This is a genomic window from Sediminibacterium goheungense, assembly GCF_004361915.1.
GTDB lineage: Bacteria > Bacteroidota > Bacteroidia > Chitinophagales > Chitinophagaceae > Sediminibacterium > Sediminibacterium goheungense.
Window position 1 is genome coordinate 576,715 of record NZ_SNWP01000010.1, and the last position, 57,671, is coordinate 634,385.

The 57,671-nt window shown below is 40.6% G+C and carries 50 protein-coding genes (2 of these 50 only partly in view); 23 read left to right on the plus strand and 27 right to left on the minus strand.

Annotated elements, in window-relative coordinates; all coding sequences use genetic code 11:
* Together hisD and hisG are read right to left on the minus strand one after the other, a co-directional pair.
* A protein-coding gene (hisD, locus tag BC659_RS02500; RefSeq protein WP_133473001.1) for a histidinol dehydrogenase crosses the window boundary here: on the minus strand, positions 1-974 show its 5' portion. 298 nt of this gene lie to the left of the window's left edge; 974 of the gene's 1,272 nt are visible here — the first part of the coding sequence; its start codon is at positions 972-974; the stop codon falls past the left edge of the window.
* Positions 975-983: 9 nt separating this feature from the next.
* Positions 984-1,838 carry an ATP phosphoribosyltransferase gene (gene hisG, locus BC659_RS02505; protein WP_133473002.1) on the minus strand — a complete coding sequence of 285 codons (855 nt, stop codon included), beginning with the start codon at positions 1,836-1,838 and terminating at the stop codon, positions 984-986.
* 253 nt (positions 1,839-2,091) lie between these two features.
* On the opposite strand from hisG, the gene BC659_RS02510 reads away from it, so the two are divergent.
* Together BC659_RS02510 and BC659_RS02515 are read left to right on the plus strand one after the other, a co-directional pair.
* Positions 2,092-2,865 carry a glycoside hydrolase family 16 protein gene (locus BC659_RS02510; protein ID WP_133473003.1) on the plus strand — a complete coding sequence of 258 codons (774 nt, stop codon included), beginning with the start codon at positions 2,092-2,094 and terminating at the stop codon, positions 2,863-2,865.
* Between the two features lie 166 nt (positions 2,866-3,031).
* Positions 3,032-5,446: a S9 family peptidase gene (locus tag BC659_RS02515; RefSeq protein ID WP_133473004.1), complete on the plus strand. Its 2,415-nt coding sequence runs from the start codon at positions 3,032-3,034 to the stop codon at positions 5,444-5,446.
* Positions 5,447-5,512: 66 nt separating this feature from the next.
* Here BC659_RS02515 and clpB read toward each other — a convergent pair whose 3' ends face one another.
* Positions 5,513-8,119: an ATP-dependent chaperone ClpB gene (clpB, locus tag BC659_RS02520; protein ID WP_133473005.1), complete on the minus strand. Its 2,607-nt coding sequence runs from the start codon at positions 8,117-8,119 to the stop codon at positions 5,513-5,515.
* 156 nt (positions 8,120-8,275) lie between these two features.
* Between clpB and BC659_RS02525 the strand changes: the two genes are divergently transcribed.
* From BC659_RS02525 to BC659_RS02535, 3 genes are read left to right on the plus strand one after another with little or no spacing between them, the layout of a single operon-like run.
* Positions 8,276-9,304 (plus strand): serine hydrolase domain-containing protein, encoded by a 1,029-nt coding sequence (locus BC659_RS02525; protein WP_162847332.1) that lies wholly within the window; start codon positions 8,276-8,278, stop codon positions 9,302-9,304.
* A 22-nt stretch (positions 9,305-9,326) separates the two neighbouring features.
* A complete protein-coding gene (queG, locus tag BC659_RS02530) occupies positions 9,327-10,268 on the plus strand; it encodes a tRNA epoxyqueuosine(34) reductase QueG (protein ID WP_133473007.1) in 942 nt (313 codons plus the stop codon).
* Positions 10,252-10,746, plus strand: a complete 495-nt coding sequence (locus BC659_RS02535) for a YdeI/OmpD-associated family protein (RefSeq protein ID WP_133473008.1) — start codon at positions 10,252-10,254, stop codon at positions 10,744-10,746. The genes queG and BC659_RS02535 overlap by 17 nt, the downstream gene beginning before the upstream one ends.
* A 2-nt stretch (positions 10,747-10,748) precedes the next feature.
* Here BC659_RS02535 and BC659_RS02540 read toward each other — a convergent pair whose 3' ends face one another.
* Genes BC659_RS02540 through BC659_RS02555 form a run of 4 tightly spaced genes read right to left on the minus strand, consistent with a single transcriptional unit; the run spans position 10,749 to position 14,762 of the window.
* Complete coding sequence (locus BC659_RS02540) at positions 10,749-11,330, minus strand: hypothetical protein (protein ID WP_133473009.1); 582 nt, start codon at positions 11,328-11,330, stop codon at positions 10,749-10,751.
* A gap of 22 nt (positions 11,331-11,352) precedes the next feature.
* Positions 11,353-12,612: an LVIVD repeat-containing protein gene (locus tag BC659_RS02545; protein WP_133473010.1), complete on the minus strand. Its 1,260-nt coding sequence runs from the start codon at positions 12,610-12,612 to the stop codon at positions 11,353-11,355.
* 55 nt (positions 12,613-12,667) lie between these two features.
* Positions 12,668-14,212, minus strand: a complete 1,545-nt coding sequence (locus BC659_RS02550) for a hypothetical protein (protein WP_133473011.1) — start codon at positions 14,210-14,212, stop codon at positions 12,668-12,670.
* Entirely contained in the window at positions 14,202-14,762 is a 561-nt protein-coding gene (locus tag BC659_RS02555; RefSeq protein ID WP_133473012.1) for an RNA polymerase sigma factor, read from the minus strand. Before BC659_RS02555 ends, BC659_RS02550 begins: the two co-directional genes overlap by 11 nt.
* A gap of 119 nt (positions 14,763-14,881) precedes the next feature.
* Between BC659_RS02555 and bioA the strand changes: the two genes are divergently transcribed.
* Positions 14,882-16,159: an adenosylmethionine--8-amino-7-oxononanoate transaminase gene (bioA, locus tag BC659_RS02560; protein WP_133473013.1), complete on the plus strand. Its 1,278-nt coding sequence runs from the start codon at positions 14,882-14,884 to the stop codon at positions 16,157-16,159.
* A gap of 103 nt (positions 16,160-16,262) precedes the next feature.
* On the opposite strand, the gene BC659_RS02565 is transcribed toward bioA, so the two are convergent.
* The 4 genes from BC659_RS02565 to BC659_RS02580 all read right to left on the minus strand — a co-directional run bounded on the left by BC659_RS02565 (position 16,263) and on the right by BC659_RS02580 (position 20,745).
* Positions 16,263-17,504 (minus strand): carboxypeptidase-like regulatory domain-containing protein, encoded by a 1,242-nt coding sequence (locus BC659_RS02565; RefSeq protein WP_162847333.1) that lies wholly within the window; start codon positions 17,502-17,504, stop codon positions 16,263-16,265.
* An 82-nt stretch (positions 17,505-17,586) separates the two neighbouring features.
* A complete protein-coding gene (locus tag BC659_RS02570) occupies positions 17,587-18,906 on the minus strand; it encodes an aspartate kinase (RefSeq protein WP_133473015.1) in 1,320 nt (439 codons plus the stop codon).
* A gap of 90 nt (positions 18,907-18,996) precedes the next feature.
* Positions 18,997-20,079 carry an Ldh family oxidoreductase gene (locus tag BC659_RS02575; protein WP_133473016.1) on the minus strand — a complete coding sequence of 361 codons (1,083 nt, stop codon included), beginning with the start codon at positions 20,077-20,079 and terminating at the stop codon, positions 18,997-18,999.
* A 213-nt stretch (positions 20,080-20,292) separates the two neighbouring features.
* Positions 20,293-20,745: a single-stranded DNA-binding protein gene (locus BC659_RS02580; protein WP_133473017.1), complete on the minus strand. Its 453-nt coding sequence runs from the start codon at positions 20,743-20,745 to the stop codon at positions 20,293-20,295.
* 145 nt (positions 20,746-20,890) lie between these two features.
* Between BC659_RS02580 and BC659_RS02585 the strand changes: the two genes are divergently transcribed.
* The gene (locus BC659_RS02585) at positions 20,891-21,331 is read left to right on the plus strand and encodes a pepsin/retropepsin-like aspartic protease family protein (protein ID WP_133473018.1); all 441 of its coding nucleotides are present in this window, start codon (positions 20,891-20,893) and stop codon (positions 21,329-21,331) included.
* A 97-nt stretch (positions 21,332-21,428) separates the two neighbouring features.
* Positions 21,429-22,538 carry a tRNA 2-thiouridine(34) synthase MnmA gene (gene mnmA, locus BC659_RS02590; protein ID WP_133473019.1) on the plus strand — a complete coding sequence of 370 codons (1,110 nt, stop codon included), beginning with the start codon at positions 21,429-21,431 and terminating at the stop codon, positions 22,536-22,538.
* Positions 22,539-22,541: 3 nt separating this feature from the next.
* Here the strand turns inward: mnmA and BC659_RS02595 are convergent, their stop codons facing one another.
* The 3 genes from BC659_RS02595 to BC659_RS02605 form a co-directional block, all read right to left on the minus strand.
* Positions 22,542-23,720: an RsmB/NOP family class I SAM-dependent RNA methyltransferase gene (locus BC659_RS02595; protein WP_133473021.1), complete on the minus strand. Its 1,179-nt coding sequence runs from the start codon at positions 23,718-23,720 to the stop codon at positions 22,542-22,544.
* A 98-nt stretch (positions 23,721-23,818) separates the two neighbouring features.
* The gene (odhB, locus tag BC659_RS02600) at positions 23,819-25,036 is read right to left on the minus strand and encodes a 2-oxoglutarate dehydrogenase complex dihydrolipoyllysine-residue succinyltransferase (RefSeq protein WP_133473022.1); all 1,218 of its coding nucleotides are present in this window, start codon (positions 25,034-25,036) and stop codon (positions 23,819-23,821) included.
* Between the two features lie 48 nt (positions 25,037-25,084).
* A complete protein-coding gene (locus tag BC659_RS02605; RefSeq protein WP_133473024.1) occupies positions 25,085-27,832 on the minus strand; it encodes a 2-oxoglutarate dehydrogenase E1 component in 2,748 nt (915 codons plus the stop codon).
* Between the two features lie 280 nt (positions 27,833-28,112).
* Here BC659_RS02605 and rpsT point away from each other — a divergent pair, with 280 nt between their 5' ends.
* Entirely contained in the window at positions 28,113-28,367 is a 255-nt protein-coding gene (gene rpsT / locus BC659_RS02610; RefSeq protein WP_133473026.1) for a 30S ribosomal protein S20, read from the plus strand.
* A gap of 53 nt (positions 28,368-28,420) precedes the next feature.
* Here the strand turns inward: rpsT and BC659_RS02615 are convergent, their stop codons facing one another.
* Positions 28,421-29,803: a HAMP domain-containing sensor histidine kinase gene (locus BC659_RS02615; protein ID WP_133473028.1), complete on the minus strand. Its 1,383-nt coding sequence runs from the start codon at positions 29,801-29,803 to the stop codon at positions 28,421-28,423.
* A 12-nt stretch (positions 29,804-29,815) separates the two neighbouring features.
* Entirely contained in the window at positions 29,816-30,496 is a 681-nt protein-coding gene (locus BC659_RS02620) for a response regulator transcription factor (protein ID WP_133473030.1), read from the minus strand.
* A gap of 30 nt (positions 30,497-30,526) precedes the next feature.
* On the opposite strand from BC659_RS02620, the gene BC659_RS02625 reads away from it, so the two are divergent.
* Positions 30,527-32,251, plus strand: a complete 1,725-nt coding sequence (locus BC659_RS02625) for a M14 family metallopeptidase (RefSeq protein ID WP_133473032.1) — start codon at positions 30,527-30,529, stop codon at positions 32,249-32,251.
* Between the two features lie 74 nt (positions 32,252-32,325).
* Here BC659_RS02625 and BC659_RS02630 read toward each other — a convergent pair whose 3' ends face one another.
* Positions 32,326-33,519, minus strand: a complete 1,194-nt coding sequence (locus BC659_RS02630; protein WP_133473034.1) for an MFS transporter — start codon at positions 33,517-33,519, stop codon at positions 32,326-32,328.
* 90 nt (positions 33,520-33,609) lie between these two features.
* Positions 33,610-34,332 (minus strand): head GIN domain-containing protein, encoded by a 723-nt coding sequence (locus BC659_RS02635; RefSeq protein WP_133473036.1) that lies wholly within the window; start codon positions 34,330-34,332, stop codon positions 33,610-33,612.
* A 119-nt stretch (positions 34,333-34,451) separates the two neighbouring features.
* On the opposite strand from BC659_RS02635, the gene guaA reads away from it, so the two are divergent.
* The 8 genes from guaA to BC659_RS02675 all read left to right on the plus strand — a co-directional run bounded on the left by guaA (position 34,452) and on the right by BC659_RS02675 (position 44,140).
* The gene (gene guaA, locus BC659_RS02640; protein ID WP_133473038.1) at positions 34,452-35,987 is read left to right on the plus strand and encodes a glutamine-hydrolyzing GMP synthase; all 1,536 of its coding nucleotides are present in this window, start codon (positions 34,452-34,454) and stop codon (positions 35,985-35,987) included.
* Between the two features lie 10 nt (positions 35,988-35,997).
* Complete coding sequence (locus BC659_RS02645) at positions 35,998-37,173, plus strand: hypothetical protein (protein WP_133473040.1); 1,176 nt, start codon at positions 35,998-36,000, stop codon at positions 37,171-37,173.
* A 45-nt stretch (positions 37,174-37,218) separates the two neighbouring features.
* Positions 37,219-37,392 carry a DUF2256 domain-containing protein gene (locus tag BC659_RS17110; RefSeq protein ID WP_133473041.1) on the plus strand — a complete coding sequence of 58 codons (174 nt, stop codon included), beginning with the start codon at positions 37,219-37,221 and terminating at the stop codon, positions 37,390-37,392.
* Between the two features lie 92 nt (positions 37,393-37,484).
* Positions 37,485-38,498, plus strand: a complete 1,014-nt coding sequence (locus tag BC659_RS02655; protein ID WP_133473043.1) for a ligase-associated DNA damage response exonuclease — start codon at positions 37,485-37,487, stop codon at positions 38,496-38,498.
* Positions 38,495-40,093 (plus strand): ATP-dependent DNA ligase, encoded by a 1,599-nt coding sequence (locus BC659_RS02660; protein ID WP_133473044.1) that lies wholly within the window; start codon positions 38,495-38,497, stop codon positions 40,091-40,093. Before BC659_RS02655 ends, BC659_RS02660 begins: the two co-directional genes overlap by 4 nt.
* The gene (locus tag BC659_RS02665; protein ID WP_133473046.1) at positions 40,090-42,555 is read left to right on the plus strand and encodes a ligase-associated DNA damage response DEXH box helicase; all 2,466 of its coding nucleotides are present in this window, start codon (positions 40,090-40,092) and stop codon (positions 42,553-42,555) included. Before BC659_RS02660 ends, BC659_RS02665 begins: the two co-directional genes overlap by 4 nt.
* Before the next feature lie 35 nt (positions 42,556-42,590).
* Positions 42,591-43,244, plus strand: coding sequence for a ligase-associated DNA damage response endonuclease PdeM (gene pdeM, locus BC659_RS02670; RefSeq protein WP_133473048.1), 654 nt, complete (start codon positions 42,591-42,593; stop codon positions 43,242-43,244).
* Positions 43,241-44,140: a histone deacetylase family protein gene (locus BC659_RS02675; RefSeq protein ID WP_133473050.1), complete on the plus strand. Its 900-nt coding sequence runs from the start codon at positions 43,241-43,243 to the stop codon at positions 44,138-44,140. Before pdeM ends, BC659_RS02675 begins: the two co-directional genes overlap by 4 nt.
* 11 nt (positions 44,141-44,151) lie before the next feature.
* Here BC659_RS02675 and BC659_RS02680 read toward each other — a convergent pair whose 3' ends face one another.
* Together BC659_RS02680 and BC659_RS02685 are read right to left on the minus strand one after the other, a co-directional pair.
* The gene (locus BC659_RS02680) at positions 44,152-46,617 is read right to left on the minus strand and encodes a DUF5916 domain-containing protein (RefSeq protein ID WP_133473052.1); all 2,466 of its coding nucleotides are present in this window, start codon (positions 46,615-46,617) and stop codon (positions 44,152-44,154) included.
* 107 nt (positions 46,618-46,724) lie between these two features.
* Positions 46,725-47,480, minus strand: a complete 756-nt coding sequence (locus BC659_RS02685; RefSeq protein ID WP_133473054.1) for an XRE family transcriptional regulator — start codon at positions 47,478-47,480, stop codon at positions 46,725-46,727.
* A 143-nt stretch (positions 47,481-47,623) separates the two neighbouring features.
* Here BC659_RS02685 and surE point away from each other — a divergent pair, with 143 nt between their 5' ends.
* Complete coding sequence (gene surE, locus BC659_RS02690; RefSeq protein ID WP_133473056.1) at positions 47,624-48,412, plus strand: 5'/3'-nucleotidase SurE; 789 nt, start codon at positions 47,624-47,626, stop codon at positions 48,410-48,412.
* On the plus strand, positions 48,400-48,705 hold the full coding sequence (locus tag BC659_RS02695) for a hypothetical protein (protein WP_133473057.1): 306 nt from the start codon (positions 48,400-48,402) through the stop codon (positions 48,703-48,705). Before surE ends, BC659_RS02695 begins: the two co-directional genes overlap by 13 nt.
* A 118-nt stretch (positions 48,706-48,823) precedes the next feature.
* On the opposite strand, the gene BC659_RS02700 is transcribed toward BC659_RS02695, so the two are convergent.
* Together BC659_RS02700 and BC659_RS02705 are read right to left on the minus strand one after the other, a co-directional pair.
* Positions 48,824-51,187, minus strand: coding sequence for an N-acetylmuramoyl-L-alanine amidase (locus BC659_RS02700; protein ID WP_133473059.1), 2,364 nt, complete (start codon positions 51,185-51,187; stop codon positions 48,824-48,826).
* A gap of 3 nt (positions 51,188-51,190) precedes the next feature.
* Positions 51,191-51,553 (minus strand): BlaI/MecI/CopY family transcriptional regulator, encoded by a 363-nt coding sequence (locus tag BC659_RS02705; RefSeq protein ID WP_133473061.1) that lies wholly within the window; start codon positions 51,551-51,553, stop codon positions 51,191-51,193.
* A gap of 231 nt (positions 51,554-51,784) precedes the next feature.
* On the opposite strand from BC659_RS02705, the gene lpxB reads away from it, so the two are divergent.
* Positions 51,785-52,906, plus strand: a complete 1,122-nt coding sequence (gene lpxB / locus BC659_RS02710) for a lipid-A-disaccharide synthase (protein ID WP_133473063.1) — start codon at positions 51,785-51,787, stop codon at positions 52,904-52,906.
* Positions 52,907-52,909: 3 nt separating this feature from the next.
* On the opposite strand, the gene BC659_RS02715 is transcribed toward lpxB, so the two are convergent.
* From BC659_RS02715 to BC659_RS02720, 3 genes are read right to left on the minus strand one after another with little or no spacing between them, the layout of a single operon-like run.
* Positions 52,910-53,470 (minus strand): hypothetical protein, encoded by a 561-nt coding sequence (locus BC659_RS02715; RefSeq protein ID WP_133473065.1) that lies wholly within the window; start codon positions 53,468-53,470, stop codon positions 52,910-52,912.
* 38 nt (positions 53,471-53,508) lie between these two features.
* On the minus strand, positions 53,509-53,685 hold the full coding sequence (locus BC659_RS16785) for a DUF6728 family protein (protein WP_162847334.1): 177 nt from the start codon (positions 53,683-53,685) through the stop codon (positions 53,509-53,511).
* Between the two features lie 30 nt (positions 53,686-53,715).
* A complete protein-coding gene (locus BC659_RS02720; RefSeq protein WP_133473067.1) occupies positions 53,716-54,756 on the minus strand; it encodes a homoserine O-acetyltransferase family protein in 1,041 nt (346 codons plus the stop codon).
* A 96-nt stretch (positions 54,757-54,852) separates the two neighbouring features.
* Between BC659_RS02720 and BC659_RS02725 the strand changes: the two genes are divergently transcribed.
* Complete coding sequence (locus tag BC659_RS02725; protein WP_133473069.1) at positions 54,853-56,016, plus strand: trans-sulfuration enzyme family protein; 1,164 nt, start codon at positions 54,853-54,855, stop codon at positions 56,014-56,016.
* 72 nt (positions 56,017-56,088) lie between these two features.
* The gene (locus BC659_RS02730; protein ID WP_133473071.1) at positions 56,089-56,751 is read left to right on the plus strand and encodes a hypothetical protein; all 663 of its coding nucleotides are present in this window, start codon (positions 56,089-56,091) and stop codon (positions 56,749-56,751) included.
* Positions 56,752-56,762: 11 nt separating this feature from the next.
* Here the strand turns inward: BC659_RS02730 and BC659_RS02735 are convergent, their stop codons facing one another.
* A complete protein-coding gene (locus BC659_RS02735; RefSeq protein ID WP_133473073.1) occupies positions 56,763-57,491 on the minus strand; it encodes a ThuA domain-containing protein in 729 nt (242 codons plus the stop codon).
* A 53-nt stretch (positions 57,492-57,544) separates the two neighbouring features.
* Positions 57,545-57,671, minus strand: the end of a protein-coding gene (locus BC659_RS02740; RefSeq protein WP_133473075.1) for an SDR family NAD(P)-dependent oxidoreductase. Its footprint extends 674 nt past the window's final position; the window shows 127 of its 801 coding nt (coding positions 675-801); its start codon lies off the right edge, out of view; it ends in the stop codon at positions 57,545-57,547.

Genomic DNA, 57,671 nt, shown 5'->3' on the forward strand with positions numbered 1-57,671 from the left:
ATCAGGTGCTCAGCAGCATATTGGTTCACCAGGTCAATCGCTTCAGCAATATCCTTAACAATAACTGCTTTACTATTGATAAGTGCCTGAGCCGCCATCTCTTTTCGGGGCAATGCCTGTAATTGTATATCCAGTTCCTTTACAACTGCATCCACTAATGCATTATCTGTACTTACCAGTAATACCTGGCTATCTGTTCCGTGTTCCGCCTGGCTCAATAAATCAGCTGCAACAAATGCCGGATTAGCGGTATGATCGGCCAGAACACATACTTCACTCGGGCCTGCGGGCATATCAATAGCAATACCATCCTGTTGCACCAACTGCTTGGCACAGGTTACATATTGATTACCGGGGCCAAATATTTTATACACCTGTGGAATGGTTGCTGTACCATAAGCCATGGCTGCAATGGCCTGCACACCTCCAACGGTGAATATTCTTGTGATCCCAACCAGGTTAGCAGCATATACAATGGCAGGATGAAGCTTACCACTTTTATCAGGAGGTGAGCAGAGAATAATTTCTTTACAACCTGCAATCTGTGCCGGTATGCCCAGCATCAGAATCGTTGAAAATAAAGGCGCTGTTCCCCCTGGAATATAAAGACCGACTTTTTCGATACCAACCGATTTTCTCCAGCACCGGATACCTTTCATTGTCTCCACTACTTCAACAGCTGTTTTTTGCTGTTCATGAAAGATGCGGATATTGTGTGCTGCCTGTTTAATGGCGCGCTTCAGATCGTCAGGAACCAGTTGAATGGTTTGGTTGATCACAGCTTCCGTCATTTCAAAAGATTCAAGCTGCACCCCATCAAACTGTCTGGTAAATTGTAATACGGCTTTATCGCCATCCTGTCTTACTACATCCATAACGGCTTTTACCTGTTGCTGTAAAGTAACCGTATCTATTGCCGGTCTTTTCAGTAACTCATTCCATTGCGAACGGGAAGGAAATGCTATACGTTTCATATCAGTAACTTAAACAATCATTTTTTCAATTGGTACAACCAGTATCCCCTGCGCTCCTGCAGCTTTGAGTTGTTCTATAATATCCCAGAAATCATTTTCATTGAGCACGCTATGTACACTGCTCCATCCCGGATCTGCCAGCGGCAATACTGTAGGACTTTTCATACCCGGCAAAAGAGAAATAATTTCCTTGAGTTTATCGTTAGGTGCATTCAATAAAATGTACTTATTATTCTTGGCCTTTTTAACTGACTGTATGCGGAACAACAATCTTTCCAATAATTGCATTTTTACATCATTCAACCCATTGTTTCGGATGAGTACTGCCTGTGATTGTAAGATGGTTTCTGTTTCCTGCAGGCCATTCATAAACAGTGTTGAACCACTACTCACCAGATCGCAGATAGCATCAGCCAGACCAATACCCGGTGCAATTTCAACACTACCGCTGATCTCATGTATTTCGGCTTTCACACCCTTCTCCCGGAGAAAAGAATCTACTATTACCGGATAACTGGTGGCTATTCTCTTCCCTTCCAAAAAAGAAGCACCTGTATATTGCTCCCCTTTTCGTACAGCAATACTAAGCCTGCATTTACCGAAACCCAGTTTCTCAACAACATTTACTTTTTTATTTTTTTCATAGACTACATTTTCGCCTACAAAACCAATATCTGCCACAGCATCTTCTACGTATTGGGGAATATCGTCATCCCTTAAAAAAAAGACTTCAATGGGAAAATTAGAAGCTTCCGCTTTCAGTTTGTTTACCCCATTACTGATATCAATACCACATTCTTTTAACAAACGAATGGAATCATCATGTAAACGGCCACTCTTCTGGATTGCTAATTTCAGTTTCATAATACTGGTTTCCTGGTTAAAATAAAAAGGGCTTACCACCCGGTAAGCCCTTTAATGTTTATGATCAGCACATAACACCAACAGCCTACCCTATGGGTAAGATATGATGATGGTGGATATGTGCGAATTGTTTCATTATAAAACAAAAATACAACGTCATCCGCTTATCTACAAATTTTTTTCACCCGGTCATCTATTAGGACATTATAAGTACCTGAGATTACCTAACTTACGTTTCCCAATTTTATTTCGAATGCGGAAAACCTCCATTTGTATTTTATTGCTGTTGCTGGCTTCGTTAGTTTCCGGACAGAAAAGAAAACTGATCTGGAGCGATGAATTTTCAATCAAAGGGCTGCCTGATTCCACTAAATGGAATTATGATGTGGGTGGCCATGGTTGGGGAAATAATGAGCTCCAGTATTATACAGCCAAAAAAATAAAAAATGCCCGGATCGAAAATGGATTCCTCATCATTGAAGCACACAAAGAAAAAATGGGTGAAAATGATTATAGTTCTGCCCGTTTGGTAACCAAGGGCAAAGGAGACTGGAAATATGGCAGAATTGAGGTTCGCGCCAAACTACCCAAAGGTGTTGGTACCTGGCCCGCAATCTGGATGCTGGGCACTACCCCAAAAATTACCTGGCCCGACGATGGTGAAATTGACATCATGGAACATGTAGGCTACGATCAGGGAACGGTTCATGCATCAGCCCACACCAAAAAATATTTCCATAGCATCGGTACGCAAAAAACAGGGACCGTAAAAGTTCCTGACTGTAGTGAAAAATTTCATGTGTATGCACTCGAATGGGATGCTGAAACCATTACCATATTCGTAGATAAAAAACCGTATTTCACTTTTAAAAATGAACATAGCGGTAACGATGCGTGGCCTTTTGACAAACCCTTTCATCTTTTACTCAACATAGCAGTAGGTGGATCCTGGGGCGGACAAAAAGGTGTGGATGAAACAGTATTTCCGCAAAGAATGCTGGTGGATTATGTGAGGGTGTATCAGTAAGACCGGAAGTCGGCAGACGGAAAGACCGAAAGTGGATACTTAAGATTGTGACTTCTTTCCAACTGATCTATTACCGATGGTCGTATATTTTGACTTATCAGCTTAACATCTTCCGGACTTCCGGTCTTGCGGACTTTCGGACTACATAAAACAAAAACCAACTAATATGAAAAAATGGTTCTTTGCGTTGTTGATATTGGGAAACAGCTATTACGCTGTATATGCCCAGGACGACAACTCCTATCGTACACCTGCCAAAGAAGTAATGGAATTACTTCTGGCAAAACCAACCCCTTCTGTAAGTATAGATGGTAAAGCTGAGTGGATGTTGCTTAGTGAACGCAATAGTTATCCTACTGTTGAAGAATTGGGGCAGCCGGAATTACGTATTGCGGGGTTACGTATCAACCCCAATAATTTCTCGCCCAGCAGACAAAATTTCATCAACAATTTTACACTGCAGAACATCAAATCAGGTCAGGTTTCACAAATAAGCGGACTGCCCGCAAACCTACTTGCAGGATCTGTAAGCTGGAGCCCTTCCGAAACGAAAATTGCCTTTACACATACCACAGGTTCAAGAGTTGATCTCTATGTTATAGATATTGCTGGCAAGAAAGCCACTAAAATAAATAAACAGGCCCTGAACACCGTACTTGGCACATCTTATACATGGGTTGATGACAATACAATTATCTACAAAGCAGCCACACAATCTGCTGCCAGTTCCCCTAAAAGACCGATTACGCCGAAGGGCCCTACCATTCAACAGAATCTTGGGAAAGCCGCACCCAGCCCTACTTATCAGGATCTCATCAAATCACCTTTTGATGAACAACTATTTGAATTTTATGCAACAGGCCAACTCATCCAGAATAAGAATGGCGTTGAAACAGTGGTTGGGAAATCAGGTATCGTTTCTACATTTAGTTTATCGCCAGATAAAAAATATATGATGGTGAGAACCATACGTAAGCCTTTCTCTTATCTGGTTACAGCAAATGGCTTTCCGTCTACCATTACTATTAATGACCTTACAGGTAAAGTAGTAAAGGTACTGGCCGATTTACCTTCTTCCGAAGGTACGCCTTCCGGTTACGATAATACCCAAAATATACCAAGGGGGTTCGACTGGCGCGATGATGAAGCAGCTACAATTACATGGGCGATGCCTTTGGATAGCGGTCTGATAAAAAAACAGGTGGACTACCATGATGCCGTATATGCATTAAGTGCACCCTTTACAGGTGAAGCAAAAGAACTGTTTAAAACAAAAACACGTTATGCAGGTACTACCTGGGGTAATGAAACACTCGCGTTGGTACAGGAAGTATTAAGATCAAAACAAACACTGCGTGTAAGCAGGTTTAACAGCAGTAAGGGGTCTCTTGAACTATTGTTTGAAAGAAACCAGACAGATGCCTATAACAATCCGGGATCGCCTGTACTTACCCGTAACAAATTCGGAAAATCTGTGATTCAGACAACAGACAATGGCACAAAAATTCTGATGAACAATACAACGGGTGCATCAGAAAAAGGTGACCTTCCATTCCTTGCCAAATTTGATCTCACTACCAAAAAGAATGATATTATCTGGCGCTGTCAGGAAGGTGTTTATGAAACCGTAAACGAAGTACTGGATGCTGATAAACTCGTTTTATTAACGAGAAAAGAATCGCAAACCGAAGTGCCTAATTATTATATCAAAAACCTGGTACTCCGTATTGCTGACAGACCTATTACCCGATTCACCAATCCTTATCCGCAACTTGAGGGTGTAAAAAAAGAGAAAGTAAAATATAAAAGAGCCGATGGTGTGGACCTTACAGGTGATTTATATTTACCAAAAGGCTACAATAAAGATAAAGATGGCCCTTTACCATTGATTATCTGGGCTTACCCGAGAGAATTTAACAGTGCTGCAGATGCGGCACAGATCCGTGGCAGTCAATATCGCTTTACTACATTAAGCTGGGGTTCGCCTATCTATTATGTAACCCAGGGATATGCAGTGCTGGATAATGCCGAAATGCCAATCGTTGCTACCGCTGCAGATAAAAAACCTAATGATAATTTTGTTGCCCAGTTAAAGATGAATGCGGAAGCAGCTATCAATCATCTGTCGGGCCTAGGCGTAGCCGATAAAAATCGTGTAGGCGTAGGTGGACATAGTTATGGTGCTTTCATGACCGCAAACCTGCTGGCACATACCAACCTCTTCAAAGCAGGTGTAGCAAGAAGTGGTGCTTATAACCGTACATTAACTCCTTTCGGCTTCCAGAATGAAGATCGTACTTACTGGCAGGCTCCTCAGTTGTATTATGAAATGAGCCCATTCAGTTATGCCGATAAGATCAAAACGCCTCTTCTTTTAATTCATGGAGATAGCGATGATAATACAGGTACTTATCCTATTAACAGTGAGCGCTTGTATGCTGCTATCAAAGGTCATGGCGGTACCGTACGTTTTGTATTTCTGCCTTATGAAGCACATGGTTACAGGGGAAAAGAAAATGTATTACATACTTTATGGGAGCAGCAGCAATGGCTTGATAAATATGTAAAAGGCGCTAAATAAAATAGCTGACGAACAACAGATAAAAAATAAAAAGGCCCCTTTCGGGGCCTTTTATATTAACCGGTGTCAGTCCTCATTACGAAAAACAACTACCCCATCAAAAGCATCAATCAGCACTTTTCTGGTTTTATCAATTTCACCGGCCAATAGTTTTCTACTTAGCGTATTTACAATTTGTTTTTGAATCAGACGTTTTAATGGTCTTGCACCCATTTGCGGATCATAACCCTGTTCACTCAGAAATTCAAGAAGGTATTCACTAAACTCAAGTTCTATACCTGATGAAGACGCTATCATTTTCTTTAAGCCATCCAACTGAATTTTTACGATTCCCATGATCTGCTTTTTGAGCAGTGGGCTGAACATGATAATTTCATCTACCCTGTTTAAAAACTCTGGCCTGATGGTTCTGCGTAATAATTCCATTACTTCTACCTTAGCTTTTTCAGTAACATCTGCTACATTCTGATCATTTACATTTTCAAAAGCGTCTTGTATCAGATGACTACCGATATTACTGGTCATAATAATAATGGTATTCTTAAAATTCACGGTTCTGCCTTTGTTATCCGTAAGATGTCCATCATCCAGTACCTGCAACAGAATGTTCCATACATCAGGATGTGCTTTTTCAATCTCATCCAGTAACACCACACTGTACGGCTTTCTCCGAACGGCTTCAGTTAATTGTCCACCTTCATCATATCCAACATATCCTGGAGGTGCACCTACCAATCTTGAAACTGTATGTTTCTCCTGGTATTCACTCATGTCAATCCTTGTCATAAGATGTTCGTCATCAAAAAGATATTCGGCAAGTGCTTTAGCCAATTCTGTTTTACCTACACCGGTAGTACCCAGGAAAATAAATGAACCAATCGGTTTTCTCGGATCCTGCAAACCTGCTCTGCTTCTGCGTACTGCATCTGCAACGGCAGTAATGGCTTCTTCCTGACCTACCACACGCCTATGCAGTTCTTCTTCGAGGTTTAATAATTTTTCTCTTTCACTCTGAAGCATCCTGCTAACAGGTATACCGGTAGCTTTGGCTATGTTTTCAGCTATATCTTCCGCATCCACTTCTTCTTTCATCAGTCTCCTGCTTTGCTCTCCCAATTGATTGAGCTGTTCAGTATAACTGCTGATCTGTGCTTCCTGCTCTTTTACTTTTCCATATCTTATTTCGGCCACTTTACCATAGTCTCCGTTTCTTTCCGCCTGCTCTGCTTCAAGTTTTAAGGATTCAATGGCTGATTTGGCCTGCTGTATTTTTTCAACAATTTCTTTTTCATTTCTCCATTTAGCTTTCAGGGTATCTCTCTGTACACTGAGGTTACTGATTTCAATATTCAGTTCTCTCAATTTCTCCTCATCATTTTCCCTTTTGATAGCTTCTCTTTCAATTTCCAGCTGTCGGATCTGACGCTCCAATGTATCCAGTTCTTCCGGCATTGAATTCATTTCAAGACGAAGTTTAGCAGCACTTTCATCAATGAGATCAATGGCTTTATCAGGTAAAAAACGATCTGTGATATACCGGTTGGATAATTCAACGGCTGCAATAATGGCTTCGTCTTTAATACGAACATGATGGTGTGTTTCATAACGATCTTTCAATCCCCGCAGAATAGAGATAGCATCTTCAATACCCGGCTCTTCAATCATTACTTTTTGGAAACGTCTTTCGAGAGCCTTATCTTTTTCAAAATATTTCTGGTACTCATTTAAGGTTGTGGCGCCTATGGCCCTCAACTCTCCTCTTGCCAATGCCGGTTTCAATATATTGGCCGCATCCATGGCGCCTTCTCCACCACCGGCACCTATGAGCGTATGTATCTCATCAATAAACAGAATGATTTCACCATCACTGGCTGCCACTTCTTTTACTACACCTTTTAACCTTTCTTCAAATTCACCTTTGTATTTGGCACCTGCTATCAGCTGTCCCATATCCAGCGTAAAGATAATTTTAGACTTCAGGTTTTCAGGAACGTCGCCATTGATAATCCGCATGGCCAGACCTTCGGCAATGGCTGTTTTACCTACACCGGGTTCACCCACAAGAATGGGATTATTTTTACTTCTTCTTGAAAGAATATGCAATGTTCTGCGTATTTCTTCATCCCTTCCGATAACAGGATCCAGTTTACCCTGACGTGCCGCTTCATTAAGATTGCGTGCATATTTATTCAGCACATTGAACTGGGTTTCCTGTGTCTGCGATTTAATTGTATCACCTTTTCTTAAATCTTTAATCGCTGTAATCAATCCCTTCTCAGTCAATCCTGCATCTTTCAGTGATTTTGCTGTAGCATCATTTACCTGAAGTAAGGCAAGCATAAAATGTTCAGGACTGATAAATTCATCCCCAAAATCTTTCAGGCTTGCATTTGCTTTAAGGAACACATTATTCAAATCACGACTCACCGATTGAGCAGGTTCTCCTTGCTGGTTACTTGGAAGTTTTTTCAACGACTCCTCAAGTTTTGCCTCCAATAATGGGAGGGCCACATTATTTTTTTTCAACAGAAAAACAATCGGACTATCCTTATCTGAAAGCAAGGCTTTTAACAGGTGTTCCGTTTCAATAGCAGGGTTATTGGCATTGTATGCCAACTGTTGTGCTGCCTGAATCGTTTCCTGCGCCTTAATGGTATAATTATTTAGATTCATATTTATATGGTTTGTTTTAACGACTGCTTACCAAATCTTATATCCGGATTTGAATCTGAAGTCATAATTTGTACGCAAAAACTATTCTAAGCCGGTAAATAACTGATAAAATCAGAAAACCCTGTAATTATGTCTGTAAAACTCAAATTAAACTGTATGAAAGTCAGTCTGGGATTTATTTTCCTGCTATTCTTTCAGTTCACTTTTGCACAATACGATTTCAGTGCGATAGACAGCCGTCTGGAAGCTGAAAAAAAGCAACTGGAGGGACATGTTGTGGCTTTGATCTATAAAGATGGTAAGCTGATCTATCAAAAAGCGATTGGTACAGATTTTAATGCCAAATCACAGGTACCCATTGCCAGTGCCAGCCAGTGGTTAACTGCAGCGCTAGTGATGACATTTGTAGATCAGGGCAAACTTAGATTGGATGATAAAGTAAGTACCTATATTCCCCTGCTCAATAAATATTCAAAAGGATATATTACCGTTCGTGATTGCCTTGCTCATCTTACCGGCATCGAATCAGAACCCATCCGAAGCCTGAAGGAACAATTGAACAGGAAAAAATACAGCAACCTCGAAGAAGAAATTACGGATATTGTTTCTACACGGGAAATTGTTTCCAATCCGGGTTTACAGTTCCGTTATGATAATATCGGATTGAATATGATTGCCCGTGTACTGGAAATTATTACCAAAAGAGGCTTTGAACAAATTATGTCTGAAAGAATTACCCGCCCCATGCAGATGAGAAACACCAGTTTCAGCAATTTAAATGCGGTTAATCCATCCGGAGGAGCCCAATCATCTGCGAGTGATTATATTACTTTTCTGGCCATGATTTTAAATAAAGGTGTTTATAATGGTAAGAGAATATTAAGTGAACAGGCCATCGAACAAATGGAAACTGTTGTTACCACTACTGATATGATTAAATATGCACCCAAAGCGACCCAGGGTTTTCAGTATGGTTTAGGACAATGGATCATGACAACAGATGAAAACGGAAAGGGTACTGCATTCACCTCTCCGGGACTATTTGGTACCTGGCCAATGATTGACCGTTGCAGAAACTATGCATGTATTATCTTAACAGAAGGAAAACTCAATGAAGAAAGAAGAGAATTATTTCTTCACATAAAAGAGTTAATTGATGATATAATACCCACCTCCTGTAAATAGTAAAACTTATATTCATTACTCTTTGAATACAACAAATGCATATAATCACCCAGTAAAACAAACTGCATACAAACTTGGTTTTGATTACTGCGGCATTGCAAAAGCCTGTGTTTTAGATGAAGATGCCCGTAGACTCGAAAAATGGCTGCATCAAAACCATCATGGGAGTATGCAGTATATGGAAAAGCATTTCGATCTGAGAATAGACCCTTCAAAGCTGGTTCCGGGTGCTAAGTCTGTTATTACCGTACTAAAAAATTATTTTCCTTCAAAAGAACAATCATCTGAGGCACCCCGTATTTCAAAATATGCATGGGGCAAAGATTATCATGAAGTAATACGTACACAATTACAGGAATTCCTCAATGAACTCAGAATAACTTATGGAGATATACAGGGAAGAGGATTCGTTGATTCTGCCCCAGTATTGGAACGAAGTTGGGCAACAAGAAGTGGTGCCGGCTGGATTGGAAAAAATGGCAACCTGATTACGAAAAGCAGCGGTTCATTTTTCTTTATTGCTACACTTATTGTTGACATTGAGCTTCCTTACGATGATCCTTTTGCAAAAGACTTTTGTGGCACCTGCAGAAAATGTATTGATGCCTGCCCTACCGATGCTATTCTTGAAGACAAAACCATCAATGGCAGTAAATGCATCAGCTATTTCACCATAGAACTGAAGGACGCACTTATTCCTGCTGAGATGAAGGGGAAATTTGAGAACTGGATGTTTGGTTGCGATACCTGTCAGGATGTTTGTCCATGGAACCGCTTCAGCAAACCACATACAGAAGAAAACTTCGATCCTATTCCTGCTATTTTAAATCTGAGTACACGTGAATGGGAAACTTTATCGGAAGATACATTCAAAAAAATATTCAAGGACTCCCCTTTAAAGAGAAGTAAATTCCGGGGCATTCAGCGGAATCTTCATTTTTTACAGAATGAAAGCCATCATTGATAAACAATGTCTACTGGAAAAATTTCCCGGTAAGGGAGGTTGGACCTACGCTCGTATTCCTGAGATTAAACAGGATAAGAAAAATCCGTTTGGCTGGGTCAAAGTAAAAGGCTTTATAGATCAATACGAAATCGCTCAATACAAATTGATGCCAATGGGCAATGGTGAACTATTTCTACCTGTGAAAGCTGTGATCAGAAAATTAATTGGTAAAAAAGCTGGTGATTATATTACGGTGACACTTTATCCAGACAACGACCCAATAGTAGTTCCGGAGGAATTTCTAAGCTGCCTTAAAGATGAACCATTTGCACATGAATCTTTTTTACTTTTTTCCGAAGGCGAGCAAAGAGAATATATCAACTGGATTTATACTGCGAAAAAAGAGTCAACCCGAATCGAACGTATAGCAAGAGCTATTCGAGCTATTTCACATGGGTTGACCCTTACCAAACTAAAACTGAACCTTCTTACATAATTTCACCAGAGATCAAACCCTGCTTTAAAAGATAAACGTTGAAAAGTATAATCCAGTTTTCTTTCTGTAATAAAGGGTAGTGTTGTACCCCATATCCATACAGACTCATTATACCGCTCACTTAGTGTTTTCAAAGAATAGCCAAGACTTAATGAAAGATTTCGGTTTGTTCCTAATTCTATATCATAACCTATACCAAGATCAGTATACCAGCCTATTTCAAATTTGCTTTTCTCAGTTCCACCTCCGGATATAAACGAAACCCTATGCTGCTTATCAAGTGCCCATGGTATATTATATCCTGCATGTACAAATGCAAATGCTTTATTATTATTACCGAAATATTTCCGTATATCTGCAAATACAGGTACTGACCTTACTTTATAATAATCTATACCGGCACCCATTCCCAACTGCCAGCTTTTTCTTACAATACCACCCAATAGCTGAAACTGAAAACTATTTTCCTGATTACCATTCAGTATACCAAACTGTGGTTTCAGATAAGATGTACGCTTCTTGATTGACTGTGCACTAGTTTGTATACAGGAAAATACAAGAAACAGTATGCATATTTTTTTCATAACGATTGCTTATGATTGATGCTTAATTTTGAGCGACCTGCATTTTACTCACCAGTTTCACATTATTGATATCCTGATAATCAATCAGGTAAAGTCCGTCGTTAGCCACTACTATGGCATATCCCTGCCAGGCAATTACATCATGCGCTTCAAAACCACCAATGGTTTTAATAGGAACGATATTGGAAGCATCTGCTGCATTGAATAATTTCAAGCCTTCATTTGCATCACAGATAAAAAGCAGAGAACCATCTTTAGATAATCCTTTCGGACCTTTCAGCGAATAGGTTTTTACCAGTTGAGGCGATGTAAGATTTTTTACATTAATCACATCCAGCTGATTATTGAATCCCCCACAAAAACCACCCCCTTTCAAGGTAACATATGCATAATCGCCATCTGCAATAACAGGGTCGCAGGCCCTTACATGTACAAACTGTCCGAGAGGTTGCGGATTATCAGGATTGCTTGTATTGTATATATACATACCCGCCTGTGCACCTACAAATAAATTGTTTCTATATGGAAAAATCGTTTCAATACCTCCTTGGTTCAGGTCAACCTGTTTAACATAAGCAGGTGCATCTGCCCTGGTAACATTAAATACTTTCAGGTCATCATGACTAACTGTATACAATCTGTTTTGCTGCAGGCCAAAACGAGCTGTTGATCCGGCAATACCAGTAGCAGCCGTTCCTGAAAAACTAGCAGCAGGATTACCTCTGTATGATGTGAAGAATATCAATCCTCCGCTATCGAATTCAAAATTTCCGGAAACACCTCCCGTAAGTGTGCGTTTTACTACCGTATCAACTTTAACCCATTTCTGTATTACTTTTCCGGTATCGGCTGTATATGCACCATAATAACGGTGCGGAAATACCCCATTTAGAAATTGCTTTACGCTTACGTTTTTTGGATCGGTAATATCAAGTGTTACCAGATCCGTATAACAGTCTGCATAAAGGTAATTACCATTGATGGCCAGGTCAACACAACCTGGAATATGGATAAAGGCAATTTTTTTTGGCTGACTCATGTCCGACAAATCAATTACATGAATACCCTTATCAACTTCATTGAGAAACAAATAGTTTCCCATTAATACAATTTTACCGGGATTTATAATAGCTTCTGAAGGCGCATTTTTTATGCCGGCTTTTACCTCATCTTTTGTCTGATAAACCGGTCTGTAAAAGCTGTATGACTCTTTAACAGTATCTTTCATACAAGCCGCAAAAAAAATGGGCAATGCAAGTAAGCAGTAGCGAAGTGTTTTCATACAAATAGTTTAATACCTGTTTGACCCTTGCCTTACTAACAGCGTTGCATGTAACCTATTTTCTTTTACCAAGTAAAAATGCCAATCGTACAGATGGCCTGAAAAGATGTTGATTGACACCTGGTTGTTTTGAAAGATTAGTAAGTATATACTGTACCTGAGGACCAAGCAATAATTGTTTAGCATTACCCAGTCTGAAATCAACACCACCTGTAATATCCATTTGAAGGGTACGTAGCAGAGATCTGTTTTCAAACAGATACGCAGATGAACCGGTTGAGCCCAGGTGAAGTCCATTACTGCTTATTAAAGCATTTACACTAAGGCCAGCATACCATTGAATATCCATTTTTCTGAACCAGGTAAGTGTACGGTAATACCTTGCTCCGAACTGGATAAAATGATAATAAGAAGTATATCGTGCACTATCTTTCACAGCATAATATTTATTTTCATCACCCGTAACGTTTACATTACTGAATCGAACAGTATCTTGAATGATACTACGTCCAATGCCGGTTCTTGTTGTAAGCAGATGATAACCTGCTGTAAAGCTGATGGCATGTTTTTCTTTCTTACCCATTTTACGCATCAACTCAACAGAAGAACCAAATGAAAACGCATCTCTTACAACAGGTTTTGTATTTGCAGGATTCGCCATTCCGCCCGTAACCGGAGGAGTGTTGATTGTTCCATTTCCTGAAAAAGCATTATCATAAGCCCTGGCATTGGTTTGCTCCAATAATGAACGTAATGAATTACGCATACCGCTTGTTCCTGCGTTAACAGCGATATACCAATTCCATTTACCTGTTTTTTTTATTTTGTCTTTCTTAGTGATTGAGTCAGCTACTAAAGACGTTACAGGTGTCATTTCTTCTATCCCATTCTTTTTCCCTTTTATTGCCAACTCATTTTCTGCAGAAGAGTCTGTATGTATTTTTACGGGGTGAGAAACCTGTGTTGCTACGATGGCTGCAGTTTGCGGGATATCATCTTTTTTTGTATCTTTATAGATGCTATCTTTTTCCTGTTGCTTATACGCTTGAATTTCTTTCGCCAACTGTACCACTTTGTTTCTTTCACTTTTTTCTACCTCACCTTCTTTCTTCTCCTTTAACACAAGTGACGATACTGATTGTGGAATCACTTCAAAATCAGCCTTCTTATTTACCGTCGCTGACTCTGTTTTATCTTTATGATTTCCAGAAGAAAAATCATGACTGTTTTTTTTCATTTTAATGCTGGCAGTTATTTGTTGTATGCCCTCAGTAGCTGAGGGAACAAGTCTATTTTTAACTGTATCATTATCTGAGTGACCATTTTTTTCGGATTTATCAATGATTTGATCCAGATCTCTTTTTTTATCTGAAGGCGCAAGAATGTTGCTGGCTAACGTATCCTTAGTCGTTTCTCCTGTCTGCCACCAGAAAGTAGCGCCCGATATGGCTGTCAGTAAAACAACCAGCCACAAGGCCCAGCGGCGTTTGCGCTCTTTTTGCAAGCTGGCAGCCACAGACTCCCAAACTGCAGCATTGGGTTTCATGCGCAAGTCTGAAAGCTCTTCCCGAACCTGTTGTTCAAAAGACTTATCGGACATAACGATCTTTTTTTCCGTTTACAGAATGTTTTTCCAGCCAACTGATCAGTAAGGCCCTGGCACGGGCATATTGTGATCGACTGGTACCTTCACTGATCCCAAGAATTTTTGCAATCTCCACATGGGTATACCCTTCCACAGCATGCAGGTTAAATATGGTCTGGTAACCGGCAGGTAATTGCCTAATCAAATTCAACAAATCCTTCATGTGTAGCTGAATATCAGGTTGTTGATTATCTACCGGATGCAGCTGTGAATCCTCAAAACCGAGGTCTAACTGGTAGCGTGGCTTTCTTTTCAGGTAATTAATGGCTGTATTTACCATAATCCGCCTGATCCAGGCTCCCAGATCACCCTCGGACCGGTATTGGTGCAGATTCTGGAACACTTTAATAAACCCCTGTTGCAATACCTCTTCGGCATCATGCATGCTTTTCGTGTAGCGGTAGCAGGTACCCAGCATCTGCTCCGCATAGGAGTCATACAGCTGCTTTTGGGCAGCCGGATGTTGCTTCAGGCAGTCTTTTACCAGTTTTTGCTCGTCTTGCATGCAGTGAATTCAGTGTTTTGACACATTCTGTTGTAGTGACGTTGCATCAGTTTACAAATAGCGCAAAACTACCCCGTGAGCCCGTCACGGGGCTACCGTTTACATATTACATTTGCCGTATGAGTATTATCCATAAAGACCAGATGTACATATGGCATCCTTTTACCCGCCAGAAAAATATGGCTACTCCTATTGCAATTACAAAAGCCCGGGGCAGTTTATTATTCGATGAAGAAGGAAAAACCTATATAGATGCCATCAGCAGCTGGTGGGTTACACTTCATGGACATGCCCATCCCTATATTGCTGAGAAAATTTACCAACAGGCCCTCGAACTCGAACAGGTAATTTTTGCCGGGTTTACCCATCGACCTGCTGTTGAATTGGCAGAACGCTTACTTGCCCGACTACCTGGTGCCTTCGCAAGGATATTTTACAGTGATAACGGTTCTACTTCTACAGAAGTAGCATTAAAAATGTCGGTGCAATACTGGTGGAATCAGGGAGAGAAAAAAAGAAATAAAATCATCGCATTTAAAAACAGTTATCATGGCGATACATTTGGCGCCATGAGTGTAAGCGATAGAAGTGTGTTTACAATGGCTTTCCACGATTTATTATTTGATGTGATTTTTCTAGACACACCTACGCAACACAACTTACAAGACCTTATAAAAACAATGGATGAGCATGCTGATACTGCCGCAGCTTTTATATATGAACCACTGGTACAAGGTGCAGGTGGAATGAATATGTATAGTCCGGCATTATTGAATGAATTACTGAATGCAGCCAAACAGAATCAGATCATTTGTATTGCTGATGAAGTGATGACTGGCTTTGGTAGAACCGGTAAATTATTCGCCAGCGAATACATGGATCATAAACCAGATATTATATGCCTGAGTAAAGGATTAACAGGTGGTACCATGGCATTGGGCGTAACTGCCTGTACCGATAAAATTTACCAGGCTTATGTAGACGATGATGCATTGAAAACTTTTTTCCATGGCCATTCGTTTACTGCAAATCCTATCGCCTGTTCAGCCGCTTTGGCCAGCCTCGATTTACTGGAGAAAGAAGTATGCAGTCAAAAAATTGAATGGATCAGTGCTGCTCATATTCAAATGACAGGCAGACTTACAGATAGTACACTCCCGGTTAAAGATGTACGTAATCTGGGCACCATACTCGCATTTGAAGTAGATGCAGGGAAAAAGGAATACCTGAATACCATCAGCACTACTATTACCCGTAAAGCTATGAAAATGGGTGTTTACATCCGTCCATTGGGAAATACCGTATACCTGATGCCACCCTATTGCATCACAAACGATGAATTAGAAAGAGTTTATCAGGTAATGGAAGAAGCGGTGTTAGCGAGCTGTGAATGGTGAGTAGTCAGTAGTCAGTAGTCAGTAATAAAAATGCTTGAAGCTTATTCCTGATAGTATATGCAGAATCGAATATTAAAATCACTCACTGCTCACTACTGACTAGTCACTTCTTCCTCGCTGGCGGTTTATAATCATAAGGTAACATGGTGGCCAGTTTTTCCCACCAGCCCCAGTAACCGGAAGAAATCAGGTCGATACCTTCATAATAACTTCCATTAGCTAATACTGCTATCGTTTTTTTTCTTGGAAGGAATATTTCAGACATTACTGTCATTTTCGGCTGAACCGATAAACGGTTGGCTTGTACATATTCATCCGGGACCTGTTTATACAGGTAAATAACCTGCAAATGATCTTCGAAAAATAATCCTGCCGTAAAACTATCAATTGCGAAAGCAATACTATCTCCCGGAAGAATTGTATTGATCAATACATTCATTTTTTCCGGTTGGCTCATCACTTTTCGATAGTACTGTGCACTGTCTGCATTACCATCGCCCAGTAAGCTATCATTTACCACAATCCGTCCTGACGCATTGGTATAGGCCCGTTTATTATAGAGGGCTCTTACACGTTTTTTCTCTTCTTCACTTATTTTAATCAGCTTTCTTACTTCAAAACCTTCTTCTACCAGTTTATTACGGAACAGCGATCGCATAAAATGCATGAGTGAACCATAATAGGCATCCGCCCTTTTTTCGTCCCACCTTCTTTCAATCCTTTTCCTACCCGTTTCCATCTCTTCAAACAAAGGATATCCCTGAAAATAAAAAATGCGTGTGCTATAATTGTATTCAAATGTTTTAAGATCATATTTCAAAATATATCCCAATGCCTTATTTTCAAGAATAACAGGCTCATCTGCAAAAGCCCTTAGCACATTTTCTTTTTTATTATACCGGAAACGAATGGTTTGCGGGTTGCGAAGTTTACAATCTTTTGCCAGTGCAGAAGTTCCGATAAAATTATCCAGGAAAAACTGACCGTATTTTTCCCAACCGTTTTTTTCATAGGGCTCTACAATGACTTCCTGAAGAATATTGATTCTGGGTTTCAGATTGACTTCTAATGTGAGTGGCAATTGTGCATATTGTATAGTTGCTACATAAGATTCATAACCTATGCAGGATACAACTACGTCGTATCTGCCAGGCGGGAAATGATCGAGTGTAAAAAAACCTTCAGCATTGGTTACTGTTCCGATGGAAGTATTACTTAAAAACACATTAGCCAAATGAATCGGCTGTTTTGTATCAGCCGCAAATACCCTTCCTTTCAGGGTATTTTGTGCATACACATTTTTCGTGACGCATAAAAACAGAAAAAAAATAAACCCTATTCTCATGATCAGTTTTAAAGCAACAAGTTCCATGAAAAAAGCCATCCGGCGAAACGGATGGCTTAAATATTAACCTCATTTAACATTGCTACAGGCCAAAAAGACCGCTGTTCAATAATTGTAAAGTTTTGGTCTTATACTCACTTGGCACCAACAATGAAATATTATGCGGGCTTCCTCCATAACTTACCATGGTTACGGGTACCTCCTGTATGGCATTGAAGAGTTTCTGCAAAACAAGTTCCGTTTGTGCTATCTCATTACCAACAATAGATACTATGGTTTGACCTTTTTCCACTTCAACATTACCAAAGGGTTCCAGTTCTTTAATAATGCCCGTCAAGGCCTCATCGGTATCTATTGTAACCGATACGGCCACTTCAGATGTGGTAATCATATCGATGGATGTACGGTACTTTTCGAATACTTCAAATACTTTTCTCAGAAAGCCATAAGCCAATAGCATGCGGCTGCTTTTAATTTTGATGGCGATAATACCATCTTTTGCAGCAACTGCTTTCACACCTACACTACCGGCTTCTTTTGTAATAACGGTTCCCGCTGCTTCCGGTTGCATGGTATTCAGCAACTTTACCGGAACATTCTCCTGTTGTGCCGGCCAGATACAGGTAGGGTGTAATATTTTTGCACCGAAATAAGCTAACTCTGCAGCTTCATCGAAACTAAGCTGTTCAATAGCTACCGTTTTATTTACAATGCGGGGGTCATTGTTATGCATACCGTCAATATCTGTCCAGATTTCACAGACAGAACCATTGATAGCTGCTGCTACCAGCGATGCAGTATAATCACTTCCTCCTCTTTTCAGGTTATCCACCTCTCCTCTTGCGTTTCTGCAGATATACCCCTGTGTAATAAATATTTTTTTATCGGTATGCTGCTGAAGAATCTGATTCAACCTGGTTTTAATAACCGCAAGTTGAGGTTCTTCATTTGCATCAATGGTCATAAATTCCAAAGCTGGTAACAACATATGATCAATGCCCTGTTCTTCCAGGTAGCAACAGAATAATTTGGTACTCATTAACTCACCCTGCGCAAGAATATCTTTATTCAATGCTTCACTGAAAGAAATACGAAGTATAATATTGAGGAACTCAAAATGCTCTGATACAACAGCATTGGCTTTTGTGCGTAACAACTCCGTTTTTACCAGATCCAGTACGAAATTTCGGTAATGAGCTTCCAACTGATCAATCTTTTGCTTGGCAGCCTCTCTGTTTCCATCCGATAAACTGTTGCTAATGTCGACCAGGGCATTGGTGGTTCCACTGAGTGCACTCAATACCACGATCTTGGCTTCGGCATCTTTTGTAATCAGCTGAGATACCTGATGCATACGTTCCGGCTTTCCCACGCTGGTGCCGCCGAACTTCATTACTTTCATAATTCCTCCTCCCGGTTTAGATAGTTGTTAAATGAGCAGCAAAGGTAAATGAAGGCATGTAAAATGAACCAGGATTTTAGAGAACAGTTGTTAGTTAAGTAAGCTGATGCCAAAACGTTTACCAACTTCTTCCAGGTCTTTCACTACAGGTGCTACAACCGGTATACCTTTTTCTGTCCTTTCAGCTTCGTATGCCCTTTCAGGATCCCCGGGTATCAGCACACGCTTATGTCCGGGTGCTGGAGTTGCATTCCTGAATCTGGTGATCCAGTTATCCATATGTTGTTTAAACTCTTCTGCCGGACGAAAAGCGTCTATACGCATGGCACCAAAGAAATGCCCAAGCCCCTTGCCCGGCATATTTTCCGGCATGGGCACATAGGCTGGAAAAGGTGGTGCCCATGGACCATAACTACCGCCACTTAATACCGCAGAGAAAATATCAACTACTGCGCCAAGTGCATATCCTTTGTGACTTCCATGTTCACGATCGCTTCCCAACGGAAGTAAAGCGCCCTGTTTTTTGAGAATATTGGCATCGGTCGAAGCATTACCCTCCTGATCCTGTACCCAGCCCAACGGGGCTTCTTCATTCTTTCGCTGAAGAATCTCGAGCTTACCATTGGCAGCTGTGGTAGTTGCCATATCAGCTACAAAAGCTGGTTGTTCACCTGCAGGTATGGCTACGGCAATGGGGTTGGTACCCAACATTCGCTCAATAGAAAAAGTAGGTGCTACCAGTGCACTGGCATTGGTCATCGATATTCCGATCATATCATGCTGCAGCGCCATCATTGCATGATAACCGGCAATTCCGAAGTGATTGGTATTTCGTACACTTACCCATCCGGTACCTACTGTTTTTGCTTTTTCAATGGCAACCTGCATGGCATAGGGAGCCACTACAAGGCCTAAACCAGTATCCCCATCTACTACTGCTGTTGAGGGTGTTTCATGTACAATTCTGATCTCAGGTTGCGCATTAATTCTTTGTACATCCCATAAACGCACATAGCCACTTAATCTTGCCACACCATGGCTATCTATACCCCTGAGATCTGCAGAAAGCAAAACAGTGGTTGCAGTAACAGCATCCGAATCAGAACAACCCATAGCCGTAAAAACAGCATGGGTAAACTTGTAAAGCGACTCATATGAAATAACCTGTTCCATACCTGCAAGGTACAAAACTGTTGTAAAGCAATTGAAGATACCTACTTAAGCATGGGTATCCATCTTTTAAACTGCACCAGCTATTTGCTATTGAATGACTGAATGCTAACCACTGCCGTAAGACATAAAAAAAGATCAGGCTGCAAAAGAGTTCACACCCTGTTCCACCTGATCTTTTTGTAAAGATTGCAGTATACAAGCTCACAGCATTATTTAAAACGGCAAATCATCCATAGGTTCTGTAAGTTCATTGGGAGAACTCACAGCTGGCTGGCTGTTATAAGCCGGCGATGGTGCTGATGATGCATTTCCATAACCACCCTGTGGCTGTGGAGCACCGCCTTCATTTCCTCTGGTACCCAATAACTGAATACTCAGTACCCGAAGCGTAAGGGTAGCGCCGTTACGGCCATCCTGTGTTGTATACGTTCTTACATCCGGATTTCCTTCTACATATACCTGTGTTCCCTTTTTCAGATAGGGAGCCACACCCGTTCGGTCTGTCCAGTAAGAACAATCTACCCAAACGGTACGGTCTTTTTGAACGCCCTGCGCATCTTTATATCGCTCTGTATGCGCTACTGTAAAATTGATGACATTTCTGCCATTCACATTATTCAGAACAGCATCTTTACCCAGGTTTCCAATCACCAGTAATTTTATCATAACAATCGGTTTCGGTAAATATCGGTAAAATGATATTACCTGCTTACCGTATTTCCCGCAAATTTTAAACGTTGTTTAATCCCTAGTTGATTTTGGTTTAACAACAATTCTGTTTTTGAATAACTGCTTTTAAATTGTTATAGATATGCAGGGAATACAATTTACCATACCAACTTTACAAGATCACGGACCCATTATTGAAGCCGAGATTCATACCGATGAAGAAACTTTTTTAAATGTAAAAAACTTCAATGGCTTCCATACTTATATTACCACTCGCCTATTAATTGATACAGGTTCTAATATTTCAGGTCTCGATAAAACCATCATTCAAAGACTTCAGCTTACCCAATACCGGGACGATGCCACTATTGATGGTGCTGGCGGAAGGTATGAACTGAAATTGTTCAGGGGTATTCTTTACCTGCCCATTTTCCGGGAAAAAGCACTACCCATTGATCTCGTGGAAGGCGATTACAGCAATGCTCCTTATGATGGAATAATTGGCCGTGATGTACTCAGGTATTGCAGTTTTGTATATGATGGCTGGAGTCATTCCTTCAAATTAATGGCGGTTGACGTCTGATTTTTCGCTTTTCGAAAGCCCTCCCTACAGAGCCACACCTTTTCAGGATACCAGATCAACGGGTAATCCGTATTTTTGCAGACTAATATTTTCAATCATGAGCCGTAAAGGAAAAGTGCTGGTGGCAATGAGTGGCGGTATAGACAGTACCGTTACGGCACTCATGTTACACCATGAAGGGTATGAAGTGGTGGGAATTACCATGAAAACATGGGATTATGCCAGCAGCGGAACCAGCTCCAAAGAAACCGGATGTTGCAATATCGATTCATTCAACGATGCAAGGCAGGCTGCGGTTCATCATGGCTTTCCGCATTTTATTCTGGATATCAGAGATGAATTTGGTGATTTTGTCATTGAAAATTTTGTTGAAGAATATCTTGCAGGACGCACACCCAACCCCTGTGTAATGTGTAATACACATATTAAATGGCGTGCACTCCTCAAAAGAGCCAATGCGCTTAATTGCGATTTTATCGCAACCGGACATTACGCTGAAGTAAGGCAACACGATAACGGACGTTACGTAATCAGTAAAGGATTAGATGAAACCAAAGACCAGAGTTATGTCCTATGGGGACTTGATCAGGAACTGTTGAGCCGGACCATGATGCCATTGGGGAAATATCATAAAAAAGATATTCGTCAGATGGCCATGGATATGGGTTACCCTGAACTGGCCAAAAAAAGTGAGAGCTACGAAATCTGCTTTGTACCTGATAACGATTACCGTGGCTTCCTGAAAAGAAATGTAGAAGGCCTGGAAGAAAAGGTAAATGGTGGGTGGTTTGTTGATAAAACCGGTAACAAACTGGGGCAGCACAAAGGCTATCCTTTTTATACCATCGGACAAAGAAAAGGCCTTGATATTGCATTGGGCAAACCCGCTTATGTAACGGCAATTGATCCGGATACCAATACCGTTGTTCTTGGCGACGAATCAGACCTTGAACAGAATGATATGATGGTTGGAAAAATCAACTGGATTAAATATGATGGCATTAGTGACGGAATGGAAGCTATAACACGCATCCGTTATAAGGATCGTGGTGCCTTATCGCATTTATATACCAGTGAAAATGGTATTCGCGCCCATTTCTATGAGAATGTTAAAAGTATTGCACCTGGGCAAAGCGCAGTTTTTTATGAAGGGAACGATGTAATCGGCGGGGGAATTATTCAGCGTGGTGCTTTGATACCTATGTAATCACTATACTTTTACCTGTAAAAGTGCCGCAAACATGGTATCGGATTTTTGATGATATCCTTTCAGTAACTCCTGTTTCACTAATACGAGCGACTCATTTTCTGCTAACAGTAATGATACAATTTCTTCATTCTCTCTTCTGAAAAGCGAACAGGTGATATACAGTAAATAACCACCAGGTTTGATAGCTTTAATGATATTCTGGCTGATCTTTTTTTGTAGTGCTGTAAAAAGTGTGATTTTATCTGTACCAAAGAAATATAGTTGCTCGGGGGTTCTTGACCATGTACCACTACCCGTACAAGGAGCATCGCAAATAACCAGGTCATATGCATGTTCAGTGGTTTTAAAGGTAGATGTCGACAAATCTGCCTGAAAAGCTTGGTAATGACTGATTTTTGCTCGTTCAAATCTGGCCTGAAGATTATGCAGAATAGTATTGCGTGCGTCTGAAACCGTAAGTTCAATATTCCCCAATACATCTTTTGCCAATATCGACTTACCACCGCTCGCCGCACAGCAATCCCAGACTTTAACAGGAGATGTATTTATATCCGTTGGAAAAAAATGCTGTACCTGTTGTGAATTCAAATCCTGTATAACGGCTTCTTCATCAATCTGAAGAATGCTGTCGAGCTTTGTTCCATTGGCAAGCGCCAGACCTGATTTTCCTACTATTGTAAATGAAATATCTGAAGACTTTAGTTTTTGCTTTACCAGTTCTTCTTTACCAGGTCTTAACCTTATGAATAAATCGGGCTGGGTAAACTGAGCATAACATAAATCAGCATAATCAATCCCTGCACTGATTTCTTCTTTCCAGGGATAAATGTGCTGGATACTGAATACCGGGTATAATTGTTCTACATAAGCAACCCTCTCTACTAAATCCTGGCTCCAGTTTTTAATCCAATCCGGTTTATATAAACCATTCCAATAACCAGGCTCTTTCTCAGCAAAGAATAAGGCTATACGAAGTCGTTCTTTTATCGTTAATTCCTTTAATGCATGTCCAAGCCTATAATAACTATAACATAGGTGCGATATATATTTCCTGTCTTTTGCCCCATGCTTTTTTTCAGCTGCAAAATACTGTTTGAGATAATACACAAGCGGTGAAGTACCATTATATCCCTGAATAAGGGCAATAGCCGTATTAAAATATGACTGAAATCGCATCATGGTTTAGGTACGTCACTTTCACTATGCATACTGTTGATTTGTTCAACAGTTACATAGTAGTCCTATCAAGTTACAGTAATTTCTTTACAATCAAAGCATTAGACTTCCAGTAAAGTCTTCACTGGATCTTTACCAAAAAGAAGAAGTTCCGGATTTTCCAATAATTCTTTAACTCGTACAAGGAAGCTTACACTTTCTCTTCCGTCAATGATGCGGTGATCATAGCTGAGTGCCAGATACATCATGGGACGGATAACCACCTGACCATTAATTGCCATGGGTCTTTCCTGTATTTTATGCATTCCAAGAATGGCACTTTGAGGTATGTTAATGATAGGTGTACTCATTAAACTTCCAAATACACCTCCATTGGTGATCGTAAAAGTTCCACCCTGTAAATCTTCTGCTGTTAATTTACTGTCCCTCGCTTTTCCGGCCAGTTCAACAACTTTTTTCTCCACATCAGCCATACTTAGGCTTTCTACATTTCTCATTACAGGAACCGTAAGCCCCCTGGGCGTGCTTACTGCAATACTGATATCAGCATAGTCGTGATAGATTAACTGATCGCCATCAATATAAGCATTTACAGATGGCCATTCGCCCAATGCAATGGCGCAGGCTTTGGCAAAAAAGCTCATAAAGCCTAGGTTCACACCATGTATTTCCTTGAATTTATCTTTGTATTGCTTACGTACTTCCATAATACGGGTCATGTCAACCTCATTGAAAGTGGTTAACATAGCCGTTGTATTCTTCGCTTCAACCAGTCGCTTACTGATGGTTTTACGCAGGTTACTCATTTTCTCCTGACGTACATTTCTGCTGAACAGTTCACCACCTGCAGCCAGTGGTTTTTTACCGGGATTAGACAATGCCTCTAATACATCATGCTTAACAATTTTTCCGCCGGCTCCGGTCGCTTTAATGGAGCTGGGATCAACTTTTTTATCAGCAATAATTGCTGAAGCAACTGGTGTTGCTTTTACATCGTTCGGCACAGCTGTTACCGGCGCTTCATTCTTCACAACAGGTGCTGCAGCAGGGGCCTCTTTTGGAGCTGATTGTCCTTCGGGTTTGGCCGCTGTTTCATCAATTTTAGCCAGTACATCACCAATATTAAGGGTGTCTCCTTCTTTACCAACAGTGGTTAAAATACCCGCTTGCTCTGCATTCACTTCGAAAGTAGCTTTTTCACTTTCCAGTTCTGCAATCACTTCATCACGATCTACCCACTCGCCATCTTTTTTGGTCCATTTTAACAATGTCACTTCACTGATGGACTCTCCTACTGTTGGTACTTTTATCTCGATCATCGGAATTACCTGTTTATAATTATAAATTCAAATCTTTTATGTCAATAATTAAATACCAAATGCGGTGCTGATGATTTCAGCCTGTTCTGCTGCATGCACTTTTGCATATCCGGTAGCAGTGGCAGCACTTGCATTTCTGCTGATCACACCAAAATTGATATTCTTCAGGTTCATCTGCAGGAAGGAAGCTGCTCCCATATTCAAAGGTTCTTCCTGTACCCAGAACCAGGTTGCTTTATTATACTTTCTATGCAATGCTTCCAGTTGCTTATGTGGTAAGGGATACAATTGCTCAAGCCTCACAATGGCAATATCCTGTCTGTTTTCTTTTAACTGCTGGTCGGCCATTTCGAAATATATTTTACCACTGCAAAGCAATACCTTTTTCACCTGGGCAGCGTCCTGTACAAAGCCATCATCAATCACTTCCTTGAAACCACCATTTGTAAAGTCTTGAACAGTACTATATGTACCCGGATTCCTCAGATTGGCTTTAGGAGAAAAATTAATCATAGGTTTACGGAAGTTCCATGCTAATTGGCGCCTCAATGCATGAAACAGATTGGCTGCTGTAGTAATATTGGTAACCACCATATTCAGTTCGGCACACATTTGCAGAAAGCGTTCCAGCCTTGCACTGCTATGCTCCGGCCCTTGTCCCTCATAACCATGTGGCAAAAGCATTACCACACCATTCTGTCTCTGCCATTTCTGCTCTCCAGCGGCAATAAACTGATCAATCATGGTTTGGGCTCCGTTACAGAAATCGCCGAATTGAGCTTCCCATATTACTAGTGCATTAGGATTAGCCATGGCGTATCCATATTCAAAGCCAAGTACCCCATATTCGCTCAGTAAGGAGTTGTAAATCCGGAATTTTTCCTGGTTATCCTGGAAATAGTTCAGTCGGTTGTATTCCTCATTGCTTTGTTCATCGCGTAATACGGCATGTCGGTGGCTAAACGTGCCACGCTTCACATCCTGGCCACTCATACGAACTACATTACCCTCCACCAGAATAGAACCATAGGCCAATAGTTCAGCAGTAGCCCAGTCGATTTTCTGTTCAGCTTCCAGCAGTTTGATTTTATCCTGTAAAAGTTTTTCAACTTTCTTCAATGGTTTGAAATCAGCAGGCCAGTTCATTAATTTATCAAACAGGCGTTTTACCTCTGCTTCAGCTATAGCTGTAACAGGCGACTGGTCAAAACTCTCTTCGGTAGCCTTACCTAAACTTTTCCATACAAGCTCTGGTTGTTGATATTTATAGGGCAATGGATTTTGTTTTACTTCATCCAGGCGCTCTTGTAAATCGGCCCAGAATTTCTTCTCCATTTCCTTGGCCAGTTGTTGTGCATCTGATTCGCCGTTCTGTATCAGAAATTGCGTATAAATTTCACGCGGATTCTGATGCTTATCGATCAGTGCATACAATTGTGGTTGCGTGTATTTAGGATCATCGCCTTCATTGTGTCCATGTTTGCGGTAGCATACCATGTCAATAAAAATATCGGAATTGAATTCCTGACGGTAGCGGGTAGCAATCTCAGCACATTTTACCACGGCTTCTGCATCGTCGCCATTTACATGTAAAACGGGTGCCTGCACCATGGCTGCAATAGATGTACAATAGTCGGCACTTCTTGCATCATCAAAATCAGTAGTAAATCCAATCTGGTTATTGATTACAAAATGAATGGTTCCACCTGTATAATATCCACGTAGGTTACTCATCTGCAAAACTTCATAAACAATACCCTGACCGGCTACTGAAGCATCTCCATGAATAAGGATCGGTAAAATTTTGTCGTAATCACTATTGTATAAAACATCTGCCTTAGCCCTTGCGAAACCTACTACTACCGGATCAACTGCTTCCAGGTGTGAAGGATTAGGCATGAGCTTCAGATGGATGGTTTTATTATCTGGTGTCTGGATCTCACTGCCATAACCCATATGGTATTTTACATCACCGCTCCCCATGGTCTGATCCATCACTGCTGTACCTTCAAATTCACTGAAAATCTGCTCATAGGTTTTACCCATCACATTTGCAAGTACGTTCAGTCTACCCCTGTGGGCCATGCCGATAACCACCTCCTGTACTTCATTATTGGCAGCCGTATTAATGATGGTATCCAGTGCGGCAATGGTAGTTTCGCCACCTTCCAATGAAAAGCGTTTCTGCCCGATATATTTGGTATGAAGAAATTTTTCAAACATCACACCCTGGTTTAATTTCTCCAGAATGCGTTTCTTCTTATCCAATGATAAGGGTTGTGTAAACTGGCGTTCCATTTCATTGGTTAGCCAGTCTATTTTTTTCTGATCACTGATATATTTAAACTCAATACCCACATTAGAAGCATAACAACGCTCCAGGTGTGTAAGAATATTTTTTAACGTGGTAGCACCCAGACCAATAAGGTTACCGGCCTGATAAGTGGTATTCATGTCGGCTTCCGACAATCCGAAAAAAGACAACCCAAGATTGGCGCCTCTGTCTTTTCTGGGACGGATCGGGTTTGTTTTTGCCAGTAAATGGCCTTTGTTCCTGTAACCAAGGATCAATCTGTATACCTTGATCTCTTTCATCCAGTCAATACCATCCGTTGCGGGTAAAGCTTGTCCGTTTGAACCTGAAGCTGTACCAGATCCATTGGCGATCGCAAAATCGAAGCCCTCAAAAAACTTCTTCATATCGGGATCAATGGCTTCCGGGTTCTGAACAAATTCCTGATAAAGACTCTCAATATAAGCTGGATGCGAGTTTGTGATATACGAAAAATCCTTCATGAGTAGATAGTATTCGACTTATTTTAATAACAGGTTGGCAAATATCGGTCATTGAAGGCAGAAAAAATGCCTAATTTTTAACCAATTTGAAAGGAAATAGTCCGGAAGACGGAAAGTCCGGACGGCGGGATGATTTTTGGAAAAAGCCTGTTATTATGAACTGAAAACACATGAAATAGCTCCCGGATTTACGGACTTTCAGACTTTCCGACTTTTTTTAAATAAAATTTCCATGTTTGGGTTCCAGTCCTTACCTTTGCCGTCCTGAAAAAAACAGAACATGGCAAATCATTCAGCTACTAAGAAAGATGTGAGACAAGCTGCTAAGCGTCGCGATCGTAACCGTTATTATGGTAAAACAACCCGTAACGCCATTCGTGAACTGAAAGCCGGTACAGATGCCAAGGCTTATACAGAGCAGTTGCCTGACGTAGTTTCTATGATCGACAAGTTAGCTAAGCGTGGTGTAATCCATAAAAACAAAGCTGCTAACCTGAAGAGCAAACTGGCTAAGAAAGCAAACACAACCGCTTAATCCTCAAGGGATTTTTAGCATATAATGTTAACCAGCCCAATGGGCTGGTTTTTTTATGTATCCAAGGATGTTATCGTTACCGCCTTGGGTAAAACCACTGTAAACCGGTTAACCTGACCTGGCATTGGCTTATAACGCAACTCGCCCCGATGCATATTCAGAATCCGCTGAACGATGGTGAGTCCCAGACCCGCACCGGTTGTTTTTTTCCTTCTTGCATATTCTCCCCTGAAAAAAGGCATCATGATTTTCTCCCGCTCAGTTTCATTCAAATGTTCGCCCCTGGTGTCCACATGAACCAATATTTTATCAGCTGTAATTTCCAGCAATATTTCTACCTTTTTATTGAAAGAATAATAATACCCATTTCTGATCAGGTTACTGAACATCGACTTAAGAAGCGCTTCATTGCCCCTGATCGTTAGGTCATCATCAGAAGAAGGCGTATTCAGGAAGACCAGTGAAATACCCATATCCGGAAACATCTTCATGTTAATACTAATTTTGTCGTACAGAATTTCATCTACCCTGCAAATGGGCCATGACTGATCAAAGCCCTGTTGTTCAAATTGTGAAATGAGTAACAATGAATTGGTTAGTTCAATCATCCGTTCCTGATCCTGCTTCAACGATCCCAGCACAATACGATATTCTTCTTCTGATAAACGGTTGGTAAGTGCCGATTCAGTATGTGATAACATGGTTGCCAGCGGCGTTCGCAATTCATGAGAAGCATGATGTACAAAGCTTCTTTGAAACTCAAAAGTTCTTTCCAACCGCTCCAGCATTGAATTAAAGTTTTTTGCTACGAGATTAACTTCTGAGAAAGTTGCATTTTCAGGAATACGTTTTCGCAGGTCAACTTCTGAAGTGGTTTCCATTTGCTTACTCAATGCAATCAATGGCTGAGATACCTGATTACTGAATAAAAAAGATATGGAGGTGGTAATGATCAACGCAATACCAAACACAACCAATAAAATCAGCTTCAGATTTTTCAGGCGCATTAATCCGGCTTCATCAACACCGGATATGATTATCCGGATTTTTTCTTTCGCCAGGTATATACCCATAAACTGACGATCACCCTTTGTTTCTTTATATTCACTGACGTTCCTCTTTTGAAAAAGGGTATAAAAACCAGTAGTATCAGGTATTTGCGGAATAGAGAAAAGAATATGCGAATTAGAATCAATAAAAGTAATTTCTTTTCCTGTACTACTACTACGCACTTCCCTTACGAATTCAAGTGATTGATCCTGACCTGCAAGTTTTGATATCAGATTGTGCACCTGAATACCTTCTGAGCGCATCTGGTTATAAAAATCCTGTTGCCGATAATCAGCATATAGAAAATAGATACTGAGAAAGCAGATCAGCAAAATAATTGCTACAGCTGAGGCTAACTGCAGCGCAAATCGGAGTTTAAAACTCATCCCAGGTTTTATTTATTTGATATAATAACCAAATCCGGGTTTTGTATGAATCAGTTTATGTTCAAAAGGCTTATCAATCTTGTTACGCAAAAAGCTGATGTATACTTCAATCGTATTGGTTCCGGTATCAAAACTCAGATCCCATACTTTTTCGAGAATTTCCTGCTTTGAAATAACCCTGTCCCGGTTACGTGCCAGTAAAGTAAGCAATGTAAATTCCTTAGCTGTGAGGTTAATTTGCAGATCGCCCCTCACTACCGATTTATTTCTCATATCAATCGTAAGGTCTTCCACGATAATTTTTTCGTCGTCGGCGGGCTTATCGGTCCGCTTTAGTAATGCTTTTACCCTGGCAAATAATTCTTCAAAATGAAATGGTTTTACCAGATAATCATCGGCACCAAGATCAAAAGCTTCCACTTTATCCTGTATCTGACCAATGGCTGTCAGCATTACAATGGGTACGGTTTTATTGGCAGCCCTGAAGTCTTTACATAATTCAAGACCACTTTTATAAGGCAGGTTTACATCCAATAAAATAATTGAGTAGGTCTTCGCCTTAAAGAAACTTTCCGCTTCATTGCCGTCTACAGCCAGATCAACTACATAACCTTGCCGTTTTAACTCATCTCTGATAATCTGTCCGAGTTTAGCTTCATCCTCAACCAGTAATATACTATGCAGGTTTTCCATTACTTTGAATAAATTTTCAAATTGAAAGTAATGAAAAAAATACTGCTTCTCCTACAAGTATTCCTGTCAACGACATTATTTGCCCAGAAATGGCAGACTGTTTTTGAAAAAACATCCGGTAAAGAAACCGTTACTTATGAACAGTGTATCAGTTATTATAAAGAACTGGATGCGGCCTTTAACAGTATCAGGATCAGGGAATTTGGAATGACTGATGCCGGTTATCCCCTGCACCTGATTTTATTCAGTACCGACGGAAAACATGATCCTATTCAATGGCACAAGGATAATAAGGTGGTGATTATGATAAACAATGGCATACACCCGGGAGAGCCTGATGGAATTGATGCCAGTATGATGTTGTTACGCGACCTTGTTACCGGAAAAATAAAAGCCCCGGAAAACGTAGTGCTGGGAATTATTCCTATTTATAATATCGGGGGCAGTTTAAACAGAACCGCTTTTTCCCGTGTAAATCAGGAAGGGCCACTCAGTTATGGTTTCAGGGGTAATGCACAAAACCTTGACCTGAACAGAGATTTTATTAAAAGCGATAGCCGTGAGGCCAAAGAGTTTGCCCGGGTATTTCAGTTCCTGAATCCAGATATACTGGTAGATAATCATGTGAGTGATGGCGCAGACTATCAACACACTATGACGCTGCTCACTTCACAGCATAATAAACTTGGTTCTGTATTAGGTCAATACCTGCATGATGTATTTGAACCTTCTTTATACAAAGGAATGGAAGAAAAAAAATGGCCACTGGTTCCCTATGTAAGTTTTGAGGGCGGGAACCCTGAACGAAACTGGGTTGCGTTTTATGACCCTCCACGATACAGCAGTGGCTATGCAACCCTCTTTCAAACCATGGCTTTCATGCCTGAAACACATATGCTGAAGCCCTTTGAACAAAGAGTAAAAAGTACTTATTCGCTGATGCAGACTTTTCTGGAAGAAGCAACCAAACAGGCGGCAGCTATCAAGTCTACAAGAAAAAAAGCCATTGAAGCTGTCCGACAGCAGCAGGAATTTCCACTTACCTACAGAGTCGACACTTCCCGATTCGATATGATCCGTTTTCTCGGATACGAATCAGGGCAGAAAACAAGTGAGGTAACAGGCATGAAAAGAACCTATTACGACAGGTCAAAGCCATACACAAAAAATATAAAATACTTTAATTATTTCGTCGGAGAACAACTGGTCACAAAACCGAAAGCTTATATCATTCCACAAGGCTGGCATGAAGTAATTGAAAGATTAGCCCTTAACAGTGTAATCATGCAGCGTTTAAAAAACGATACAGTAATTGAAGTAGAAGTATCCAGACTAAGTGATTACCGTACAGCCACACGCGCTTTTGAAAAGCATTACCGCCAGTCCGGTATAAAAATGATTACCCAAATACAGAAAATTAAGTTTCTCAAAGGAGATTATATGATTTATACCGGACAGGCAGCAGACCGCTTTCTGATTGAAACCTTAGAGCCTGGTGCAGATGACAGTTATTTCTCATGGAATTTTTTTGACGCTATTCTCCAGCAAAAAGAAGGCTATAGCAATTATCGTTGGGAAGATGTGGCAGCTAAATATCTTACAGAACATCCTGAGGTAAGAGCAGAACTTGAAGCGAGGAAAAAAGCAGATGAAAAATTTGCTGCCAATGCAAATGCTCAACTCGATTTTGTTTACAGACAATCTCCCTACTACGAACCGGCACATATGAGGTATCCGGTTTTTAAACTTAGATAGTAAGCTAATGGCGGATAGTTCATGGTCTATAGAAAAACTTTGCTTTCTATAAGCCATGAACTATCAGCTATTTTCTACCCCGCTTTTTCATACTGCAATAACTTTCTGGCAATAAATACAGAGCATAATACAATGGCAATACTCAGGTAACCTACCCATGAATAATGTACAATGGTATGATCGGGTTTACTGATTACAATGGCACCGGCTATCAGGGATGCGATACCTGAGAAAAGCTGCTGAATAGATCCGTTGAAGCTCATAAAACTTCCGCGTTGCTCGGCAGGTACTACATTACTGATAATAGCCTGTGCCGGAATACCCCGGCCTGTGCTTAGTACAAACCAGATGCCTGTAACCATTAAAACATAATAGTATTTGATAGCAGGCATATTGGTAATAAGAAAAATAGGGATCAATGAAATAAGGGCAAAAACCATAAAAGTATTGTGCTTGCCATATTTATCGGCCAGTTTTCCGATCAGGGGTGAAGTAAAGAAAGTGGCCAGTCCTCCTACCATATAAATCATATTACGCTGTGTATCTGTAAATCCTACATTAAATTCCATATAAGGATTCAGAAACGGTATAATGAGAAAATGCCCCAGCATCAGCGCGCCGGACAAACCCAATGCTACCAGTTGTTTACGACTGCTGACTACATTTTTTAACATCGTAACAGGTTTGGTTCTTGCTCCATGAATATGTGCTGACATTGCAGGTAAATACCTGCTTAACAGTAAAATGATGATAACCCCCAATCCACCAATGGCTAGAAAGGGCGTATGCCAGCCAGTCCAACCTGCCAGGTATAAAGCAGCCGGCACACCCACAATAGATGCCAGTGAAAATGCGGAAAACAAAATACCCATTGCCTGTCCTCTTTTCTCATAAGGGAAACTATCCGCTACAATACTCAGTACCTGGGCACCAATCAATCCGCCAAATAATCCGGCCGTAATTCTGGCCGCCAGTAATAATAAATAGGTTGGGGCAATGCCGCAGCAAATGGTACCTATTACAAAGCCTGTATAACCAAACAATAATACTTTTTTACGATCGTAGCCGTCTACAAAAAAGGCAGCTGCAAACCCGGATACCGCCGCACTAATGCTATAAGAAGCTACAATCACACTAAATTGACCTGGGGTAATCTTAAAATATGGCATTAAAAAATTACCCAGGGGCATCATTACCATAAAGTCAAGGATGTGGGTAAAGTTTACACTGGCCATCAAAATCAATAAAATCCTTTCTTTCCAATTCATAATTCCACTTTATCTATCAAAATAACAGAGTAGTCAGATTAATTACTTTATATAAAAAAGGTAACCCTTGTGGATTACCTGACGATGCTTTTATTCTTCCAGGCGCTTAACTTCACCACTACCACTTATTTTTTGTGATACGGTAGCCGATCCCTTATAGTAAACAGACCCAACGCCCCGTATGGTAACATCAAGCCTGTTATCAGCAAAAAGTTTCACATCCCCGCTTCCGGCAATTTTTATGGATGCGTTTTCCGCTTTAAGACTTTCTGCATTACAATCGCCGACACCATTAATCTGAATTTTAGCATCCTTTGTTTCCCCGCTAAGTAACAGTGACCCACTGCCGCTGATTTCAGCTTCCAGTTCGGGAGTATTTAAATCCAGTTGCAGATCGCCTACACCTGATACACGCAGTTTCAGGTGATCTGCACCGGTAAATTTATTGGTACCCGTAATATTTCCTGAACCCGATAAAGTAAGCTGTTCCAGACGGTCGGTAGTAATATATATTTTGAGTCTTTCACTATTGATAAAACGAATATTACTCCTCATTTTAACTACCAGCACCCCCTCTTCCATTTCAGTGATGATATATGGCTGTAAATTATCGTCGGCCTCCACTTTTACAGCTGTACCACTGCCCTGTGTGAGTTCTACATCCATAAAACCTGCCAGCTTTATGCGGTGAGCTGTTAATCCTGTACGTGTTTCTACAGTAATATTTCCACTACCCGATACAGTTTCCCGATCAATAAAAACACAGGAACCTGCCATTAATAAAATGGCCAAAGCCACCAAAAAGCTTCTCATATGATTGTTTTAAGACCCCGAAAATATTGAAAACCCTACGCAATCCAACGCCATTCCTATGGATTTTATGACCACTGATACGACTTGAGTACCACCGAAAATTCATTTACCTTTGCGCCATGACAGAAAAGATCCTCATCCTCGACTTTGGCAGCCAGTATACCCAATTAATTGCCCGCGCTGTACGTGAAGCAAATGTTTATTGTGAGATTATTCCCTTTCATAAGGAATTCACCTATGAAAAGGGTCTGAAAGGTATCATATTGAGTGGATCGCCATTTAGTGTAAATGAGGAAAATGCTCCGAATGTTGATATCGCTGATATGATTCAGCATATACCAGTACTCGGTGTTTGCTACGGTGCCCAGTTAACAGCTAAAAATTTTGGTGGAAGGGTTGATAAATCCAATAAAAGAGAATATGGCAGAGCGCGTTTGGAAGTGCTGAAAGAGGATCAGCTCCTCAGCGGTATTTCGAAAGGATCACAGGTATGGATGAGTCATAGCGATTCCATAGTAACTCTTCCGGATGAATTTGAGATTACGGCCATTACAGAAAGTATTCCTGTGGCAGCTTTCAAAAAAATGACTACTGATACCTGCCCATTATATGGCATTCAGTTTCATCCGGAAGTATATCATTCAACCGAAGGCAAAAAGATTATCCATAATTTTCTGGTAAACATATGTGGTTGTAGCCAGGACTGGACACCCGCTTCTTTTGTTCATGAAACTGTTGAAGAACTGAAAAAACAGATTGGCAACCATCATGTTATCATGGCACTCAGCGGAGGTGTAGACAGTACGGTGGCCGCAACTTTAATCAGCAAAGCAATTGGCAACAGATTACACGGCATATTTGTTGATAATGGTGTATTGAGAAAAGATGAGTTTCAACAGGTATTGGATACCTATAAAACCATTGGTCTGAATGTAACCGGTATCGATGCGAAAGACTTGTTCTATGATGAATTCAAGGATAAAACAGATCCTGAAGCCAAACGAAAAGTAATCGGCCGTTTATTTATCGATGTATTTCAGGAAGAAGCTAAAAAAGTAGCTGGTGTAAAATTTCTCGGGCAGGGTACCATTTACCCGGATGTAATTGAAAGCGTTAGTGTACATGGTCCATCACAAACCATTAAATCGCACCATAATGTGGGTGGTTTACCCGACACCATGCATCTTGATCTGGTAGAACCTTTACGTTACCTTTTTAAAGATGAAGTAAGAAAAGTGGGGCTTGAAATGGGAATCCCGGCAGATATGATTAACCGCCACCCTTTCCCTGGCCCGGGTCTTGCCATCAGGATATTGGGAGAAGTAACAGCTGAAAAAGTGGCCCTACTTCAGGCTGCTGATGATATTTATATTAAAGCATTAAAATCGCATAACCTTTATAGTCAGGTGTGGCAGGCAGGCGCCATCCTGTTACCCGTAAAAAGTGTAGGCGTAATGGGTGACGAACGTACTTATGAATTCACGGTAGCATTAAGGGCCGTAACTTCTGTTGATGGCATGACTGCAGACTGGGCTCACCTGCCTTATGAGTTTCTTGCGCATGTGTCTAACGAGATTATTAATAATGTAAGAGGCATCAACAGGGTGGTTTATGATATCAGCAGTAAACCTCCTGCAACCATAGAGTGGGAATAATTATCAGATAATGAGTCATTGCATCAAAATCATATTATCTATTCTGTTATTCACCTCTTTTTCAGTGAATACAAATGCACAGGTAAATGCCAGGGTGTACAAGATTGCCGTATTTGCCCCTGTATACCTGGATTCTGCCTTTACGCAAGATGGTAATTACCGCCTCGGAAACCAGATTTTACCAAGGTATATGATGCCAGGGCTTGATTTTTATAACGGTATCATGATGGCTGTTGATTCACTCAATAAGGAAGAGGCTCCGATAGAAGTATTGTTCTATGATTCAAAAGCCATAAATGGTAGTATCAGCAATCCCGTTATTGATTCTGCCCTCATTGGGGCTTCGCTTATCATTGCATCCTTTAATAACCGCTTAGAAATAAAACCACTGGCTGATTTTGCACTGGAGCATGAAATACCATTGTTATCATACACCTACCCAAATGATGCCGGCATTACCGAAAATCCGTACTTCATACTCATAAACCCTACTTTAAAAACGCACCTGGAAGGTATATATAAATACCTGCAGCGGGTATATCCTACCAGTAACCTTACTATGTTTAGAAAAAAAGGGGCTGTAGAGGATATGATACAATCTACCTTCAATAATATCGGGAGGGAAGCACAGACAGTGCCCCTCAAAATTAAAACCATCGAATTAACAGACAGTTTTACAACCAGTCAGATAATCAGTTATCTTGATAGCAATAAACAGAATATCGTAATCTGTGGTTCATTGAATGAAACTTTCGGCATTAACCTCGTAAAATCCCTAAGTGAATCTAAACGATATAGAAGTATAGCTGTAGGTATGCCTACCTGGGATGCTCTGAAAGGCGTAGATAAAAATATTGAAATCATTTATACAACACCCTACCACTTTATAAGAACCGATAAACTCGGACTCGACATTACGAATACGTACCGAAATAAATTTTCTGGCAGACCAAGTGATATGGTATTTAAAGGTTTCGAAGCCATGTATCATTTCACAAAACTCCTCATTAAATATGAGGGTAAACTCATTGCCAATAGTAACGATAAAAGCTACAAGCTTTTCAACGACTTTGACATCCAGCCTGTAAAGCCTTATAGCAGTGATACAAAAGCGGTAGATTACCTCGAAAATAAAAAACTGTATTATATCCGTAAAATAGATGGCCAGATACGCTCTGTTAATTAGTGGCCCCTACCACAACAAAATAAATTCCCGGTTGTTGTAGTTACTGTGAAATCTTTCAAAGGCAATAAAGCACATTTACCCACAAAAATTTGCACCACCTGCAAGCGCCCCTTCAGCTGGCGCAAGAAATGGGAAAAGGTATGGGATGAAGTGAAATATTGCTCCGACAAATGCAGGCAATCAAAAATACCTTCCGCAGCTAATAAGCTTTCATCATGACTCAGGCATTCTATTTATATTTATGAATAGCTACATCAGGTATGCTATTTGAAAATTGCCAATTACCATTTTACAAGATATAATATACAGGAATGTCACTCATCAGTTTTACAGATCATGGGCTTTACTGCAGTGCCGGAGATTTTTATATAGATCCCTGGCGTCCTGTTAACCATGCTGTTATTACGCATGCACATAGTGACCATGCCCGCTGGGGATCAGCCCATTATCTGTGTCATGCAGATACTTTCCCTGTTCTCAGGTTACGTTTGGGTAATATCAATGCCCAGGCAATCGCATGGGGTGATCCGGTTTATAAAAACGGAGTGAAAATTTCGCTTCATCCTGCTGGTCATATCATCGGCTCTTCCCAAATCAGGGTAGAGTATAAAGGAGAAATTTGCGTAATAAGTGGCGATTATAAAACTGAAGCCGACGGACTCAGCGGTAATTTTGAAGCCATCCGGTGTCATACATTTATAACAGAATCTACTTTTGCTTTACCCATTTATCAATGGGAAGCACAGCCAAAAATGTTCGACAGTATCGGACAGTGGATCAGTAATAACCAACAGAATAATACAGTAAGTATTCTGATAGCTTACAGCTTAGGCAAGGCACAGAGACTGTTACAGGCCATTACCCCTGTAACAGATCGTATTTTTGTGCATGGTGCCATCTGGAACACACATAAGGTATTACAGGATCATGGTATTCCGCTTCCGAACGTGCAAAGGGTTACGCCTGAAATACCCAAATCATCATTCAACAGATCCGTTGTAATTGCACCTCCCGGTGCTACAGAGAGTAACTGGATGAAAAAATTTCATCCCTACAAAACGGCGGTTTGCAGCGGATGGATGCAGGTGAGAGGAAATTTCAGAAGAAATAATACAGATGCAGGATTTGCACTCAGCGACCACGCAGACTGGCAAGGACTTATTAGCGCCATTGAAGCAACGGGCGCTTCCAAAGTATTTGTTACCCATGGCTTTCAGTCGGTATTAAGCCGCTACCTTAATGAAAAAGGTATTGAGGCTGCTGAAGTAAAAACAGCTTATGGAGAGGAGGACCTATTGTTGACTGAAAACCCAGACGAAGCATGAAAGCATTTGCATCATTGGTAAAAGCATTGGGGAGTTCAACAGCCACCAACGAAAAACTAAATACCCTTTCTGCCTATTTTTCAACTGCCGATCCTAAAGATAAAGTATGGGTAATTGCCATTTTCAGTGGCAGGAGACCCAAAAGGGCTATCTCAACCAGTCAACTGAAAGAATGGTGCATTGAATTAACTGAAACAAAAGACTGGCTATTTGAAGAATGTTATCATACCGTTGGTGACCTTGCTGAAACCATTGGTTTATTATTACCAATTAATGATGCTGATCAGGATAATAAACCACTTCATTATTACATTGAATTACTCATTGGTTTACAAAATAAAACTGAAGAAGATAAAAAATCATTGATTACTGATGCCTGGAAACAATTATCCAGGGATGAATTATTTGTATTCAATAAATTGATTACAGGCGGATTCAGGATAGGTGTATCACAGAAAATGATGGTAAATGCATTGGCCAAAGCTACCCATACAGATGCTTCTTTGATCGCCCATCGGATAAGTGGAAACTGGGATCCCAGCCTTGTTTCTTTTGAAGCACTGGTTCAGGAAAACACAGGTAGCAAGGATGATTCAAAACCCTATCCGTTTTATTTAGCGCATGCTTTGGATAAAACAGCAGCAGCATTAGGCGCACCGGAAGAATGGCTGGTCGAATGGAAATGGGATGGTATACGTGGACAGATTATTAAAAGAAATGATGAACATTATGTATGGAGCCGTGGAGAAGAACTCATGACCGATAAGTTTCCCGAATACCAGTCTTTTGTTTCATTGCTGCCTGATGGAACTGTTTTAGACGGTGAGATCATGCCGGCTAAAGAGGGTATACCCTTACCCTTCAGTATATTACAAACAAGAATCGGAAGAAAAAACATATCTAAAAAACAACTTCAGGAAGCTCCCGTTGCATTTTTTGCCTACGATTTGCTTGAATGGGAGGGTAAAGATATCAGGCATTTACCTACAGTGGAAAGAAGAATGCTGCTTGAAAAACTGATCCGGGATTTCACCGATAACCGATTCCTTTTTCTCTCCGAGCCCATCGCTTTTTCTAAATGGGAAGAACTTACAGCTATCAGAGATACTTCAAGAAGCAGGTTGGCGGAAGGACTGATGTTAAAAAGAAAATCGGGTATGTATCATGTAGGACGGAAAACAGGTGACTGGTGGAAATGGAAGATTGATCCATTAACCATCGACGCTGTTATGATTTATGCACAAAAGGGGCATGGCAGAAGAAGTAATCTTTATACCGACTATACTTTTGCTGTAAAAGATGGTGACAAACTGGTGAGCTTTACAAAAGCATATTCAGGTCTTACAGACAAAGAGTTTACAGCAGTGGATACTTTTGTTAAAAACAATGCAGTAGAAAAATTCGGACCTGTGAGAACTGTAAAACCTGAACTGGTATTCGAAATTGCATTTGAAGGAATTGCAGCTTCAAAGCGACATAAAAGTGGTGTAGCCTTGAGATTTCCCAGAATAAACAGATGGCGGACCGATAAAAAGCCTGATGAAATCAATACATTAGAGGATTTAAAACAATTATTGGCATTGTACGGAAAATGAAGCTTACAGATACACCTGGTTATAAAGTAATAAAGACCTGGTTGTCTTCGAAAGGATACAACCCTTTCGCATTTCAGGAAGAAACCTGGAGCCATATCATTGATGGTAAAAGTGGATTGGTGAATGCCCCTACCGGTTGCGGTAAAACATTTTCTGTTTTTTTAGGTGCCCTGATCAGGTATATCAATCAATACCCTGATGATTTTCAATCTGCCAAGAAAAATGGATTACAACTTTTATGGGTAACACCTCTTCGTGCACTGGCAAAAGATATCGGCCGTTCGATGGAAGAAGTGTTTCAAGAAACAGGCATTCCTTGGAAAGTGGGTATAAGAAATGGTGATACAGACACTGCAGAAAGACAAAGGCAAAAAAGAAATACACCGGAAGTATTAATTATTACACCGGAAAGCCTTCATTTACTACTCGCACAAAAAGGGTATCCTGAACTTTTCAAACCTTTGCAAATTATTGCAATAGATGAGTGGCATGAACTGCTGGGAGGAAAGAGAGGAGTATTGGTTGAACTTGCTATATCCCGGTTAGCAGCTCTGTCAGCATTACAGCAGCAACCTTTATCGATTTGGGGTATCAGTGCCACCATTGGTAATCTTGAAGAAGCCAGAGATGTATTATTATCTCCCCTGAAGAAGACGGGTATTATTATACGTGCGAAAGTAGACAAGCAGATTGAAATAAAATCAATCATACCCGATGAGATAGAAAAGTACCCATGGGCTGGACATCTGGGCATCAAGCTGGCAGAAAAAATTATTCCCATCATTGAGGAAAGCAACACTACATTGATTTTTATTAATACAAGGGGTATGACAGAAACCTGGTATCAGACCATTCTGTCAATTGCCCCTCAGTTGGCAGGTGCTATTGCTTTGCACCATGGAAGTATTGAACAGGAACTGAGAGAATGGGTGGAAGATGCTTTACACACACAGAAATTAAAAGCAGTGGTATGTACCGCTAGTCTCGACCTGGGGGTCGATTTCAGACCCGTTGATACAGTGATACAGGTAGGTTCACCAAAAGGTGTTGCACGTTTTTTACAGCGTGCGGGCAGAAGCGGGCACCGGCCCGGTGAAATGAGCCGCATATATTTTCTACCTACCCATTCCCTTGAATTGGTAGAAGCCGCGGCATTAAAAGCAGCTACTAAATCCGGTACTGTTGAAAGCCGGGAACCGGTACTCCTTGCCTATGATGTGCTCTTGCAATATTTATGTACACTTGCCATCAGCGAAGGATTTCGGGCTGATGAAGTATTGCAGGAAATCAAAAGCACCTATTGTTTTGCTGATATACAGGATCAGGAATGGCAAGACACCCTTTTACATATTACACAGGGAGGCTTTGCCCTTCAGCAATACGATGAATACAGAAAAGTAGAAATCATCAACGGAGTTTACAGAATAACAAGCAGGCGAATTGCTATGCGACACCGTATGCATATTGGCACCATTGTGAGTGATGCCATGCTGAAAGTAAAACTCATGAACGGAAAATTCATTGGTGTAATCGAGGAATGGTTTATCAGCAGACTGGAACCTGGCAATGTTTTTACACTCGCCGGCAGGAATTTAGAACTGATAGGTATCAAAGAGATGACAGTTACTGTAAAACCATCCACATCAAAAAAATCAATTGTACCAAGCTGGATGGGTGGTCGTATGCCTTTGAGTGCCAATCTCGGACTAATGCTTCGTAAAACTTTTGATAGAGCCCTACACACTAATTCCGGCGAACCTGAGTTACTGGCACTGGCACCTTTGTTTCAACTTCAGGAATCTTTATCACACATACCTAAAGAAAATGAGCTGCTCATTGAACACATAGAAACCAAAGATGGATTTCACTTATTCGTATACCCTTTTGAAGGTAGACTGGTACACGAAGCCATGGCCGCTTTACTTGCCTGGCGCATGAGTAGATTGATACCCATTACTTTTTCATTTGTAATGAATGATTATGGATTTGAACTTTTAAGCGATCAGCCCATACCCCTGGATGACAGTAATGCAAAAGAATTATTCAGTACCGATAACTTATTGAATGATATTACGCAAAGCGTGAACTCTATAGAAATGGCCAAAAGAAAATTCAGGGATATTGCAGTGATCGGTGGTCTTGTATTTCAGGGATATCCGGGAGAACAGAAAAAAGCAAGGCATCTCCAATCATCTGCTTCTCTCCTATTTAAGGTATTCAGCGATTACGAACCCAACAATCTTCTACTAAGACAGGCTTACCAGGAAGTATTTGACCAACAAATGGAAGAGATACGTTTGAGAAATGCATTAGATAGAATTGTAAACGGAGAAATCACCATTCAGTTTCCAAAACAATTAACGCCATTCTGCTTTCCGATAAAAGTAGACAGTATGCGTGAAAACATGTCTTCTGAACAATTAGAAGACCGCGTAAGAAGAATGCAGCAACAACTTCTCTGATCTTTGGATTCCTGATCTTTATCTTTACAAACTTTATGACTGCTCCTACACTACATATGATCCGGAATCATCATTTTTGGCTATCTCCTGAAAGGGTGCTGTTCTGGGAGGAAGAAAAAACATTGATCGTAGCTGACTTACATTTTGGAAAAACCGGGCATTTCAGGAAGAGTGGCATTGCGATACCACAGTCGGTTTACCAACAGGACCTACAGCGATTATTTCATCAAATCAGTTTTTTCAAACCCGAAAATGTCATCATTGTGGGTGATTTTTTCCATAGTCTTCAAAATAAAGAGATGGATTTCTTTCTCAAATGGAGAAATGATCTCCGAACACTCCCTTTTATGTTGATACAGGGCAATCATGATATTCTTAAAAAGGATTGGTACAGCAATGCATCCATTGATCTTGTCGATCAACATCTGTCAAACTCTTTTCTTTTTATCCATGATGAGGCTGACTTTAACGGACCAGATGAATTATTTGTTTTTGCCGGACATCTTCACCCGGGTTGTATTGTGAGAGGCACTGGTAAACAATCACTCAGGTTTCCCTGTTTCTACTTTACAGAAAAAAAATGCATACTGCCCGCTTTCAGTCATTTTTCGGGGCTTGCACTTATTGAGCCAAAGAAAACAGATCATGTATTTGCTATTGTGAACCAGTCAATCATGAAACTAAAATGATCCGGATTGCATACGATCCTATTTATGCGCATCCTTTACCAGAAGGACATCGTTTCCCAATGTTAAAGTATGAGCTCATTCCAGGGCAGTTATTACATGAGGGTAGCATCTCTGAAAAAAATCTCTTTACACCCATTCCTGTTAAAACAGAGACGGTCTTACTGACGCACGATAAAGAGTATCTGGATAAACTTATCAACCAAACCTTATCAGCAGCGGAGCAAAGAAGAATCGGGTTCCCGCAATCTCCAGAGCTTACGCAAAGAGAATTGGTCATTACCCAGGGCACTATAGACTGCTGCTATTATGCTTTTGAATATGGTGTTGCATTAAATATTGCTGGTGGTACTCACCATGCATTTGCAGATCGGGGTGAAGGATTTTGTCTGTTGAATGATATGGCTGTTGCAGCCAACTACCTGCTCCGTGAAAAGAAAGCGGCTAAAATCATTATAATTGATCTGGATGTTCATCAGGGCAATGGCACAGCCAAATTGTTTGAAAATAACCCGGATGTATTTACATTCAGCATGCACGGTGCGCATAATTATCCTTTTCACAAAGAACATTCTGATCTCGACCTTCCATTAAAAGATGGCACTACCGGAAAAGAATATCTTTCTCTTTTACAAGAAGCACTACCCCATCTGATCCAAAAAGTACAACCCGATTTCGCATTCTATCTATCAGGTGTTGACATTCTTGAAACAGATAAATTCGGCAAGCTTAAAGTTACGCTTGATGAATGTAAACAAAGGGATGCATTCGTATTTGATATACTTCGTACAAACAATATCCCTGTAACCGTTGCCATGGGAGGCGGCTATTCTCCAGATGTAAGAATTATTACAGAAGCACATTGCAATACATTCCGGCTGGCGACTGCCATGTATTAACCCCCCCTTGTTCAGATTTCTTTCTTTCTCTTTTGAAGGCTGAGATAATCAATAAAATAAATCAAACGGAAAGTTATTTCATTTCCATGCGGTTGCTGAAATACCTGCCGGAGGTTATTCATATAATTTTTATGCGACAAGCCGGAAATCGGGAAATCAGTTCCCAGCCAGTTCTTCCAGCCTATAATAAAACGGCTGCCATACTTGAAATCCCAGGTATAAAACATATCCAGGTTAAAGGCATTGAAATTCTGATCATACCCATTTACAAAAGGTTTGGCAATCAGCCATCCTTCGGGAGATACATCATAAAAGCTCTGATAGGTTACTTTACTCCAGTAATGACGCCCACGAAGGGTAAGGTTCATTCTGGGTGTAAAATTGTAAATACCATTGATCAGGGTAGTAAAATTGGTTACTTTCCGGCGTCCTGCAATGGGTTCTCCGTTTGTGTCGCGATATGCATAACCAAACTGTCCGTTGTCTTTATCGCGTCGCAATTCCAAATCAAGGCTAAAATGTTCGTTGAAGCGATAGCGCTGACCAATAGTCGTTACGACATATGGATCATTCGGAATGGGCGACTCTGCAAAACCAAAATTAAACCTTATAAAATATCTTTTTCTGCTATCACTGCTTCCACTGGCACTGGTAAACCAATATGGTGTTTTACGAATCATACGACCCGGTGTACGCAAATCAAAATAATCTCTCTGCCAGTCGGGTTGCCAATTGAAATTGATACTGAGGTCCCAGAAATTTTTAAAGAACCAGAATGCCCTCGCCTGAATCATAAAATTCGAATACACAAAAGGCTTATACAGATACGTGGGCGTAAGAGTTAGACTATAATTGTAACTAAGAAATTTTTTAGTGGGTGTAAATTGATTATAGCTAATTCTACCCACGGTAGTTACTTCATTGGGTGCCAGTAAAAACCCGAGATCATTGGCATCGTAGCGATCTGATTCTACTACATTCTGAAACAGGTACTGTAGTTTCCCACTCACTTTTGCATAGGATAACACATGAGTAAAACCATTATAGTTATCCTTTCCTGTTATATGACTATACCTTCCGCTCCATTTAAAATTATGTCGGTTATTTTTATCAAATAAGCTTACGTCAGCAGAACTCACATTTGCATTTCTGGATCCACCACTCCTCCATACATTGGTATTGGTAAAGGTAAGCGAGGATCTATTGGCTAATGCCTGATCGAGTACAAGTATATTGTAGTTCGTTAAGGGTTCTGTTTCAATACGCGTTTGTGTACCGGTGGTTTTATCTTCCACAACCGCATGCATGGGAGCCGCCAATGCATTAAAAACACCAATTCCTAATTTCTTTTTATTTCTACCGGAAAATTTTGATGCATTGTAGAGCTGTGTAATCCCAGGATTTGAAATGATAGATAGATTGGGATTATTATTCACCATATTACGCACAGCATTATAACCACCCGGCGTATTTCCTACCCTTCTTGAATAGAATAAACCTGCTTTATTAAAAAGCTCGATACCTTCGGTAAAAAAGGGGCGGTTTTCCTGAAACTGTACTTCAAAAGGAGACAAATTCAAGACTACATTATCTGAAATAACCTGACCAAAATCCGGTATCAGGGTAGCATCCAGTGTAAAACTTTCATTGATACCATACTTAAGGTCCATTCCGCCATTACGCAGGAAATCGGTTTTCTTTTCACCACTTGCATAAGGTACTACCCTTGTTCCGGCAGTTACATAAGGCAGAAAAGAAAGACGAAGTGGTGGTAAAATATTTTTAATACCCTGCACATTACCAAACTGATTTACAAAGCCATTCTGATTGGGATCAATTTTATTCCAGAACGAGCTTTCATTGTTTCGTCTGCTATATCGTTGAAAGTTAATACCCCATTCCTGAATGTCTTTCTTTGAGAAACGTAAAGCAGAATAAGGGATTTTCATTTCTACACTCCATCCATCTTCCAGCAACTGTACTTTACTTTCCCATACCGCATCCCATGTATAATCTGATGGTGGACCAAACTGTGAATTGAGATTAGGTAAGAGGCGGCCGTCTGATTGTACATTTCTGGTGGTTACCAGAAACTGAAAGCCATTCTGATCATCATTATAGGTATCAAAAAAAACGCTGAAGTAATCCACATCATTTCTTTGCTCACCATCTCTTGATGTGAGCTGTTTACGGATCAATTTGGGATCATCGAATAAATAGGCACCGATATAAATAGCCTGATCATTGTATAATATTCTTACTCTGGAACGCTGACTGGCGGGTATACCGAATTGCGGACTATTCAGGATAAAACTATCTGCCATTGATGCTTCTTTCCATATGGCTTCATCGAGGTGCCCATCAATTCTTATGGTACTATTGATTTTTAATGCGGAAATACTTCTTTCCTGTGCATCGGTATGGATAATAATAAAACAGCCAACGATGGCAAGCAATGTCGTAAACAGACGGTTCATGGTGGCGCAAAAATAAAGGAATAGGACAGTCCGGCAGGCAAAAATGTATCAATGGCACGAAAGCAAGAGAGTCATCAGTAAAACTGATGACTCTCTTTATGTAATGTTTAATTTAATTTTTTCTTCAGTGTAGTTACCTGTTCCTGCAGGTTATTGACCATACCGGCCAGTTGGTTTACATCCCAACGGGGGCCTGCATTGGCTTTCTGGAGGATATAGACAGCTTTCCACACTTCCAGTACATCTTCAGAGCTAACATTATAAGGCTCATATTGTGGATTGTCGCTGATAAGGGTGATTTTATTTTTCAGTCTGTTATTTTTCATAATACGCTTATACACAACCCCTTCATTTTTAGACAGCACAACATAAGTATTGCTGTTTTTCACATCTTCAAGGTCTTCTACTTTCTCTCCTACAATCACACTTCCACTGGGTGTAGGCAACATGCTATCCCCTACTATTTCGAAAGCACGGTATTGACCTGGCGAAAGCATGGGGAGGGTAAATGTGTTCAGTTCGTCTACAAATTCAGGATCAGCATAACCTGCCAGATAACCGGCTGCGGCTTTCACAGGTACAAAGCTTATCTCGGCTACTGTTGCCTCCATTTTCAGCTGGCGGCGTTTTTCCATATAAGAACCTCCGGTTTTGGCAGCCGTTAGGTCTTTCAATAGAAATTCTTCCATACTCAGTTTAAAAATCTGGCAGATCTGTTTTACCACTTCCAGCCTGGGCTCGGCCCGCTCTTCTTCATAGGCTCCTACCAATGATCTTTTGATTTTGAGCTTGTTGGCAAACTCTTCCTGCGTCCAGCCACGAAGCTTGCGCAGGTAGCGTAAATTCTTTCCGGCATTTGACATAGCTAACTGATTTAGTTGCAAAATACTAATTTTTTTAGTTTTACCAAAATTATTTTCAACCCACCCCCTACCCCTCCCTACTTCGTAGGGAGGGGAGACGAGCGAAGCGAGTCGGGGAGGGTTGAAGTTTGTATCTTGCACTTATGTCTAAAACAAGCAAAAAGAAGGAACCCGTTATCCTTGTTACCAATGATGACGGCATCAACGCTCCTGGTATCAGGGCATTGGTAGAAGCTGTAAAAGGATTGGGAAAAGTGGTGGTAGTGGCACCTGATAAACCACAAAGCGGTATGGGCCATGCGATTACTATTGGTCAACTGCTTCGTCTGCAAAAATCAAATGCATTTGAGGGCGTAGAAGCTTATAGCTGTAGCGGCACCCCTGTAGATTGTGTAAAAATTGCTGTCGATAAAATATTGCATCGCAAACCGGATATCTGTGTAAGTGGGATAAACCACGGTGCCAATCATTCCATCAACGTGATTTATTCAGGTACCATGTCTGCTGCACTGGAAGCTTCTATTGAAAGCATTCCCAGCATCGGTTTCAGCTTATTGGATCTAAGTATTGATGCTGATTTTTCAGCCGCCGGTAAATATGCCAGTATTATTGTACAGAAATTATTGAGTAGCAAAACACTGGATAAACATTTATGCCTGAATGTAAATATCCCTGCAGTAGAAGAAAAACTGATCAAGGGTATTAAAATATGCAGACAGGCTTATGCGAAATACGAAGAGGAATTTGACGAAAGAAAAGACCCACATGGGAAAAAATACTATTGGCTAACCGGTGAATTTGTAAACTTCGATAAGGGAAAAGATACTGATGTATGGGCTCTCAAAAACAATTATGTAAGTGTAGTACCTGTTCAGTTTGATTTAACAAATTACAAACTGAAGCAGCAACTCGAAACCAAATGGAAATTCTGATGTTGAAAAAAGATGATCTTCGTTTAGGACTGATACTGGGCTTTCTGGCACCTGTACTTGGCTTCTTTATATACTACCTGGTGAAGTTCAGGTTGTTTAGTTTCCAGGAGTTCCTGCATATTATTCGTGCCAATCCCTCTTTGCTAACAGGTATTATCAGTTTATCACTTATCACCAATGCCGTGGTTTTTACCATTTATATCAACCGGCAAAAAGACCGTACGGCAAGGGGTATTTTTATTGCGACCTGTATCTATGCTTTGATTACGTTATCGTTTAAATGGTTTTTATAAATTTTTTAGCCACAGATGCGCAGATTACTTTTGTATAATCTGTGCATTTGTGGCTAAAATTTCAATAGATATTACTTTATTAGGGCCTTAGCAGTTTGCCGGCAAGCGCACCGATAGATTACTCTTCAGATATCATAAAAGTAACTGTCTTTTCATATCGCGACACTACCGGTTTTCCATTTACTGTTGCCGGTTTCCAGTTAGGTCCTTTGGCAACCAACCTAACCACTTCCGGTGCTGTACCATATCCAGGATCATCTACAACTTTTACCTCACTGATTTTACCTTGTTTATCAACAATAAAAGAAACTTTCACTACATATTTACCCGGCGGTGCTCCTTTTTCAACAGGAATATCTCTGTTTAGGTTTCGCTCAAGAAATTTACGCCATGCAGTATCACCTCCCGGAAATGAAACCGGCTCTTGCCTTTGCACCAGACCATTTCCGGTTATTTCATCAAAACCGGCAGTGAAGTGTATAGGCTTGCCATCTTTTATAAGATCACTAGTGGCTTTAAAACTTGCAGGCTGCTTACTCGAAATCTGAATCACACCGGTTACCGCTTCTTTTGTCAGTGCCAGTATGGAAGCCTGATCTTTAATGATCTTAATTTCCTGAATATTATCCGGACTTACATTAAGCAGATCATCATAACTTACTTTTTTCCCATCCAATAAAAACAGTACTCCTTCTAATGAAGAAAACTGATCACGGAATTTGAAATAAGGACTTCCTTCAAGTTTTATATATTCAGTTTTGCCCTGCTTATCTTCTTTAAGGGTTAAACGATTCGCCATAAATTCAATACCAGGAATGCTTTCCTTTCTCTGAGCTGATTCATCAGGATTTATTTCTGCCAGTTTTAAGTCCGTACCTTTTTCAGTGGTAGCTAAATATCGTTCAATACCCTGCAGCATCGCTCTTACCATTTTCTCCTGATAGGTTGCTGTTTGTAGTAAGGCTGCTTCTTCTTTATGGGTAAGATAACCGGCTTCAACCAGAACCGACGGACATTTAATGGCCTGCAAAACATAAATACCTTTGCTCCGGCTTTTAATACCCTGAAAGGTAGTACCGGTTTCAGTCAATACATTCCCTATCCAGTTGGCCAGCTGGTAACTTTTGTCGTAGTCAAAGGCTTTTGCTTTATCGGCTACATAAATTTCAGCGCCTTTCTGTTGATTATATCCTATCTGCTTTCCATTTTTCCGGATAGGCGCAGCGCTGTTCATATGAATGGATACAAAAAGATCTGGTGATAATGCATTTGCTTTTTCTGCTACCTGTACTACATTATGAAATTCATCTGTGCTACGGGTAAGAATAATGTCTAATTGGGGATTGGTATTCTTCTCCTTCAGCATTTTTGCCAGCTGTAATGTTAATGCCGATTCTGTAATACCATTTACCCCCCTTGCTCCTAGATCTTCTCCCCCATGACCGGGATTGATAATGATACGATAGGTTTTACTGAGTTTCATGGGAGCCAGTGTTTCCAGATCAATATCTTTAATAATAACACCTGACCGAGGAGATGTTTTTACATCATTGATTACACTTTCCAGTACATTTTTTACTGAAATAGGATGTTTTGCCCTGTACTCTTTATTGCGGAAAGCAAACAACACAATAACGACCGCCAGTAAGGGTAATATCACCAGGCGACGGATATAACTAAATCTTGGGTTTTTATGATTGGTTAACATTTGCAACCTCCTTTTTATGGGTGAGAAAAAGAACGGATGCGTAAGGTCGAAACGATGTTTCGGATAAACCGCCGTTAACAACATTTGCGCCAATGCAGCCGTGTCACCATCACCTACCGCTTTTTTATCTGCAATGAATTCATGGATCATCTCCATTTCCTTTTTCAATAACCAGAAAAATGGATTGAACCATCCGGGAATCAACATGAGCTGTATCAGCAGTTTATCAACAGAATGTTTCTGTTGCACATGCGTAAGTTCATGTTGAAGGATCTGCTTACCCGATGCGCTTCGGATATCGATCTCTTCATTCCAGAAAATATATCGGAAAAAGGAAAAGGGCGTCCCCTCTGCCTGTGTGATGATAAGGTATACATCTTCCACCCGTTTACAGGAATTTGTTTTCAGCAATACATAAATCCTGTAAAAGGCCCTGATCAGAAGAATGAGTAAAAGGAATCCCATTAATAAATACACAAACCAAGCTATTCCCTCCAGACTCCAGTGAAATCCCTTACTTTCTACTACTGCTTCTATTTCTGAATTATTATCGGCTACTACCGATAAAAAACGAATCACCTGTTGCTCACTGGAATAAGTTGTTATCCATTGAATTTTAATCAAAGGAACCGTCCATGATAACAATACCACAGCCAGCAGGTAAAATCTGTTGTACTGGTGAAATTTCTTATTGCGCAATGCCAACCAGTAATAACCCATCATAATGGCACTACATAAAATCACCTGCAGAAAATAATAGGCAGTACTTAACATGCTTTATTTTTTGGTGTTTTTAATTTCCTGTAACAACAGTTCCAGTTCCCGGATGCTGATGTCTTTTTGTTTTACCATAAAGGAAACTGCTTCGCTAAAAGAGCCTTCAAAATAACCCTCCACCAGGTTTCTGATGGTACTGGATGAATACGCTTCTTTTGATACCAAGGGGTAATATCGGTGCATTCTTCCTACAGGCGTGATGCCCACAAATCCTTTTTCTACCAGTATTTTCAAAATAGTGGCCACGGTATTGGAATGCGGTTTAGGCTCAGGTTGCTGTTCCAGTATATCTTTCAAAAAAGCCTCGCCCAGTTTCCAGATACTATGCATGATCTGTTCTTCGGCCTTTGTTAATGGTTTCATGGGGGTATTTTTTATACTCATAACAAACCTAAAACTAATTATTTAGTTTTACAACTATTTTTTTAGTTAATCAGAAAAAAAATTCTTTATTAGTTTGAAAGCGTTCGAAGGAATGTAATTTGCGGGGGAAAGAGAGAGCGGTGAATGGTCAATGGTAAATGGTGAATGCATTGCAGCTTAATTACCCATTAGCATTATTGATTATTGACCATTCACCATTCACCATTCACCATGAAATACTACCTCATATCCGGTGAAGCCAGCGGTGATCTGCATGGCAGCAACCTGATCAAAGAACTGATAAAACAAGATCCCGCGGCGAATATCCGCTGCTGGGGTGGCGACTTAATGGAGCAAGCTGGTGGCACACTGGTTAAGCATTACCGCGACCTGGCTTTTATGGGTTTTGCCGAAGTTGTAAAAAACCTGCCGACTATTTTCAGGAACATTCAATTTTGTAAAACAGATATTCAAAACTGGCAGCCCGATGTACTGGTTTTGATAGACTATCCCGGTTTTAACCTTCGAATTGCAGCATGGGCCAAAAAGAAAGGTTATAAAGTAGCCTATTATATTTCGCCACAGGTTTGGGCCTGGAAAGAAAGCAGGGTAAAGAAAATGAAACAATGCATAGATAAAATGTTATGCATACTCCCTTTTGAAAAAGATTACTATAAAAAAAAATGGAACTGGGATGTTGAATATGTAGGACATCCATTGATTGAAGTAATAGACAAAAAAATAAAAGGAACAGAAACTAAGCAACAAGGAACAAGAAGTTCTTCAAAACCCATTATCGCTTTATTACCAGGTAGCCGTAAGCAGGAGATTTCAAAAAAGCTTCCGATTATGCTGAGCGTAGCCGCTCATTTTCCTGAATACCAGTTTGTGGTTGCAAAAGCGCCGGGATTAGAAGATGATTTTTATATGCCTTTTTTAACTACAGCAAGCAATATCAGCAGTGTAAGTAACCAGACGTATAATCTTTTGCTTCAATCTGCTGCCGCATTGGTAACCAGTGGTACTGCTACTTTGGAAACTGCGTTATTTAAAGTACCGGAAGTGGTTTGTTATAAAGGAAGTAATATCAGCTACCAGATTGCAAAGCGACTGATCAATATTAAATATATTTCACTGGTGAACCTCATCATGGATAAGTTAATTGTAAAAGAGCTGATACAGGATGAACTCAATACTGAAAACCTGGTGAAAGAACTACACCTTATATTAAATGATGAACGACACCGTGCCAGAATCTTAGCAGACTACCATGCGCTATGGGACCGTTTATCAGAAGGCGGCAATGCATCTTCTTTAACAGCGAAGCACATTACCAGTATGGTAAAAATTTAGTTTTTACTGTAATGCAATTAAAATACTATTGCGGTTATAACTTCTTAACCGATCAATTGCATCAGTAAGCTGCCTGCTCCACCTGTTCACTTTAATATGATCACGCATATTAGCCACATCGCTATCAAACTCATTATCCATAAGATGTCTTGCCGTATTGATAGAATCACCTAATCTTTTTATTTCTGTTTCAAGACCCCGATAAAAAAAAGTCCGGATAGATAATATCTCTATAAACAGGCGTTTGTGGAGCTCAGCAATATCAAAATGAATCTGTTCATGCTTTAGTAACAGCGGGTCCTGCGTGTGTTTGGTCCAGGATGTTTTCTTTAAAAAGAAAGTAGCAAAATCAAATTTTGCGAATGAGCGCTGCATAGATACTTTATACCTGATTTCAGCATGAGTAAGTGCTGAATAATGCGATTCCTGATCGGGAATACCTTTATAGTCCATCCAGTTGAGTGATCTTTCAGGCTGCCACACAATGGTATCAGTTCTTTGGGCCTTGGGTACACCCAGGCCAGCAAAAAACATAAAAAAGAGGATACCATACCTGATTTTCATTCCTGAAATTTACGATACTTCTATATGAACTGAATCTTTTACCGGAAAAGAGGAAGGATCACCAGTTTAAAAAGAATAATGATCACTGCGGCGATAAACATCAGCAACGAAATACGGTTCATACCATGCATATATTTCATCCACTGCGTTTGTGGCTGATTGGGATCTTTCTTTTTAAGATAGAGGTATTCTGCTAATTGTCTGAGGATGCCCATAAAAATGCATTTATACAAAAATAACAGTTATTACGCAGTTTGGTTCTGTTCCAGCCACGGCCCCAAATGTTCGGTAATCTGACCGGTTTCAATAATAAAGCCATCATGGCCATAAGTTGACCCGATTTCTACCAATGTTGCATTCGGGAGATGTTCTTTCATAAATCGTTGCTCATCGAGCGGACAAAGAATATCGCTATCAATACCAATGATAAGTGTGGGTTGCTGTATCTGATTGAGGGTTGTAATCAGGTCACCTCCCCTTTTTCGTGCCAGATGATGACTGTCCATGGCTTTGGTGAGTAACCAATACGAATAGGCATTAAAACGATTCACCAGTTTTTCACCCTGGTAATTTATATAAGAGGAAGCCCGGAAATCATCGATTTTTTCAGGATCAGGATCGGTTTGTGCCTGTTGAAATATGCCATAGTTGCGATAGGTAAGCATTCCGATGGCCCTTGCTGCCTTTAAACCCAAAGCTCCGGCTTTTTCGTGGTCATCCTTCCAACTGCTGTCTGCCTCGATGGCCAGTCTTTGAGCGGTATGTACAGCCACACCCCATGCACTTTCGGAAGGAGAAGTAGCAATCAGGAATAAGCGTTTAATCACTGATGGTTCTATCAATGCCCATTCCAGTGCCTGATAGCCACCCATGCTTCCTCCCATCAATAAACTGATTTTTTCAATACCCAGATGCGCCCGCAATAGTATGTGTGCATGCACCATATCGCGTATGGTGATATTCGGGAAACTGGCGAAATAAGGTGTTTGTGATGCGGGATTGATACTGGTAGGGCCCGTTGTTCCATAACAGGAGCCCAGGATATTGGCACATACAATAAAATAATCTTCCGGATTAATGAGGTAATCATTACCAATTAAGCCCTTCCACCAGTCGGCACAGTCGGCACTGGCTGTTAATGCATGACATACCCAAACTACCTTAGAAGCAGGCCCTTTCCATTCTCCATAAGTATGGTAAGCAATGGTAAGAGCAGGAAGAGATAAACCCGACTCCAATACAAACGCCTGTTTGTATTCAAAATATTTCAACTGATTATTCCTCATTTCAACAGCAAAATAAGGGCAGGAGTGAATTACATTTGTAAAAATCTTTGAAAGCCAATATCAGCCATCAGAGATCAGACATCTTAAATTCTTCTCATGTCCGATAAAATTACCCGTACCATCAGAACCCAGATTAACAGGACCCCTGAAATGGAACATGCTGCCCCTATGTTTCTCACCAGCAGTTTTTGTTTTGAGGATGCTGAATCGATGCGCGCGGCCTTTGCGGATGAAACGGATGATAATATATACAGCCGTTTCAGCAACCCGAATGTTCAGGAATTTACAGATAGAATATGTGTATTGGAAGGTGCTGAAGCTGGCTATGCAACTGCCTCCGGCATGAGTGCCGTTTTCGGCTCTTTTATGGCATTATTGAAGCAGGGCGATCATTTACTTTCCTGTAATTCTATTTTTGGCAGTACACATACGGTTATATCGAAATATCTTCCTAAATACGGCATTGACTATACTTATGTTCCGGCAACAGCAACTGCTGCTGAATGGGAAGCTGCGATTCGCCCCAACACAAAAATGATTTACCTCGAAACACCCACCAATCCCGGGCTCGACATCATTGACCTTGAAATGATTGGTAGGCTGGCCAAAAACAAGGGGATCATTTTAAATGTAGACAATTGCTTTGCAACCCCTCTTAACCAGCGCCCGATTGAATATGGTGCTGATCTGGTGGTACATTCGGCTACCAAATGGCTCGATGGTCAGGGCCGTGTACTGGGTGGTGTGGTAGTGGGTAAAAAAGAACTGATCAAAGACATTTATCTTTTCTGCAGAAGTACAGGGCCTGCCCTTTCTCCATTTAATGCCTGGGTGTTAAGTAAAAGTCTGGAAACACTGGATGTAAGAATGGAACGACATGCATCCAATGCATTACATATTGCTTCAGCACTGGAGGGGCATGAGGCCATCAGCTGGCTAAAATATCCCTACCTCAAATCGCACCCGCAATATTCCATCGCAGAAAAACAGATGCAGAATGGGGGGGGTATTGTTTGTTTCGAATTAAAAGGAGGTTTGGATGCAGGAAGAAAGTTTCTCGATAAACTTAAGATGCTCTCACTCACTGCTAATCTCGGCGACACCCGAAGCATTGCCTCACACCCGGCCAGTACTACACATGCCAAACTCACAGAAACGGAAAGACAAGCGGTAAATATTACCCCAGGGCTCATCAGGATTTCAGTAGGTCTGGAGCACAGGGACGATATCCTTGCCGATATTTTACAGGCCCTACTCTAATCCGGTTCTAATCCGAGCCTGATTGTAGTATGGAAATATTGAATAACTTTAGGTATTAGCCATTCCTGTAAAATGCCGTCCCTGAAACGACCTTACTATACTATTATCGTATTGCTCTTATTTTACTCGTTGCAGTCGGCTGCCCAGCAGAGTTCATCTTCCGCCTCCCTCATCAGAGATATTTACAGTAACTGGTTTTACGAACGTCCATTCACTTACCAGGAATGTGATACTTTCTTCTATTCAGACCGGGTCGATTCGAACATTATCAATAAAGTAAAACAGAGTTTTTTATCCGATAAGGAATTTAAAGAATGGGACCCAGATCAGGCGACATATGTGAAACGAAAAACCCGGTTTACACTGGAAGAGCGACGTTATATCGTGAGCCAGCTGGATGCTGTAAAAACCATGAGCTGGCCCGCGAAAATGTTTCCGTTTGCTTATATGATACCATTGAATACAGTAGATCCATTATTAGCAAAAACAGATAATAGCAAACTGAAGCCCCAGCAGAAAATATGTATGGAAATTCAGCATTTCTCTGTGCCTTTCTTTCTCAGGAACAATACACTCTGCTTTTTTTATATAGGAAAAAGCACCATTTTTTCAAAAGAAGGTGCTTTCTGGATCTATGAAAATGTAAATGGCGAATGGAAAAAACTGGCCAGTATTTATGAGTGGTCAGCTGCTTCGAAGCTGAAGTACAATACCGAAATAGATTTCTTCAATTAGTATTTGAATATTTATTTCTTCCCGATTGCGTAGTTGATACCTCCTAACAGATGTTTCAAAAACAAGGGGTCTGCATAGGACTCATGTGTATGTCCCAATCCTGTATAAAAAGCTCTACCCCCATCAAAGGAATGGTACCAGCTAATAGGATGGTTGGCTCCATTTTCCCCACCTGTATAACTCGATTCATCCAGTGTAATCAATACCTTGAGTCCGGGTTGAATGTCCTTAAAATTATACCATTCATCCCAACGTTTCCAGGTATCAGGCAGGTGTTGGGTAGCAGGGTGTTTTTTGTCGACAATATGTAAAACCGCGTCCTGTTGTTTGGGATGACTCTTAAAATAAGCTCCAACCAGTTGATTGAACCATGGCCATTCATATTCAGTATCGGTAGCAGCATGCACCCCAACAAAGCCTTTTCCTTTTTTAATAAATCTTTGAAAAGCTGCCTGTTCCTCCTCATTCAATACATCTTTGGTCGTACTCATAAAAACCACAGCATCGTAAGTTGCGAGTTTTTCATCTGTAAACGGATCTGAGTTGCGGGAAGTATCTACTGCAAAACCATTTTGTTTACCCAGCAACTGAACGGCGGCTACGCCTGTAGGTATGGATTCATGGTAATAGCCTTTGGTTTCAAAAAAAACCAATACTCTTTTTTCAGACGGCCGCATAGAAAGCAAGGCTGTGAATATCACAATAAGAACGAAAGAATACAAGCGGTGATATTTTTTCATAAGAGACTTTTAAAACAAATTAATTCATTTTTAACCGACTATGAAACAATCTTTCATGGATTTGCCATTCCAGCCATTACCTTTTTCATGATCAATACCTTCTTTCTCCTCGGAACCATACCCAATCCAAACATCAAAATCCGCGTAAGCGTACCAGGCAGTACCGTATTCTTTTTTCCC

Bases quoted from the DNA above. Each gene is read 5' to 3' on its own strand.
- hisG (WP_133473002.1), bottom strand. From the start codon at position 1,838: ATGAAACTGAAATTAGCAATCCAGAAGAGTGGCCGTTTACATGATGAT.
- BC659_RS02510 (WP_133473003.1), top strand. From the start codon at position 2,092: ATGCGGAAAACCTCCATTTGTATTTTATTGCTGTTGCTGGCTTCGTTA.
- BC659_RS02515 (WP_133473004.1), top strand. From the start codon at position 3,032: ATGAAAAAATGGTTCTTTGCGTTGTTGATATTGGGAAACAGCTATTAC.
- clpB (WP_133473005.1), bottom strand. From the start codon at position 8,119: ATGAATCTAAATAATTATACCATTAAGGCGCAGGAAACGATTCAGGCA.
- BC659_RS02525 (WP_162847332.1), top strand. From the start codon at position 8,276: ATGAAAGTCAGTCTGGGATTTATTTTCCTGCTATTCTTTCAGTTCACT.
- BC659_RS02535 (WP_133473008.1), top strand. From the start codon at position 10,252: ATGAAAGCCATCATTGATAAACAATGTCTACTGGAAAAATTTCCCGGT.
- BC659_RS02540 (WP_133473009.1), bottom strand. From the start codon at position 11,330: ATGAAAAAAATATGCATACTGTTTCTTGTATTTTCCTGTATACAAACT.
- BC659_RS02545 (WP_133473010.1), bottom strand. From the start codon at position 12,612: ATGAAAACACTTCGCTACTGCTTACTTGCATTGCCCATTTTTTTTGCG.
- BC659_RS02550 (WP_133473011.1), bottom strand. From the start codon at position 14,212: ATGTCCGATAAGTCTTTTGAACAACAGGTTCGGGAAGAGCTTTCAGAC.
- BC659_RS02555 (WP_133473012.1), bottom strand. From the start codon at position 14,762: ATGCAAGACGAGCAAAAACTGGTAAAAGACTGCCTGAAGCAACATCCG.
- bioA (WP_133473013.1), top strand. From the start codon at position 14,882: ATGAGTATTATCCATAAAGACCAGATGTACATATGGCATCCTTTTACC.
- BC659_RS02565 (WP_162847333.1), bottom strand. From the start codon at position 17,504: ATGAGAATAGGGTTTATTTTTTTTCTGTTTTTATGCGTCACGAAAAAT.
- BC659_RS02570 (WP_133473015.1), bottom strand. From the start codon at position 18,906: ATGAAAGTAATGAAGTTCGGCGGCACCAGCGTGGGAAAGCCGGAACGT.
- BC659_RS02575 (WP_133473016.1), bottom strand. From the start codon at position 20,079: ATGGAACAGGTTATTTCATATGAGTCGCTTTACAAGTTTACCCATGCT.
- BC659_RS02580 (WP_133473017.1), bottom strand. From the start codon at position 20,745: ATGATAAAATTACTGGTGATTGGAAACCTGGGTAAAGATGCTGTTCTG.
- BC659_RS02585 (WP_133473018.1), top strand. From the start codon at position 20,891: ATGCAGGGAATACAATTTACCATACCAACTTTACAAGATCACGGACCC.
- mnmA (WP_133473019.1), top strand. From the start codon at position 21,429: ATGAGCCGTAAAGGAAAAGTGCTGGTGGCAATGAGTGGCGGTATAGAC.
- BC659_RS02595 (WP_133473021.1), bottom strand. From the start codon at position 23,720: ATGATGCGATTTCAGTCATATTTTAATACGGCTATTGCCCTTATTCAG.
- odhB (WP_133473022.1), bottom strand. From the start codon at position 25,036: ATGATCGAGATAAAAGTACCAACAGTAGGAGAGTCCATCAGTGAAGTG.
- BC659_RS02605 (WP_133473024.1), bottom strand. From the start codon at position 27,832: ATGAAGGATTTTTCGTATATCACAAACTCGCATCCAGCTTATATTGAG.
- rpsT (WP_133473026.1), top strand. From the start codon at position 28,113: ATGGCAAATCATTCAGCTACTAAGAAAGATGTGAGACAAGCTGCTAAG.
- BC659_RS02615 (WP_133473028.1), bottom strand. From the start codon at position 29,803: ATGAGTTTTAAACTCCGATTTGCGCTGCAGTTAGCCTCAGCTGTAGCA.
- BC659_RS02620 (WP_133473030.1), bottom strand. From the start codon at position 30,496: ATGGAAAACCTGCATAGTATATTACTGGTTGAGGATGAAGCTAAACTC.
- BC659_RS02625 (WP_133473032.1), top strand. From the start codon at position 30,527: ATGAAAAAAATACTGCTTCTCCTACAAGTATTCCTGTCAACGACATTA.
- BC659_RS02630 (WP_133473034.1), bottom strand. From the start codon at position 33,519: ATGAATTGGAAAGAAAGGATTTTATTGATTTTGATGGCCAGTGTAAAC.
- BC659_RS02635 (WP_133473036.1), bottom strand. From the start codon at position 34,332: ATGAGAAGCTTTTTGGTGGCTTTGGCCATTTTATTAATGGCAGGTTCC.
- guaA (WP_133473038.1), top strand. From the start codon at position 34,452: ATGACAGAAAAGATCCTCATCCTCGACTTTGGCAGCCAGTATACCCAA.
- BC659_RS02645 (WP_133473040.1), top strand. From the start codon at position 35,998: ATGAGTCATTGCATCAAAATCATATTATCTATTCTGTTATTCACCTCT.
- BC659_RS02655 (WP_133473043.1), top strand. From the start codon at position 37,485: ATGTCACTCATCAGTTTTACAGATCATGGGCTTTACTGCAGTGCCGGA.
- BC659_RS02660 (WP_133473044.1), top strand. From the start codon at position 38,495: ATGAAAGCATTTGCATCATTGGTAAAAGCATTGGGGAGTTCAACAGCC.
- BC659_RS02665 (WP_133473046.1), top strand. From the start codon at position 40,090: ATGAAGCTTACAGATACACCTGGTTATAAAGTAATAAAGACCTGGTTG.
- pdeM (WP_133473048.1), top strand. From the start codon at position 42,591: ATGACTGCTCCTACACTACATATGATCCGGAATCATCATTTTTGGCTA.
- BC659_RS02675 (WP_133473050.1), top strand. From the start codon at position 43,241: ATGATCCGGATTGCATACGATCCTATTTATGCGCATCCTTTACCAGAA.
- BC659_RS02680 (WP_133473052.1), bottom strand. From the start codon at position 46,617: ATGAACCGTCTGTTTACGACATTGCTTGCCATCGTTGGCTGTTTTATT.
- BC659_RS02685 (WP_133473054.1), bottom strand. From the start codon at position 47,480: ATGTCAAATGCCGGAAAGAATTTACGCTACCTGCGCAAGCTTCGTGGC.
- surE (WP_133473056.1), top strand. From the start codon at position 47,624: ATGTCTAAAACAAGCAAAAAGAAGGAACCCGTTATCCTTGTTACCAAT.
- BC659_RS02695 (WP_133473057.1), top strand. From the start codon at position 48,400: ATGGAAATTCTGATGTTGAAAAAAGATGATCTTCGTTTAGGACTGATA.
- BC659_RS02700 (WP_133473059.1), bottom strand. From the start codon at position 51,187: ATGTTAAGTACTGCCTATTATTTTCTGCAGGTGATTTTATGTAGTGCC.
- BC659_RS02705 (WP_133473061.1), bottom strand. From the start codon at position 51,553: ATGAAACCATTAACAAAGGCCGAAGAACAGATCATGCATAGTATCTGG.
- lpxB (WP_133473063.1), top strand. From the start codon at position 51,785: ATGAAATACTACCTCATATCCGGTGAAGCCAGCGGTGATCTGCATGGC.
- BC659_RS02715 (WP_133473065.1), bottom strand. From the start codon at position 53,470: ATGAAAATCAGGTATGGTATCCTCTTTTTTATGTTTTTTGCTGGCCTG.
- BC659_RS16785 (WP_162847334.1), bottom strand. From the start codon at position 53,685: ATGGGCATCCTCAGACAATTAGCAGAATACCTCTATCTTAAAAAGAAA.
- BC659_RS02720 (WP_133473067.1), bottom strand. From the start codon at position 54,756: ATGAGGAATAATCAGTTGAAATATTTTGAATACAAACAGGCGTTTGTA.
- BC659_RS02725 (WP_133473069.1), top strand. From the start codon at position 54,853: ATGTCCGATAAAATTACCCGTACCATCAGAACCCAGATTAACAGGACC.
- BC659_RS02730 (WP_133473071.1), top strand. From the start codon at position 56,089: ATGCCGTCCCTGAAACGACCTTACTATACTATTATCGTATTGCTCTTA.
- BC659_RS02735 (WP_133473073.1), bottom strand. From the start codon at position 57,491: ATGAAAAAATATCACCGCTTGTATTCTTTCGTTCTTATTGTGATATTC.